Source organism: Streptomyces sp. KL116D, from assembly GCF_030766975.1.
GTDB classification, from domain to species: domain Bacteria; phylum Actinomycetota; class Actinomycetes; order Streptomycetales; family Streptomycetaceae; genus Streptomyces; species Streptomyces longispororuber_A.
This window is the reverse complement of sequence record NZ_JASERH010000152.1, coordinates 1-56,527: the sequence shown is the minus strand read 5'-3', so window position 1 is coordinate 56,527 and position 56,527 is coordinate 1. Positions and strand designations below refer to the sequence as shown.

The window sequence follows — 56,527 nt, the reverse complement described above, 5'->3', positions numbered from 1 at the left end:
TCCGGCTTCCTGGCTGTCCATCCAGGTCAGCCGCGGCAATGGCTTCACGACCATGGCTGCCCCGTTCAAGAGTCCTCACGTCACCGCGATGGCGAAGGACGTGGCCTCCGGGGTACTCCGGGAGAAGCGTAAGCGGCGCCAAGCCAAACTGATGCCGACCGTACTGATCGTTGACCTGAGCGGTGGCGACCTGCCGGATCTACGGTCCTGGCCAGATGCATTCGATAGCCTTTGGGAAACCGACGACCACTTCCTCGCCGTCGGCGGGATGACCATCAGTACGCGCAGCCGGATACCCAAGCTGCGGTTCTCGGTGAACCCCTTTGCGGATCAACCGGCGCTGGACCGGGTCACCGCGGCGGTGTCCAAGTGCGTCATCTTTGCCGATCTGGCCGATCAGTTGAAGGAATAACAACGTCCCACGTACCAAAGGGTGTTACACAAGGCTGCGTTCGCGCAGTGCAGGGCCTTGTGTAACACCCTTTATCAGGAACTCTCGGCCTGGCCAAGCGGCGCACTTTGCGCATCCTCGTAGCCGCGATGTCACTGCACATCGCAGGTGTGAACTGGGCCGCGAAGGAAAGATCGAGGGCACGCGAGGATGGACCGCACGATAGAGCTCCGCTCACGAGAGATCTGCCAGGATGATTTCTGGCAGATCATCGCCGAGATGTCCGTCAAGTATGCCGAGCAGCTCGGTGAGCGCTACGCAGCAAGGCGTACGGAGTCGTTTTCAGCTCGATTTCGCGATGGCGGCGCAGGAATCCACATCGGGTAGACCGTGGTCTTCGTCCGCGGATCGCGTCCGCGGTGCACGTGGATCTCCCGAATCAACTTCCGCAAAATGACACGCTGATCGTCTGGCACCGCTACATCGAAGACCTCCATGGCCGAAGCTACTGCCGTTGGCTCTGGTGCCGGAATGATGGCCGGTTGCTCTGCCAACTTCCGGCGGATTCGCTTCATCTCGTCGTGAAGCGCGCTCGTGCGTGCTTCGTAACTGGCTCGCCGGCGCCGAGCAGCGTCAGCGCTGATCAGTTCGTCCATCACCGCGTCGGTCAACTTGTCCTCCTTGCGGCGCAGATCCGAGATTTCCCGCTCTATGGCATCAAGCCGCGCGGATTCGTCACCCTCACCTGCTTCCGGTGTGGCGGCCCGAGTATGGACCTGCGTGATCCGGGCCGGCAGGCTCCGCGCCCCGTCGACGTCCCGCGCGATCTGCTCCGCCAGGAAGCCCCGTACTGCTGCTTCTGCTGTCTCTAGAGTGACGTACACGCCATTACCCGGGCAGTCCTTGAACTTCATGTGACGCGTGCAGCGAAAGAGCACGTCGCGGGGGTCGGGTTTCCCGTCTTGCCACGGCCTTTGAACGCGCCTGGCGCGCAGCATCGAGTGCATGCCCTCTCCGCAAGCTGCGCACTTGAGGACGCCGGACACGCTGTACTTCGCCCGATGGCTGTGGTTCCTGTCGTCCTTGTCCCGGCCGCTCAGGCGGCGTTCGACGTAGGCATCCCAGACTCGCTCGGCCTCCACCTCATCGTTGAAGACAGCTTCGTGCTTGCCCTTGTAGTAGAGATACGACGTGATGTCCCGATGAGTGCTCTTGCGCTTCTTTTTCGTTGTGCCGTCCTCGCGGACGATCACCGTGTGCAACTCTTCTGGGAGCGTGTACCGGACGAAGCCGAGAGCGAATCCGCTGTCCAGGATGGAGTAGAGGTCACCGGCGTCGATCGGGCGACCCGTCCAGTTCACGAGCCCCTTGGCGCGTAGCCACAGCACCATGCTCCTGACCGAGACGCCGTCCGCGTAGTCCTTGTAGAGCGTGATGTAGATGGACCTGTACGTCGGGTCCAGTTTGAGGATGCCCGCTTTGCACTTGGGGCACTTGTCCATCGGCTTGCCGCGCTCCGGGGACGGGCACGTGTCACAGCGGTAGTAGCCGAACTTGCCGCGGGTGGCGCCGCCGTGGGGGAGACCGTGCTGCTTGCGGCGCTCGATGGTGTCCTTCCACTGGTCGCTCTTCTGGTTGGACTCCAACTCGGCGATGTTGAGCATCTGCGCGATGGCGAAGCGGCCGATGGTCGTCTTGCCGTCGAAGTCCTCCCTCGCGGCGCGCACCTCAATGCCGTAGGCCATGAGGTCGTCGAGGTGTTGGAGGCTTTCTTTGAGGTTGCGACCGAAGCGGGACCAGATCCACAGGATCAGCACGTCGAACTTGCGATCGCGAGCCATCTGCTTGATCTCGTCGATCTTGCGCTCTTCGAACTCTCGACCGGACTCGCCCAGGTCCATGATCGGCTCGATGTCGACATCGATGTCGTTAGCCTCGGCCAGCTTACGGGCATGCGTCACCTGCAGCTCGGGGCTGATCATGTCGGCCCGTGCGACGGACACGCGGACGTAGATGATGCCGCGTCGGCGGCGAGGCGAAGCCGATGTGTCGGCGTCCGGCGCAGGGCGCAGGCGTATGGGGGTGGAGACAGGGGCCATGTGGTGCTCACGCCTTTCAAGTCGGGGTCGTGAACATCCGGTGGCGGACCGGAGGGCACGGGCCCCAGCGGGAGCGGCAGACCCTAGTAGTGAATTCCGGCCGCGACGAACGAGGCGCCGAACATGGCGACCACGTGCTGGGCGCCGAGCCCGATCGTGCGCGGCCAGGACAGCCGCTCGTCGGGACGGACGACGGCACCGGGGGCCGGGGTGCGCCCGTCGCCGTGCAGTTTCCAGCGGACGCCGAGGTCCATGTGCGCACTCTGCTTTCTGTGGTGCCGGTGTGGCTCGAATTGATCGCCTCATGTTAATGCGACGTAAGTGCGAGTTCTTGCCGTGACCGTTGCCTGACGCGGCGGGCGGATCTACGCTCCCTTCCGGTCCATATGGCGAACGCTGTTCACATCCATGACTGAGATGACTGGAGTGTGTGATGCGCGCAAGATCCCGGATGCGCCTCGGTGCGCTGGTCACGGCGGCGGCCGCGCTCGCCGCCGTGCTGCTTCCCACCGCCGGCGCCGCCGCCCGTGAGTCCGCCCCTCGAACCGCCGTCCTCGACGGCAAGCGCCTCCAGCAGACCAGGCTGCGGCTCGCCCACGGCGATCCCGCGCTCCGGGCGGCCGTCCGGGACCTGAGCGCTCGCGCGGACGGCTGGCTCGACCAGGGCCCCTGGACGGTCGTCGACAAGCCGAAGCCCGCGCCGGGCGGCGACGTCCACGACTATCTGAGCCAGGCGCCGTACTGGTGGCCGTCGACCGCCCCCACCGCCGACAACCCGTGGGGCTGCCCGTACGTGCAGAAGGACGGGCAGCGCAATCCGGAGGTCGACACCGGCACCGACCGGCAGGACGTCGAGAAGGTCTTCGACTCCACCTACGACCTGGCCCTGGCCTGGTACTACACGGGCAAGAAGGAGTACGCGGTCAAGGCCGGACAGGTCTTGCGCACCTGGTTCCTCGACGCGGACACGAAGATGAACCCGAACCTGGACCACGCCCAGTTCATCCCGTGCAAGTACGACGGCCGCGCCATCGGCATCATCGACTTCTCCCAGTCGTACACGAGCGTGGTCGACGCCGTCGCACTCCTCGCGGACGGCGCCCCCGGCTGGTCGAGGAGCGACCGCGCGGGCATGGGGGAGTGGAACGAGGACTTCCTCGACTGGCTGGTGAACAGCGACTTCGGCAAGCAGGAGGGCGCCGCCGACAACAACCACGGGACCTTCTACGACATGCAGGTCGCGGCCCTCGCCTACGCGACCGGTGACACCGGCCTCGCGCGCCGCACCGTCCTCGACGCCCGGGCGAAGCGCATCGACTCCCAGATCGCGGCCGACGGCACGCAGCCGCAGGAGCTGGCCCGCACCCGCAGTTGGCACTACTCGACCTTCGACCTCGTCGCCTACACCAGGCTCGCCGCCATCGGCCGCCACGTCGGCGTCGACCTGTGGGCGTACCGGGGGCCCGACGGGCAGAGCCTGTTCAAGGCCGTGGACATCCTGCTGCCCGCGGCGACCGGCGCGGCCGCCTGGCCGTACCCGGAGCTGGAGTTCAAGCGGTTCGCGGCGAGCGACGTCGTGCACGCGGCGGCCGACGCCGGCGACGCGGCGGCCCGGGCCGCCGTCCCGCACCTGGAGACACCGCCCGGCGGCGACCTCTGGGCGCTGCGGCCGGCCGCCGAGCAGCTGGACTCGATCGCCGGATGACGGCTGAGGCCCAGGTCACGCCGGTGGACTGAGCGTTTGCTTAGTTCAAGGTCGTACGATGGGGCTCTCGTACGCACCGCACCAGGAGCCCCATCCGTGACCGCCGAAGCCCTCGCCGTCCCCGCCGTCCGCCACGGCCGTCTCGTCCCCGTCACCGTCCACTTCGACGACCTCGACGCGCTCGGCCTGCTGCACAACGCCCGCTATCCCGTGATGGTCGAGCGCGCCTGGGGCGCGCTGTGGAACGCGCGCGGCCTCGTCTTCGAGGGCGACTGGGAGGCCGCGGGCGACTTCTGCAACGCGGTCAAGGAGTTCACGATCACCTACGACGCCCCGGTCAAGGCGCCCGGCGGCTACGCCGTGGAGCTCTGGCTCGACCGGCTCGGCAGGACCGGTCTGACGTACGGTTTCCGGTTCTGCTCGGCCGACGGCACGGTCACGTACGCGCGCGGGACGCGCGTCCTGGTCCGACTGGACCCGGCGACGCTGCGCCCCGCGCCGTGGAGCGAGGAGTTCAGGGCTTCGGGGCAGGATCTGCTGCGCCCGCAGGGCTGACCTCGGCCGGCTTCGCGCGCGGTCCGTCGCTCGCCCTGAGAACCCCGGCGAACGCCACCAGGCCGCAGGCCAGCACCGTCACCACCCCGAACGACACCATCAGGCTGGTCGCCTCGGCGACCCCGCCGATCAGGCTGGGGGCGATCAGGCCCGAGGTGTACGTGACGGTCGCGACGCCCGCGATGGCCTGACTGGGGTTCGGCCCGCTGTGCCCGGCCGCGGCGAAGCAGAGCGGCACGACGACCGCGATGCCTAGCCCCATCATCGCGAACCCGCCCATCGCCACGGCCGGATGCCCCGCCAGCACGATCAGCAGGCCGCCGGCCGCCGCGAGCGCCCCGCCCGCCCGGACCGTGCGCACCGCGCCGAACCGGTTCACCGTCACGTCGCCGGCCAGCCGGGCCACCGCCATGGTCAGCATGAAGCCGGTGGTGCAGGCCGCGGCGAGACCGGCCGAGGTGTCCAGCTGGTCCCGCAGGTACACCGCAGACCAGTCGAGGCTCGCGCCCTCCGCGAAGACCGCGCAGAACCCGACGGCGCCGATGAGCAGCGCCGCGCGCGGCGGCAGCGCGAACCGCGGCGGCGGCTCCTCGTCCTCCGTCGGCCGCAGGTCGAGCACCCACCGGCAGGCCACGGCACCGAGCACGGTCAGCACGAGGGCGGCCAGGACGTGGTGCACGCGCGCGTCCGAGCCCATGTGCGCGGCGATCGTGCCCGCCGCCGAACCGATCAGCGCTCCCGCGCTCCACATGCCGTGCAGGCTGGACATGATCGACCGGTGGAGCCGCTGCTCGACCTCCACCCCCAGCGCGTTCATGGCCACGTCCGCCATGCCGGACGTGGCGCCGTACGTGAACATCGCCAGGCACAGCGTCCACAGGTTCGGCGCGAGCGCGGGCAGCACCAGCGCCAGCGTCCACAGGGCGAGCAGCCCGCGCAGCGCGGTGCGGCTGCCGTACCGGTGGGTCACCCGTCCGGCCAGCGGCATCGCGACCGCCGCCCCGAACGCGGTGAAGGCGAGCGCGAACCCGAGCTGTCCGGCGCTCACCCCGGTGTGGTCCTGGATCCAGGGCACCCGGGTCGCGAACGATCCCGTCACCGATCCGTGGATGCAGAAGACGGCGGCGACGGCGTACCGCGCCCGCTTCACTTCCTGCGGCACGTGCGTGCCGTCGGTCATTCCGTAAGCCATCCGTCGGGCCCTCCCCAGGCGTCCCCTCAGCGTGCCGCCGTAAACTATCAGGAACCCTGCCTGATAGTTAGTGCGTTTCCGCGTAGGATCCCGCCATGCCCGCATCGCCGAGGACCGCCCGAGCCATCAACGACCGGCTCGCGCTGCGTCTGCTCCAGGAGGAAGGCCCGCTCACCGCGGGCCAGTTGAAGGAGCTCACCGGCCTGTCCCGGCCCACCGTCGCCGACCTCGTCGAGCGCCTCACCGACTCAGGCCTTATCTCGGTGGTCGGGGAGGCGGGCGCCCAGCGGCGCGGACCGAACGCCCGGCTCTACGGGATCGTCGCCGACCGCGCCCACCTCGCCGCGCTCGACGTCCGCACGGAGGGCGTGCGCCTGGTCGTCGCCGATCTGCTCGGCTCGGTCCTCGCCGAGGCGTCCCTGCCGGTCGAGGCCGGCGAGGAGACCGGGGCGGCCGTCGAGCGCGCGGTCGCCCTCGTCGAGCGGACGGCGAAGGAGGCGGGCGCCGAGCGGCTGCACACCGTCGGCGTCGGCGCGCCCGGACTCATCGACCCCGCCACCGGCGCACTGCGGGACTCGTCGGGACTGCCGGAATGGCACCGGCGGCTCGTCGAGGCGCTCCAGGAGCGGCTGCCCGCCCGCGTGCTGGTGGAGAACGAGACGAACCTGGCCGCCCTCGCCGAGCAGCGGGACGGCGTCACGCGCGACCGCGACACGTTCGTCCTGCTCTGGCTCGGCCTCGGGATCGGGGCGGCGGTCGTCCTCGACGGGAAGCTGCGCCGCGGTGCCTCCGGCGGCACCGGCGAGGTGGGCTTCCTGCCGGTGCCGGGGACGACCGGGCTGCCCTCGGCCACCGGCTGCGACGGCGGGTGGCACTCGCTGGCCGGATCCGCCGCCATCCTCGACCTGGCCGCCGGGCACGGGCTCGCGGCGGCCGGGGAGCCGGTGGAGCGGGCCGCGGACGTGGTGCGGGAGGCCGTCGCGGACGGCGCGAGCGGGTTCCTCGACGCGCTGGCCGACCGGGTGGTGCTGGGCGCCGCCGCCGTGGTGGCCGTGCTCGATCCGGGCTGCGTCGTCCTCGCGGGCGAGGTGGGCCGGGCCGGCGGCGCACCGCTCGCCGAGCGCGTCGCGGCCCGGCTCGCGGTGATGTCGCCCCTCGCCACGGAGGTCCGGGCGGGGGAGCTGGGGGGCGGGGCGGTGCTGCGGGGCGCCCTGCTGATGGCGCGGGAGGCCGCGCAGGACGACGTCTTCGCACCGCGCACGCACCCCTCCGGCGCCTGAGGACAGGGGGCGGGGAGGGGTGCCGGGCCGTCCGGGCGTGGTCAGCGCCGGGTCATGAACTCCTCGAACGACCGCTTCCCCACCGCCCGTTCGGGCGTCAGGTGCCCGCCCTCGCGGAACGCCCGGTACGTCTTCCCCGCCAGCGGGACGCTGAGCACCGCCCGCTTCTTGCCCGTCGCCCTGAGATACGTACGGGCCAGTTCCTCGAACGTGCGCACTTCGGGACCGCCCATGTCCGCCACCCGCCCCGCCGGCGGCCGCAGCGCCAGCTCGGCCAGCCGGTCGGCCACTTCGGACACCTCGATCGGCTGGTCGCCGACGCCCGCCGGCAGCAGCATCACCGGCAGCTTGGCGAAGCCTCGCAGAACACCGCGGACCAGGTCGTGGAACTGGGTCGTGCGCAGCACCGTCCAGCCGAGCCCCGACTCCTCGACCAGCCGCTCCACCGCGTGCTTCGTCCGGTAGTAGCCGAACGGCACCCGGTCCACGCCGACGATCGAGATGTAGACGAGGTGCCCCACGCCCGCCCGGCGCGCGGCCGCGATCAGGTTCGCCGCGGCCTTCTCGTCGCCGCCGGTCTGTGTCGACGCGCAGTGCACGATCACGTCCACGTCCGCCACGGCCAGGTCCAGGCCGGGACCGCCCTTGCGCAGGTCTACGGCGTACGGCTGCGCATGCCTGCTCAGCACCCGTACCTCGTGCTCCGTCGCGCGCAGCCGCTCGGTGACGAGCCGGCCGAGCGTGCCGGTTCCGCCGGTCACCAGGATCGTGGTCATTGCCGCATCAGCTCCTTCGGGCAGGGGTGCCCCCTCGTGGAACACCCTCCGACAACTGAGAACCGATGGGCCCGCGGAAATGTGACATCCGGGTGCAGCGCGGTGCGCGCGACCGCCACCACACAACCGCGGTTACGTGTCCTGCGCCGCAGGTCAGCAGGCCCCCTGGTCCTGCCAGACGCCCCAGTCACCGGTCGTCCCCGGCTCCTCGCCCTTCGTCCACCACTTCGCCTTCCAGGAGTGGCCTTCGTGCGCGACGACGGTGCCGCTGCCGTACTCGGCGGTGGCCGTCCACTCCGGGACGGTGCAGGTTCCCCCGCCGGGCGTGGGCGTGGGCGTCGGCGTGCCGGGTCCGGCGCCCGGCTCCACGACGCTCGTGCCGCGCGCCAGGTCACCGGCGAGCGCGTACGTCTTCCCGTCGAAGGTCACCGTCCAGTTGGAGGGCGTCGACACGGGCAGGTAGTACACGAAGTCGAGCGTCACCGAGGCGCCGGGAGCCAGCGTCTGCCAGGCCGGCAGCTTCAGCGAGACGCGGTGGTAGTCGCCCTTCAGGCCGCCCACGTTGCTGCCGCTGTGGTCGCTGCGCACGATCGTCGTGCCGAACCCGGACTGGTCCTTGGCGTTGCCCGGGGCCGACGTGCCGTAGTCGAACCGGAACTCCGTGCCGCCCGGCAGCGTCGCCTTCGTGTTGTTGGTGATCTTCACCTTGGGCGAGATCGGGTAGTTGGAGTCGCCCAGCGGGAACTCGCCGAAGTTCACGTCGACGTCCAGCGCCTCGGCCGGCAGGTCGATCGTCGAACGCTTCGCGCCGTACGGCTTCGCGGACTTGAACGCGTCGTAGAGCGTGGAGGTCAGGGTGTCACCGGGCTCGTACTGCCCCTTGGCGGCGTTCCATCCGTAGTCGCCCGCGAGCTCCCAGATCATCGTGCCGCCGATGCCGCGGTCGGCGACGTAGTCCGCCTTCGCGGCCACCGACTGCTCGTCCTCCGTCGACAGGAAGACCTTCTTCTCGGAGTTCCACAGCCAGGGCGCGACGAGCGTGGAGTCGTAGTTGCGCTGGTAGGTCCCGGTGAGCTTGGTGTCGGCGGGGAAGCCGTACGTGGTCACGTAGTCCCCGACGATCCCCTTCTCCAGGTTCTTCGCGTGCCACATCGGGTTGGAGCCGGCCGGGGCCTCCTTGCCGTTCGTGTCGAGGTCGTGCCAGAGGTTGTCGATGCCGACGGCGCCGTCCCCGCACTTCGTCAGCCCCGCCCCGGCCGGACAGTCCGTGGCCGGCGCCCTGCCCCACAGCCCCGCCGTGCCGCCCTGCACGTTCTTGAACCCCCGGGTGTAGTAGGGGAGTCCGATGTTGATGCGGCCGGCCGGCATCGAGCCGCGGAAGTAGTGGTACGCCCAGTCGGTGTTCAGATAGCCGATCCCGCCGTACTGGGACGTCGAGTACACCCCCGCCGAGGCGAGCTCGGCGTCCTTGCCGTCGTCGAACAGCGAGGCGTTCGGACCGACGTACTCGTTCCAGGCGCCGTGCAGGTCGTACGACATGATGTTGACGTAGTCCAGGTACTTCTGGACCTGGAAGGTCTCCATGCCGCGCAGCAGGTACCCGGACGACGGCGCCGCCACCGACAGCAGGTAGTGCTTGCCGTCGGCCGCGCCCGCCCGGTCCAGCTTTTCGCGCAGCGTCTTCATCAGCGCCGCGTAGCCCTTCACCAGACCGGCGCGGCGGGCGTTGGCGAGGGACTGGTCGAGCGGGTTGCCCGCGTCCTTCATGGTGGTCGGGTACTCGTAGTCGATGTCGACGCCGTTGAAGCCGTACTTCTCGACGAACGCGACCGCCGAGTCGGCGAACGTGTCGATGCCCGCCTGGTTGACGCTGCCGTCGGCGTTCGTCGCCATCGAGTAGAAGCCGCCCGAGTCGACGCGCTTGCCGTCGTCGCCGAAGTAGCCGCCCGTCTCGGCCCAACCGCCCACGGAGATCAGGGTCTTGACGTTCGGATGCTGCTTCTTGAACTTGGTGAGCAGATTGAAGTGACCCTTGTAGGGGAGGTCCGGGTCCATCTCGGCGCCCGCGACGCCCGGCCAGGTCATGCCCGTCGCGGCGTTCTTCGCGGAGTCGGCGCCGACCGAGATCCGGTTGCCCGCATCGACGTGCGCGAAGGCGTAGTTGAGGTGGGTGACCTTGTCCCACGGGATGTCGGACGCGAGGTAGGCGGGCGTCCCGTCCTGCCCGGTGCGCCAGCCCGTGAAGTAGCCGATGACGCGGCGCTGGTGGTCCGCGCCCATCTTCTCGCGGCCGTCCGTGTCGTAGACCGAGCAGTAGGGGACCGAGACGCCGGGCGTCTCGTACAGGCCGTCGGGGCGACAGGACTCCTGGTCCGCGGCCTGCGACGCGGTCGCGGGCAGTGAGGCGAGCAGCAGGCCCGCCACGGCGGCCGCTCCGGCGAGCAGGGCCGGTCTGGGTGGTCTGGGGAACGGCACGGCGGTTCCTCCCGGGGAAGGGATCGGTGGTGCACGGCTGGAGTTGCGAGGGTTGCGAGGAACCTAAGAGGACTAGACCACGCCGTCAATAGGTCTGTACCAATCTCAACGATCGGCGGGGAGGGGTGAGTTGGCGCCGTATTCCCGGCCGCGCCCGAAAACCATCGAAGCGGGCTGTGAGTCAGCCCACAGCATTCGCATGCATGCACATCGATCGGACGTGGCACACTGGCCCTGTACCAGAAGCAGCGCACTCCGGGGTCGGTGAAAGTCCGAACCGGCGGTTACAGTCCGCGACCCGGTCACGTCCAGTGACCGGTTGACCAGGTGAAATTCCTGGACCGACGGTTAAAGTCCGGATGGGAGGCAGTGCGCGGCGGGCGGGCACCCAGTGTGCGCGTCGCCGTCTGTTCCGGGCACCCGACGGGTGTCCCGCTCTCGGCGTCGTCGTTCCCGGTGTCGTCGCCCGTACGTTCTGTCGTCGTCGTACGACAGTGCCCCGGAGTCTGTGCCCGTAGAGGGAGGACCCGGGAAGTGTTCACCGGAATCGTCGAAGAGCTGGGCGAGATCACGGCCGTCGAGAACCTCGGCGACCCGGTTGAGGCGTCCCGCTTCCGCGTCCGCGGCCCCGTCGTCACCGAAGGCGCCAAGCACGGTGACTCCATCGCGGTCAACGGGGTCTGTCTCACCGTCGTGGAGCACGACGGGGACGAGTTCACGGCGGACGTCATGGCCGAGACCCTCAAGCGCTCCAGCCTCGGCGCGCTCACCGCGGGCTCCCGCGTCAACCTCGAACGCCCGATGATCGCCGACGGCCGCTTCGGCGGACACGTCGTGCAGGGCCACGTCGACGGCACCGGCACCATCGTCGGGCGCACCCCCTCCGAGCACTGGGAGATCGTCAAGATCTCGCTCCCCGCCGGGCTGGCCAGGTACGTCGTCGAGAAGGGCTCGATCACGGTCGACGGCGTCAGCCTGACCGTCGTCGACGCCGCCGACGACCACTTCACCATCAGCCTCATCCCCACCACCCTCGCCCTGACCACGCTCGGCCTGAAGCAGGCGGGCGACCCGGTCAACCTCGAGGTCGACGTCATCGCGAAGTACGTCGAGCGCATGCTCGGCGACCGGATCGGCTCCAACGGCGGCTCCGACGACACCAACGGCACTGACGGGGGCACCAAGTGAACTGGCTCAACTCCGAGGCCTTCACGATATTCGGCCAGCACATCCTCTGGTCCGACATGATCGGCAACGTGATCGGCCTGATCGCCCTCGCGCTCGGCTGGCGCCGCTCCATCTGGACCTGGCCCGCCCAGCTGGTCTCCGGCGCGATCCTGCTCACCGCCTTCGCCACCGCCCACCTCTCGGGCAGCGCGGGCAAGCAGCTCGTCGTCATCGTCGTCGCCCTGTTCGGCTGGTGGCAGTGGAACCGCGGCAAGGGCAAGGCGCAGGACGGCTCCATCGCCGTCCGCTTCGCCAGCTGGCGCGAGCGCGGCGTCCTGGTCGGCGCCGCCGCCGTCGGCACGCTCGCCGTGGGCGGCCTGTTCACCGCGTTCCCCGAGCTGTCCTGGGACCCGTGGCCGGACGCGTACATCTTCGTCGGCACGATCGTCGCCATGTACGCACAGGCCCGCGGCATGGTCGAGTTCTGGTTCGCCTGGCTCCTGGTCGACGCCGTCGGCGTCCCGCTGAACTTCGCCAACGGCTTCGCCTTCTCCGGCTTCGTCTACGTCATCTACGGCGCGCTCGTCCTGTGGGGCATGCGCGACTGGTGGCTGCGGTCCCGCGCGGCCGCGGCCCCCGCCCCTGCGCTCGAAGGAGCCCACGCATGAGCACGGCAGCCCACCTGTACGAGGTCACCGACGACACCGACCTCACGCTCGACCCGATCGAGCAGGCCCTCCGCGACATCGCCGCCGGCCGCCCCGTCGTGGTCGTCGACGACGAGGACCGGGAGAACGAGGGCGACCTCGTCGTCGCCGCCGAGATGATCACCCCCGAGATCGTCGCCTTCATGATGAGCGAGTGCCGCGGCCTGATCTGCGCCCCCATGGAGGGCGACGAGCTCGACCGGCTCGACCTCCCGCAGATGGTCGACGACAACACCGAGTCGATGAAGACGGCCTTCACCGTCTCCGTCGACGCCTCCGGCGCCCACGGCGTCACCACCGGCATCTCCGCCGCCGACCGCGCCACGACGCTCCGGCTGCTCGCCTCCGGCGATGCGCAGCCGGGTGACTTCGTCCGGCCCGGCCACATCTTCCCGCTGCGTGCCAGGCCCGGCGGCGTCCTCGTGCGCAACGGCCACACCGAGGCCGCCGTCGACCTCGCCCGGCTCGCGGGCCTGCGCCCGGCCGGCGCCATCGTCGAGATCGCCGGCGAGGACGGCGTCATGCTGCGGCTGCCCGAACTCGTCCCGTTCGCCCGCAAGCACGGCCTGACGATCATCTCCATCGAGGACCTGATCGCCTACCGCCGCTCGTCCGAGCCCACGGTCAAGCGCGAGGCCACCGTCCAGCTCCCCACCGCCTTCGGCGAGTTCACGGCCTACGGCTACCGCTCCACGGTCGACGGCGTCGAGCACGTCGCCCTCGTCCACGGCGAGATCGGCGGCGCCGACGAGGATGAGCCCGTCCTCGCCCGGATCCACTCCGAGTGCCTCACCGGCGACGTCTTCCACTCGCTGCGCTGCGACTGCGGCCCCCAGCTGGAGGAGTCCATGCGCCGCATCGTCGAGGAGGGCCGCGGCGTCGTCGTCTATCTGCGCGGCCACGAGGGCCGCGGCATCGGCCTCCTGTCCAAGCTGCGCGCCTACGAGCTCCAGGAGCAGGGCCGCGACACCCTCGACGCCAACCTGGAACTCGGGCTGCCCGCCGACGCCCGCGACTACGCGGCAGGCGCCCAGATCCTCGCCGACCTCGGCGTGCGCGGCCTGCGCCTGCTGACCAACAACCCCGACAAGGTCGACGCCCTCACCCGGCACGGCCTCAAGGTCACCGCCCGCGAGCCGATGCCGATCACGGCGGGCGAGCACAACCTCCGGTACCTGCGCACCAAGCGGGACCGGATGGGCCACGACCTGCCGTGGCTGGACGCGCCCCGCACGTCGGCCTGCAGCAACCAGTAGCCCAACCAGTAGTCCAACCAGCAGTCCAAGCAGTAGTTCCTGACTCCTGACTCCCTTAATTCATCTACGTACGTACGAGGAGAAGCGCGTGAGCGGCAAGGGTGCACCCGAACTGAGCGTGAAGAACTGCGGCGACCTGCGCGTGGCCGTCATCGCCGCCCAGTGGCACGAGAAGGTCATGGACGGGCTCGTCGACGGAGCGCTGCGCGCCCTGAACGAACTGGGCATCAGCGAGCCCACCGTCCTGCGCGTCCCCGGCAGCTTCGAGCTGCCCGTCGTCGCCAAGGTCCTCGCGGGCCGCGGATACGACGCGATCGTCGCGCTCGGCGTCGTCATCCGCGGCGGCACCCCGCACTTCGAGTACGTGTGCCAGGGCGTCACCAACGGACTGACCCAGGTCTCCGTCGACACCGGCGTCCCGATCGGTTTCGGCGTGCTGACCTGCGACACCGAGGAGCAGGCGCTCGACCGCGCGGGCATCGAGGGCTCGAACGAGGACAAGGGCCACGAAGCGGTCACCGCGGCCGTCGCCACCGCGACCACGCTGCGTACGGTCTCCGAGCCCTGGCGTTAAGGGGGGCGGGAGAGCCGCGTAAAGTAGACGCCACCATGTCCAATAAGACGTTCGAGGAGCTCTTCACCGAGCTCCAGCAGAAGGCCGCCACGGGCGACCCCGCCACTTCCCGCACCGCAGAGCTGGTCGGCAAGGGCGTCCATGCCATCGGCAAGAAGGTCGTCGAGGAGGCCGCCGAAGTCTGGATGGCCGCCGAGTACGAGGGCAAGGAAGCCGCCGCCGAGGAGATCTCGCAGCTCCTCTACCACGTCCAGGTGATGATGGTCGCCCGCGGCATCTCCCTCGACGACGTGTACGCGCACCTCTGAGCCGTACGCCGCACCTGTCAGCCAGCCCGACCCACCCGTCACGCAAAGGAATCCGACCTCATGCTGCGCATCGCCGTCCCCAACAAGGGTTCACTGTCCGGACCTGCGTCGGCGATGCTCCATGAGGCCGGATACCGGCAGCGCAAGGAGTCCAAGGAACTCGTCACGGTCGACCCCGGCAACGAGGTCGAGTTCTTCTACCTGCGCCCCAAGGACATCGCGATCTACGTGTCCTCCGGCAAGCTCGACATCGGCATCACCGGACAGGACCTGCTGATCGACTCCGGCGCGAACGCCGAGACGATCCTGCCGCTCGGCTTCGCCCGCTCCACCTTCCGCTTCGCGTCCCGCCCCGGCGCGGTCAAGGACCTCGCCGACCTCGCGGGCCGCACCATCGCCACCTCCTACGAGGGCATCGTCGGCAAGTACCTCGCCGAGCGCGGCGTGGACGCGTCCGTGGTCCACCTCGACGGCGCCGTCGAGACCGCCATCGAGCTCGGCGTCGCCGACGCGATCGCCGACGTCGTCGAGACCGGCACCTCGCTGCGCAACGCGGGCCTCGAAGTCTTCGGCGACCCGATCATGCGGTCCGAGGCGTGCGTGATCCGCCGCAAGGGCGCGGACCTCGACGAGACCGTCGAGCCCAAGGTGCAGCAGTTCCTGCGCCGCCTGCAGGGCGTCCTCGTCGCCCGGACGTACGTGATGATGGACTACGACTGCCGCGCCGAGCACCTGGAGAAGGCGGTCGCCCTCACCCCCGGCCTGGAGTCCCCCACGGTCTCCCCGCTGCACAACGAGGGCTGGGTCGCCGTCCGCGCGATGGTCCCCGCCAAGGACGCGCAGCGCATCATGGACGACCTGTACGCCCTCGGCGCGCGGGCCATCCTCACCACGGCCATCCACGCCTGCCGCCTCTGAGGACGCTCCGCATGTCTGACGTACCCGACCTTCCCGTCACGTTCCGGCCCGGGCGCACCCGCGTCATCCTGCACGCGCTCGGTGCCGCCTGCTTCGTGACGATCACCGTCATCGCGCTCATCCTCAACGGCATGAGCCCCGGGGAGCGCATCTCCTTCGTCTTCACCGCGGCCCTCTTCTGGGGCGTGCTCGGACTGCTGGCCCGCCCCAAGGTCGTCGCCGACGACCAGGGCGTCACCGTCGTCAACGTCGCGCGCAGCCGCCGGCTGTCCTGGGCGGAGATCGTCCAGGTCAACCTGCGGCCCGGCGACCCGTGGGTGTTCCTCAACCTCACCGACGGCACCAGCCTGGCCGCGATGGGCATCCAGCCCGGCATCGCCAAGCACTCCGCCATCCGCGACGCGAAGGCCCTCCGGGCCCTGACCGAGGCCGCCCACACGGGACTTCGGGGCTGACCCGTTCAGGGCTGACTGAGGGGGGCGACCCCCGGGCCCCAGCCGGTCGGCCGGTTGTGGGGGGCGTTTGAAGTTCGGGGCTCACTCAGAGGCCCACGCCCTGACGCTCTCGCCCATGTCTTGATTAATCTGGTGGTGGGGCGTGCGCCGAGAGCCGCCCCGCCCCTGAAGCGCCCCGACGGGCGTGACGCGCCCGGATGGGCGAGTCGGGGCTCCTGCTAACCGAGGAGTGACTCCCTCCAGCGATGGACGGATCGTCCGGTAGTACCTGCGCCGCCCCCTCCCGACATAGCGCGACCCGCTCGCGTACGTCCGTGGAGGCGGCGGCATGACCATCCCGTTGCTGCTCCTTGCGGCCGCTTTCCTCCTGATCCTCGCCAACGGCTTCTTCGTCGCGGCCGAGTTCGGCCTCGTCACCGTCGAGCGCCCCGACGCCGAGCAGGCCGCGGCCGCCGGCGACAAACGCGCCCGAACCGTCGTCAACTCCCTGCGGGAGCTGTCCTTCCAGCTCTCCGGGACCCAGCTCGGCATCACCATCACCTCCCTCGTCGTCGGCATGCTCGCCGAACCGGCCCTCGCCCAGCTGCTGCGCGGCCCGTTCACCGCCGTCGGCATCCCCGGCGGAGCCGTCGGCGGCGTGTCGGTCGTCGTCGGGATGCTGCTCGCCTCCGCCGTGCAGATGGTGATCGGCGAGCTCGTCCCGAAGAACTGGGCGGTGTCCAAGCCGCTCCAGGTGGCCCGTTTCGTGGCCGGCCCGCAGTCCGTCTTCGCCCGGCTCTTCCGCCCGGTCATCGCACTGCTCAACGCGGTCGCGAACCGGCTCGTGCGGATGCTCGGCGTCGAACCCGCCGACGAACTGGCCTCCGCCCGCACCCCGGGCGAACTGGTCTCCCTGGCCAGGCACTCCGCCCAGGCGGGCGCCCTGGAACAGGACACGGCCGACCTCTTCGTGCGTACCCTCTCCCTCGCGGAGCTGACCGCACAGCACGTCATGACGCCCCGCGTGAAGGTCAGCGCGCTCCAGGCGTCCGCGACCGCCGAGGACGTCGTCAACCTGACCCGCGCCACCGGCCTGTCCCGCTTCCCGGTCTACCGGGAGCGGATCGACGAAGTCATCGGCATGGTCCACCTCAAGGACGCCCTCGCGATGCCCGCGCACGAGCGGCTGCGCACCCCGGTGAGCCGGATCGCGCAGCCCCCGCTCCTGGTGCCCGAGACGCTCCCCGTCCAGCCGCTGCTGGCCAGGCTGCGCAGCGAGCAGCCCATCGCCGTCGTCGTCGACGAGTACGGCGGCACGGCCGGGGTCGTCACCCTGGAGGACATCGTCGAGGAACTCGTCGGCGAGGTCCGCGACGAGCACGACGGCCTCGACCTGCCCGAACTCGCCGTGGCCCCGCCCGAGGACGGCCGCCCCGCCTGGGACGCCGACGGCAGCTGCCGCGTCGACATCCTGCGCCGGATAGGACTCGACGTGCCCGAGGGCCCGTACGAGACCGTGGCCGGCCTCGTCGCCGATCTCCTCGGCCGCATCCCCGCCCCCGGCGACCGCGCGGAACTGCCCGGCTGGCGCCTCGCGGTCCGTCAGGTCGACCACTACCGGGCCGAGCGGGTCCGCATCGTACGCACGGCACAGACCCCGCAGGCCGCGGTCCTGGAGGCGGCCCGATGAGCGCACTGCAACTCCTCTTCGCCGCACTCCTCGTGCTCGCGAACGGATTCTTCGTCGGCGCGGAGTTCGCCCTGGTCTCGGTGCGCCGCAGCCAGATCGAGCCCCTCGACAACAAGCGGGCCCGACAGGTCCTGTACGGACTCGAGCACCTGCCCCAGATGATGGCGGCGGCCCAGTTCGGCATCACCGTCTGCTCGCTGACCCTCGGCGCGGTCGCCGAGCCGACGGTCGCCCACCTCCTCGAACCGGTCTTCGAGGCCGCCCACGTCCCGCACGGCATGATCCACCCGCTCGGGTACGTGATCGCGCTCGCGGCCGTGGTCTTCCTGCACCTCGTCATCGGCGAGATGGTCCCGAAGAACCTCGCCATGGCGGCGCCGGAGAAGACCGCGCTGTGGTTCAGCCCCGGCCTCGTCGCCTTCGCCCGGCTCTGCAAGCCGGTCACGGCCGCCCTCGGCGCCTGTGCCCGGCTGATCCTGAAGCTCTTCCGGGTGGACCCCAAGGACGAGGTGGAGGCGGCGTTCACGAGCGAGCAGCTCAACCGGCTCGTGGAGGACTCCGGGCAGGCGGGCCTGCTCGGCCCCGAGGAGCAGGAACGCCTGGAGGACGCGCTGGAGCTGGGCTCCCGCCCGGTGACGGACGTCCTGCTGACCCGCGCCTCGCTGGTGACGGTCGGCCCCTCGGTCACTCCGGCCGAGGTCATCGGCCTCACCGCCCGCACCGGCTACTCCCGCTTCCCGATCTGCGCGGAGACCGGCGACTTCATGGGCTATCTGCACGTCAAGGACGTCCTGGACCTGATCGACGGACCGGACATCGACCGCGCCGTGCCGCAGCACGTGTGGCGCCCCATGACGGTGCTGCGCGCCGAACTCCCCCTGGACGACGCCCTCACGGTGATGCGCCGTGCGGCCACGCACCTGGCCCAGGTCTCCGACGCCACGGGCCGCGTCCTCGGCCTGGTCGCCCTGGAGGACGTCCTGGAACTCCTGGTGGGCGAGGTCCGCGACCCGGCCCACCGCGAGGACCCGGCGCAGGTGCCGGTGGCGCGCAGCAGGGAGGGCGCCCTGACGTAGCCATGAGGGGAGCCGGGAACCGGGTGACCTCAGGGGCGCGGGGAACCGCGCGAGCGACCACGACGGGACGCGCACCCGCCCAGCACCGGTAACCCCCGACGGCGCACAGGCGAAAGGGCCCGCCCCCAGGGCGGGCCCCACGTCACCCGGTCACGGCCCGGAGGGCCCCCGCCCCGACAGGACCTCCCCGTACGCCTGCATGAGATCGGGCAGCCGCAACGTCGCCAGGTCGTCCCGGGACGGCTCCGCCAGATACCCGGTGAGCCTCAGGTCCCGGTAGGCGCACGACTTCTCGTACAGCGTCCGCAGGAACCGGCCGTTGCCGAGCTCGTCGATCCAGCCCTGGTCCACGACGTGCCCGGCGATCGAGCGCAGTTCCTCCAGCGCCTCCTCGTCCCACACGTCCCCGTTCTCCCCGGCCAGCACCTCGCCGATCGACGTGAGTTCGAGCGGCCGGTACGAGGGGAAGTCCACCCGCGTCGTGAACCGGGAGGACAGCCCCGGGTTGGCCGCGAGCAGCCGGTCCATGCCCTCGGGATACCCGGCGAGGATCACGACCAGGTGGTCCCGGTTGTCCTCGGCCCGCTTCAGCAGCACCTGGAGCGCCTCGTCGCCGTACGCGTCGCCCTTCCCGTAACCGGAGTTGGACAGGGCGTACGCCTCGTCCACGAAGAGCACGCCGCCGAGCGCCGAGTCGATCAGCTCGTTCGCCTTCACGGCGGTCTGGCCCAGGTACTCGCCGACCAGGTCGGCCCGCTGCGCCTCCACCAGGTGGTCGCCGCCGAGCAGCCCGAGCGCGTAGAAGACCCGCCCCAGGATCCGGGCGACGGTGGTCTTGCCCGTACCGGACGGGCCGGAGAAGACGAAGTGCCGTTTCGGCGGCTGCACCGGAAGGCCCTGGCTCGCCCGCAGACGCGCCATGTTGAGCTGTGCGGAGAGCGCCTTGACCTGGCGCTTCACGGGTTCGAGGCCCACCATCCGCTCCAGCTCGGTGAGCGCCTCCTCCAGGAGCGCGGGGTCGGCGGGGCCCGGCGGCAGCGGCGGCGGGACCGGCACCACGGCCTTCTCGCGGACCATGTCGGCGTCGTCGGGGCCGGCGCCGGAGCCGGGCGGCGGCAGATCCGGGTCGGAGACCTTCAGGCCGCGCCCGTCGGTCTCGTAGAGCGGGTCGACGGACTCGCCGCCGTCCAGGCCGTCCTGATAGCCCGTCAGCGACATGGGCGCCAGGTCGGTGCCGTCGCCGAAGTCCCCGTACCCGTCGCCCTCGGCGATGGCCGCGAGCCGCGCGGAGGTGTCCATGAACGCCGGGTCGACCCGGTGCACGGCCCGGTACAGGGGGAGCGCGGCGGCCGAGCGGCCGGTGCCCTCGTGCGCCCTCGCCAGCCAGTACCTGAGCTCCTTGCGCTGCGGCTGCTCGCTGCGGCAGCGCATCAGCGCCGCGGACAGCAGCGGCTCCGCCTGCCCGTACATCTCCAGGCGCACCCGCGCCATGCCGCCGAAGAGCCCGGCCTCGATGCCCAGCATCGGGTCGTCGATCAGCGGGTCCGTGTGGCGGACCAACTGCTCCCAGTCCTTGACCAGATACGCCCGGCACGCGTGCAGGAACCGCACCTGCGGATCCGCGTCCACCGGCGGCAGCGTCGCCAACGCCCGGTCCAGATCGGGGACATGGCGGCCGTCCAGCCAGTGCGAGGCGTGCGCGAGTAACAGGTCGCGCGGGTGCTCAAGGACCGGCTGCACCCACCAGCCAAGCCAGTACCAGGAGTTGAGCGTGCGGCGGTGCCGCGTGCGCTGCTCGCCGAACCGGTCGCGGTGCCGGAACATGCGCAGCAGCGCCGTCGTCGTGTCGATCCGCAGCGCGTGCAGCCCGAGCCAGCCGTCGGCCATGCCGGGGTCCATCCGCACGGCGGCCCGGAACTCCTCCTCCGCCTGCGGATACGCGCCCATGGTGTAGGCGTCGACGCCTCGCAGCCAGGCGAGGTCGGCCGGGCCTGTCGGCGCACCAGTGCCGAAGTCCATCACGTCCCCCACAAACCGTGCCCCCGATGAACCGCTCTGTCATGGACGGGAGTTGCCACGATGCGGACAGCGAGCCGTCCGTAGGCCGCACCGAGAGGCATCGTACCTGCGGGGGCAGCGTCGGCCGTAGGGCGCAACCGGGTCGGATCGTGGCATCGGGCGGGGATTCGGCGCAGGTGAGCGCGGTGCCGGATGGTGACCCTGGGTGAACGAAGAGCGCCTCGGAACGCCGGGGAAAGGGCATTGCGGGCAGAACGAAGCCCCCGATCACGGGGGAACAACCGGGGGCTTCGCGACTGCGGGCGGCCCCGAAAGGCCGCACATTCAGAACGTAAGTCCTGTACGGCCCCCCGGTCAAGCCGAGTTGGGGCACTCAAGGAAACTGGCGGAAGGCCGTTTCCGAAGGTTCACCGGACCGCTGGCGGTTCCTCACGGTGAGTGACGTCGGGGCGGTGCGGCGGGGTCACGGAAGGGCCCTCACGCACCTCATAACCCTCCGGGCACTCGCGTACCAATTGCTGCGAGAAGGGCCGAGAAGGGTCCCTTGCGAAGTGCTCGCGCTCCGCTGGGATCCAGCCGTCCCAGAACTCCCGCTGTACCGCCCCGTCCCGGGCCCGCCCCCGCTCCCACGACGCCTCGGCCGATCTGTCCAGCCACACCAGCTCCGCCAGGAACGGGCGCACCTCCCGGCGCCCCGCCCCCACGCCCTCGACCAGGACGACGTCCGCGGGCGGCAGCGCACGGACCCCGTCGAAGCGGCGCTCGTGCCAGTCGTACGTCTCGTAGTGCGCGGTCCTGCCGAGCGCGAGCGGATCGAGGACCTGGGCGCGCAGCCGGTCCGTCCAGCCGAAGAGGGCGTCGTGACTGGCGATGTCGTCGAGCCGCAGAACCGGTGCGCCGCCGAGCGCCTCCGCCAGCCGGGTGGCGAAGGTCGACTTCCCGGACCCCGCGTGCCCGTCGATGCCGACGAGACGCACGGGGCCGCACGAGGGCGGCAGCCGCCGCAGCCGGGCGGCGTACCGGTCGAGGATCAGGCGGTGGTAGCTCACGTCCGCCAGGGTACGGGTCGGCGCGGATCCGTTTGGAGCGCGCCGCCGCAGGTCATGCCAGTGGTGAAGACCAATATTGGTAGGGCGGGACGGCCTCGAAACGCTGGTGGAAATCCCGCTCCGGCGGCCATAGTTGGCGCACTGTTCCGGCAGGAGCAGGCGCTGCACCCGGCCCGTCAGACCCGTCAGGCCCGTCCACCCGATCCGTCGACTGGGGGATCCACCCGATGACCCGAACCGACCCGGACTCCCGTCCGTCCCGCAGAACCGTCCTCGTCGCGGCCGCAGGCGTCGCGCTCGTCACGACGGCCGCCTCGGGAACCGCACACGCCGCACCCGCTCAGGAACAGGCCCCCGCACGCCTCGTGGACAACCGCACCTGGACGACGTACACCGACTGGCGCTCCGGCACCGGCCGCGGCACCCGCCCCGTCGCGGGCTCCCGCCCCGGTCTGACGTTCGCGGCGCCGGCCGGCACGACGACGTACACCGACCCGCACCTCAACAGGACCGGTGAGTGGGAGTACGCGCAGTGGACCTCCCCGGTCCACCGGCTCGCCGTCCCCGCCACGGAGGTCATCGCCTCCTGGAACGCGCACACCCCGGCCGGCACCTGGATCCAGATCGAGCTCCAGGGCACGTACACCGACGGCACGCAGACGCCCTGGTACGTGATGGGCCGCTGGACGGCCGGCGACGACGCGGACGTGGACATCCGCCGCACCTCCGTGGACGACCAGAGCGACGGGAAGTCGAGCATCTGGACCGACACGTTCTCCATCGACGACGCCGCGTCCGGTCTGCGCCTCGTCTCGTACGCGCTGCGCCTCACGCTGCTGCGCGCGCCCGGCTCGAAGGCCGCCCCGACCGTCTGGCGGCTGGGCGCCATGGGCTCGGACGTCCCGGACCGCTTCACGGTGCCGGCCTCCACGCCCGGCCTCGCCAAGGAGCTGACGGTCCCGCGCTACTCGCAGAACATCCACGCCGGCCAGTACCCCGAGTACGACAACGGCGGTGAGGCGTGGTGCAGCCCCACGTCCTCGCAGATGATCATCGAGTACTGGGGCCGCAAGCCGTCCGCGGCCGATCTCGCCTGGGTCGACCCGGGCTACGCGGACCCGCAGGTCTGCCACGCGGCCCGCTCCACGTACGACTACCAGTACGAGGGCTGCGGCAACTGGCCGTTCAACGCGGCGTACGCGGCGACGTACAAGGACCTCCAGGGCGTGGTCACCCGGCTCTCCTCGCTCACCGACCTGGAGAAGCTGATCGCGGCGGGCATCCCGGCCATAACGTCCCAGTCGTTCCTCAAGGAGGAGCTGACGGGGGCGGGCTACGGGACCTCGGGCCACCTGATGACGGTCATCGGCTTCACCGCCGACGGCGACGTCGTCGCGAACGACCCGGCCTCGCCGAACGACCCGGCGGTCCGCCGCGTCTACAAGCGCCGCGAGTGGGAGAACATCTGGCTCCGCACCAAGCGCTACAACGCCACCGGCAAGGTCGTCTCCGGCACCGGCGGCGTCTGCTACCTGTACTTCCCGGCCCACCCGACCCCGAAGCAGCGCAAGGCGCTGGCGGCCGTGGGCGTGCGCTGACCCCCGCGTGACCCCACCGCCCGGCGGGGCGGTGGGGTCACGACCGTCATCCGGTGACGACCGGATTCACCACCCAGTCGGGGTGGCCCGGCATCGGCGGGGTCGTGGCGCCGTAGAGCCACGGGCGGAGGAATCCGGACAGGTCCTGGCCCGCGACCTTCGAGGCCAGCGCGATGTAGTCGGCCGTCGATGCGGTCCCGCCCCGGTACCGGCTGAACCAGGCCCGCTCGATCCGCTGGAACGTGTCCGCGCCGACCTGCGCGCGCAGCGCGTACAGGACGAGCGCCGAGCCGTCGTAGCGCATCCGCTTGAAGAGGTTCGGCTCGGTCGGTTCGGCGGGCGCGCCGTAGTCGTGGCGCCACTGGTCGTGGTTCTCGTACGCCGTCCTCATCGCGGCCTCGAAGCTGTCGCCGCCGTGCTCCTCGGAGTACCAGCGCTCGTAGAAGCGGGCGTGGCCCTCGCTGAGCCAGAGGTCCGACCAGGTTGCGATGCCCACGCTGTCGCCGAGCCACTGGTGGGTGAGCTCGTGCACCAGATTGCGCTCCGCGTCGACCTTGGTGCCGAGGAGGTCCGCCTTCGGGACCAGGGACAGGGTCTGCGTCTCCAGTGCCACCCCGAGGTCGGTGTCGCCGACCAGCACGCCGTACCGGTTGAACGGGTACGGTCCCAGCTTCTCCCGCAGCCACCGCAGGTGGTCGGGTGTCAGATCGCGGTACTGCTTGGTCGGGGCGACCAGCGCCGTCGGGACGACGTCGCGCACGGCGATCCCGTCGGGCCCCTTGCTGTCGATCAACTGGAAGTCCCCGATGGCCAGTTGGACCAGCTGGGTGGCGACCGGCTGCTCGGACTCGTACGTCCAGCGGACCCGGCCGCCGGGGCGCTCGGCCCTGTCGGTCAGCCTGCCGTTGGCCACGGCCGTCCGGTCGGCGGGGGTCGTGACGCGGAAGGTGAACGGGGCGCGCTGACTGGGATGGTCGTTCGACGGGAAGATCATCTTGGCGCCGTTGGGCTGCGGGTACAGGACCGTGCCGTCGGGCGTCGGTATCCAGCCGTAGTCCTCGATCGCGTCGTCGCGGTGCCGCAGCTGCGTCGGGTCGGCGGTGTAGTCGACCTTGACGGTGAACGAACTGCCCTTGTTGATCGGGGACTTGGGCGTGACGACGAGTTCGTCGCCGTCGCGCCGGGTCTGGGCCGGGCGGCCGTTCACGGTGACGCGGCCCAGCTCGTTGCCCGCGAAGTCCAGGTCGAAGCGGGACAGCGCCTGCGTCGCCGTGGCCCGGATCGTGGTCGAGGCCGCGAACGGCGTCCTCGGTGCCTGCCAGTCGAAGTCGAGCGTGTAGTGGCGGACGGTGTAGCCGCCGTTCCCGTCGAGCGGGAACATCGGGTCGCCCAGGCCCGGCGCGCCGGGCGCGGGCGCGTCCTCCGCGGCGGCCTGCGAGACGGCTGCCGGGCCGGTCAGCGCGGCGGTGACGGTGATCGCCGCGGCGAGCGCGAGACGTGCTCTGCGGTGGGACGGCCGGTACGTGCTCATCGGGAACCTTCCGGTCGGACGGATCGCGTCGCAGTGTGGGACGCCTGGCGCGGCGGCCCGGTTGTACGTGACCAAGGTCTCGGCCGCGCGGCGGCGATCCGATGGCAAGGTGGAGGGGGCGCCGGAGGGGACCAGGGCGCCGCCGGGGGGAGAGCCAGGACCAGCACCGCGACCCGAGCGAGACAGCCATGACCGCAAGCTCCGCCACCGCCTCCACCACCGCTGCCGCCGCACGGACCCGTACCGGCGGCCCCGAGGAGGACGGGCCCAAGATCCTCGAGCACGTCATGGGCTGGACCTTCGTCGTGGTCCTCGCGATGCTCGTCACGCAGCTCGGCTGGATGTGACCGGGGCGTCGCCCGGCGCGACGTGACGCGCACCACTGCCGGCCCCGGGCGCCCGGGCGAGAAGTGCCCCGGAAAGTGCCATACTGCGGCATCCGCAAGGAGCCGGAGACCGGGACCGCCATTGAACATCAGTCATCAGCGGACGCGCGGCACCGCCCGCTCGGCCGCACGCCGCGCCGAACTCATCTCCATCGGACGGAAGTTGTTCGCCGACACGTCCTACGACGCGCTGTCGATGGACGACATCGCCCGGCACGCGGGCGTCGCCAAGGGCCTGATCTACTACTACTTCACGTCCAAGCGCGGCTACTACCTCGCGATCATCGAGGACTCCGTCGGTGACCTCGTCGACCGCGCGCACAGCACCGGAGGACTGGCCCCGGTCGACCGCGTGCACCGCACCGTCGACGGCTATCTGCGCTACGCCGAGCACCACCAGGCGGCCTACCGCGCGATCGTCACCGGCGGCGTCGGCTTCGACACCGAGGTGCAGGCCATCCGGGACGGAGTGCGCGCGGAGATGATCGCCACGATCGCCCAAGGGGCCTACGGCAGAACGGAGTTGCCCGAGCTGGCCAGGACCGCCCTGCTCGGCTGGCTGTGCAGCGTCGAGGGCGTCACGCTCGACTGGATCGGCCGGCACGGGCTCGAACGGGACACCGTGCGCGCCCTGTTGGTCCGCACGCTCGTCGAGACCCTCCGGGTGATCGAGGAGTTCGAGCCGGCCTGCCCGGCGCCCGCCCACCCCTGAGCGCATAGGAAGGGCGGGGCCCGGCGCGCCGGAACCCCGCCCGATCTCCCTGCCGCGACGACGCGAGTGTGACGACAGGCCCTAGTCGATGGCCTTGATCAGCTCACCGTTCGTCGTGTCGCCGGACAGCTCCCAGAAGAAGGTGCCGCCCAGGCCCTGCTGGTTCTTGTAGTCCATCTTCCCCGCGATCGTCGCCGGGGTGTCGTAGCTCCACCAGTTGTTCCCGCAGTACGCGTACGCGGTGCCGCCGACCGTGCCCGTGGCGGGGCACTTGGTCTTGAGTTCCTTGTAGTCGTCGATGCCCTGCTCGTACTTGCCGGCCGCGGGCCCGGTCGCGGTGCCGCCGGGCGCCGCCTGCGTGACACCGGTCCAGCCGCGCCCGTAGAAGCCGATCCCGAGCAGCAGCTTCGAGGCGGGCACGCCCATCGCCTTGAGCTTGGTGACGGTGGCGTCGCTGTTGTACCCCGCCTTCGGTATCCCCTCGTACGAGGTCAGCGGCGAGTGCGGGGCGGTGGGGCCCTGCGCGTCCCAGGCGCCGAAGAAGTCGTACGTCATCGGGTTGTACCAGTCGACGTACTGGGCGGCGCCCGCGTAGTCGGCGGCGTCCAGCTTGCCGCCGTCGGAGGCGTCGGCCGGGATCGCGGACGTGACGAGCGCGCTCGACCCGAACTTCGAACGCAGCGCCCCCATCAGGTTCTTGTAGGCGTCGCGCCCGCTGGTGTCGCAGCTGAGGCCGCAGGCGTTCGGGTACTCCCAGTCGATGTCGATGCCGTCGAAGACGTCGGCCCACTTGGAGTTCTCGACCAGGTCGTAGCAGGACTGGGCGAACCCGGCCGGGTCCTTGGCGGCGTCCGAGAAGCCGCCCGACCAGGTCCAGCCGCCGAAGGACCAGAGGACCTTGAGGTCGGGGTGGAGCTTCTTCAGCTTGCGCAGCTGGTTGAAGTTGCCGCGCAGTTCCTGGTCCCAGGTGTCGGCGACACCGTCCACCGACTGGTCGGCGGTGTACGCCTTGTCGGTCGCGGCGTAGGAGTCGCCCATCGTGCACTTGCCGCCCTGGACGTTGCCGAAGGCGTAGTTGATGTGGGTGAGCTTGTCGGCCGAACCGGACGTCTCGATGTTCTTGACGTGGTAGTTCCGGTCGTAGACACCCCACTCGGTGAAGTATCCGACGACCTTCGAACCGGCCGCCGCTTCCTGGGAGTTGAGGTCGGTCTGGGCCGCCGCCGTGCCCGCGGAGGCGAGCAGTCCCGCGCCGAGGACGGCGCAACAGGCAGCGGAGACGAGCGCCTTGAAGCGCGCGCGGGGGAGGTGCGGTCTGAGCATCGTGTCTCCTCGTGGGGGGAGGGGAGCGTGGGGGAAGTGGTGCTGTGGACCTGCCGCCGCACCTTAGGAGGACTAGACCAGTGGGGTCAATGGTCCGAACCAATTTCCCCGGTTCCTTCACGGGTGACGACCGCCTCACGAAAAACTTGGAGTAAGCGGTCGTTAACTAGTGACGAGAGGCCCCGGATCGGGAATACTCAACACGCCGCAGCCGCTGGTCAGCCCCATCCGAGACCCGGAGAGGCAGCATCGGCTCGGTAGTGACCACCCGGCGGCGCAGCCCCACCCCGGCGCGCCGCCGCAGCGCCCCCAGGGAGGAGAGCGTCGCCATGCCGGAGCCAGGAGTCGAGCGTCAGCTGCCGACGGACGAAGCTCAGGACCTGATTCAGTTGGTCCGTGACATCGCGCAGCGGGAGATCGCCCCGCACGCGGCCGAGGAGGAGGACGCGGGCCGGTTCCCGCGCGAGACCTTCACCCTGCTCTCCTCGTCAGGACTGCTCGGACTTCCGTACGACGGCGAGTTCGGCGGCGACCAGCCGTACGAGGTCTACCTCCAGGTCCTGGAGGAGCTGGCGGCCGCCCGCCTCACCGTGGGCCTCGGCGTCAGCGTGCACTCGCTGTCCTGCCACGCGCTCGCCAACTTCGGCACGAAGGAGCAGCGCTCCGAGCACCTGCCCGACATGCTCGGCGGTGGACTGCTCGGCGCGTACTGCCTCTCCGAGCCCTCGTCGGGATCGGACGCCGCGTCGCTGCGCACGAAGGCGGTGCGCGACGGGGGCGACTGGGTGCTCACCGGGACCAAGGCCTGGATCACGCACGGCGGCGTCGCCGACTTCTACACGGTCCTGGCGCGCAGCGGCGGCGAGGGCGCGAAGGGCATCACGGCGTTCCTGGTGCCGGGTGACGCCGAGGGGCTGAGTGCGGCGGTGCCGGAGAAGAAGATGGGCATGAAGGGCTCGCCCACCGCCCAGGTCCACTTCGACGGGGTGCGGATCAGCGACGCGCGGCGCATCGGGGACGAGGGGCAGGGCTTCCAGATCGCCCTGTCCGCGCTCGACTCGGGCCGGCTCGGCATCGCGGCCTGCGCGATCGGCGTGGCGCAGGCGGCGCTCGACGCGGCGGTGGCGTACGCGAAGGACCGGTCCCAGTTCGGCCGCCCCATCGCCGACTTCCAGGGCCTTCGCTTCATGCTCGCGGACATGGCGACGCAGATCGAGGCGGGGCGCGCCCTGTACCTGTCGGCGGCCCGGCTGCGGGACGCGGGCCGGCCGTTCTCCAAGCAGGCGGCCATGGCGAAGCTGCTGTGCACCGATGCCGCGATGAAGGTCACCACGGACGCGGTGCAGGTCCTCGGCGGGTACGGCTACACCGCGGACTTCCCGGTCGAGCGGTTCATGCGTGAGGCCAAGGTGCTGCAGATCGTCGAGGGCACCAATCAGATCCAGCGGATGGTCATCGCCCGTCACCTCGCGGGTCCGGAGACGCGCTGAACTGACCGGTGCGCACGGTGGGCGCCACGAGCCGCGCCCACTCCGGGTCGTGCCGGCCCGGCAGGGTCTTGCCGCGGTCGGCCCAGCTCGTGACCATGGCCCGGTAGATCGGCGGGTCGTGCGGCTGGAGCAGGGGCTGCTGCGACTGGTGCGGCTGCGGATGGGCCTGGTGCTGGGAGTGCGCGGGGTGCTGTGCGTGCTGCGGGGGCTGCGGGTGCGCCTGATGTTGCTGGTGTTGCGGATGCTGCTGGTGCTGCTGATGAACCGATTCTGCGGCCACAGGTACGAGGATGCGCCTGCGCCGTCCGGTGGGCGCAGGGGCGGGTGTCTGCGTCGGGGTCATGCCAGGTCAACGGGCAGGCGACGAGGCAGGTCACCGGTCGACGGATTCGAGCGTCAGTTCACGACATAACCGTGCGTAGGGTCCGACCCGTCGAACATCTGGCCAGTGCGGACGGGCTGACGTACCGTCAACTCCGCCGCCGGGCAGGCCGCACCCCTCCGGGCGACGTCAACTGCCGTGCGCGCAGGGAGGATTGCTGTGGCCGACGACGACCGTCCCGTGGCGTTCGACGAGTATCCCGTGCACCAGGTGCCGCTGTCGATGAAGCACGTCGCGACGAGCGACCGCAACGCTTACGACCGCTGCATCTTCCACCTCTTCGACCCCGCCGGAGAGTTCCTCCTCATCCTCGGCCTGGGCGTCTACCCGAACCTCGGCGTGATCGACGCCTACGCCACCCTGCGCGTCGGCGACACCCTGCACGCCGCCCGCGCCTCGGACGCCCTGAGCGACGACAGCCGTACGCGGATGGAGGTCGGCCCGCTCCGCATCCTCGTCGAGCGCCCGCTGAAGGACTTCGTCCTGACCTGCGCCGCCGACCCGGACGACCCCGACGGGCTCGCCTACGAGATCAACTGGAGCGCCGACTTCCCCGCCCTGTGGGAACCGCACCACACCCAGCGCAGGGGCGGGCGCCTCACCTTGGAGGGCAAGCGTTTCGTGCAGGCGGGGCGGTGCGACGGATGGCTGCGGATCGGCGGCCGGGAGATCGCGCTGAGCGGCTGGACCGGGACCCGGGACCGGAGCTGGGGGGTGCGGCCGGTGCCCGGCGAGGAGGGTGGCCGCCTCGCCCAGGAACACCCGACCGAGGGCTTCCACTGGGTCTGGGCGCCGGTCCGCTTCGACGACCGCTTCCTGATGGTCGTCACCCAGGAGGACGCCGACGGCTACCGCACCCTCAACGACGCCACGCTCGTGCGCGAGGGCCACCGCGACCGCCAACTCGGCTGGCCCCGGGCCGACATCAGCTACCGCCCCGGCACCCGCCACCCCGAGAGCGCGGTCATCCACCTGACCGACCCGGCCGACGGCAAACCGCTCGAACTCGGCGTGGAGATCCTCGCCTCCTCGCCCCTCGCGGTCGGTGCCGGCTATCCGCCGGCCGACGACTGGCAGCACGGCACCTGGCAGGGCCACGGCTGGACCGACCGCCGCAGCTACGACCTCTCCGACCCCTCGGCGCATCCCCTGGCCGCCTACGGGGTCATCGACCACGCGGCCCGCTTCACCCTCGACGGGCAGGTCGGGCACGGCATCTTCGAGCACGGCAGCTTCGGCCGCCACGACCCGAGCGGCTTCACCGGCTTCGGCTCCGTGGCGCCCTGACCGCCATCACCGCCGTCTTCGCCACTCTCGCCGCCCTCGCCGCCCTCGCCCAAGGAAGGGGAGCCCCCGATGGCGACAGCACCACGCCCCCGCACCAGCACCCGCGAGCCCGAGGAGATCGCCCAGCGGCTCACCGCCTGGCTGGGACGCACGCTGCCCGGCGCGAAAGCGGTGAACGTCACCGTGCCCGAGTCCAACGGCATGTCGAGCGAGACCCTCCTCTTCGACATCGAGCACCTGCAACCACCCGTGCGCGCCTGCGCGTTGAGGCTCGCGGCCGACCCGTCCGCGTACACGGTCTTCCCCGTCTACGACATGCCGCGGCAGTACCGCACGATGCGCCTGGCCGCCGAGCGCACGGGCATCCCGGTGCCGCGCGTGCTGTGGCTGGAGGAGGATCACGGGCCGCTCGGCGCGCCCTTCTTCGTCATGGAGCGGGTGGCCGGCCGGGTGCCGCCCGACGTCATGCCGTACACGTACGAGGGCAACTGGCTGCACGCCGCCACCGACGCCGAGCGGGAGCGCCTGGAGGGCGCGAGCATCGACGTCCTCGCCCGGCTGCACGACGGCGTGCCGGCGGCCGAGGCGGACTTCCTCGCGCTGCCGGGCGACGGCAGCCCGCTGCGCCGCCACGTCGAGGCCCAACGCGCCTACTACGCCTGGGTCGTCGACGGCCGCCCCCGCTCACCGCTCATCGAGAGTGCCTTCGACCGGCTGGAGGAACTCTGGCCGCGCGACGAGGGCGACGCCGTCCTCAACTGGGGCGACGCCCGGATCGGCAACATCATCTACGACGGCTTCGCCCCGGCAGCCGTCCTCGACTGGGAGATGGCGGCGCTCGCCCCGCGCGAGGTCGACCTCGGCTGGACCGTCTATCTGCACCGCTTCTTCCAGGACTTGACCGAGAGCTTCGGCCAGAGCGGCCTGCCGGACTTCCTGCGCCGCGACCGCGTCGAGGCCCGCTACGCCGAACTCACCGGCCACACCCCGCGCGACATGGACTTCCACACGCTCTACGCGGCTCTGCGGCACGCCGTCGTCATGCTCCGGGTGGCCTACCGCCAGGCGCACTTCGGCGAGGTCGTCGTGCCGGCCGATCCGGACACACTGATCCTGCACCACGGCAGCCTGCGGGCCATGGTGCAGGGCAGCTACTGGGACGACCTGGCCTGAGCGGCCGGGTCAGGCGGCGCGGCGGGCGGGCTGCTCCGGCACCCGGAAGGGGCGCGAGGCGGGGCCGCCGACGTGCGAGAAGGGCTGGGTGCGCCAGTCGAGTCCCTGAGGGAGCGTCAACAGCAGCGAGGCGTCCTGCTCCTGAGCACCCGTCACCTCGTCGGCGGGCCGGGCGTCATCGGCCGAGCGGCCGGTGCCCGCGCACACGGTCAGCCCGAACGGGTTCCAGGGCGTGGCGCACAGCGCGTGCTCGGGCAGCACGTCCTCGTCCGCCAGGAGCGCGATCGGCTGGGCGCAGTCCGGGCAGATGACCCGGTACATCTCGAAGGTGTCGTACGCGTCGGTGTCGTCCCCGTCGAAGGCGTCGGGTTCGACGCCCTCCGGCTGGGGCTCGACGACCGTCTGCTTGCGGGTACGCGCGGCAGGGCGTCCGGGACGCTTCACACTCTGCATGGGATTCTCCCCCTCGGGTGGGCCGGCCGCGGATGTCCATGGGGTGCGGCCTCGACCACAGCAAGCACTTCCCGCCCCGTCCTCGGGGTAATCGCCGCATGCCGGTGGACACGGCCCGAAGGGTGTGGCGTTCGTCACATGCCGATTGCAGGTGCCGGGGACGCGGTAGGCGTAACGCCCGCATCCCGCCTTCTCCTGCGTCGCTCAGGTATCCGGGGGGATCAAGGGACCGGTAGGTTCGACGCCATGGAGGAGCTCGACCGACAGATTGTGCAGCTGCTCGTCAAGGACGGGCGGATGAGCTACACCGACCTGGGCAAGGCCACGGGCCTGTCCACGTCGGCCGTGCACCAGCGGGTGCGCCGCCTCGAGCAGCGCGGCGTGATCCGTGGCTACGCCGCGGTCGTCGACCCCGAGGCGGTCGGCCTGCCGCTCACGGCGTTCATCTCGGTGAAGCCGTTCGACCCGAGCGCCCCCGACGACATCGCGGAACGCCTGGCGGGCGTCCCCGAGATCGAGGCGTGCCACAGCGTGGCCGGCGACGAGAACTACATCCTGAAGGTGCGGGTCGAGACCCCGCACGAACTGGAGAACCTCCTGGCCCGGGTCCGCTCCCTGGCCGGCGTCTCGACCCGCACGACGGTGGTCCTCTCCACCCCGTACGAGTCCCGCCCGCCGCGCATCTGACCACCGGGCGGCCGCCCGCGGCCCGGGCGTCCTGATTCCGGCGTCCGGCGACAAAAGGGACCCCGGCCACGGGGCGGCGGCCGGGGCACGCGAAACTGGTCAGCATGAGCACGCCCCCCAGCACCCGTACCGTCCTCCTGCGACGCGGCGAGGTCCACAGCCCCGCCGACCCCTTCGCCACCGCCATGGTCGTGGAGGCGGGACATGTCGCCTGGGTCGGCTCGGAAGGCGCGGCGGACGCGTTCGCGGACGGCGTGGACGAAGTCGTCGACCTCGACGGGGCCCTGGTCACCCCGGCGTTCACCGACGCCCACGTGCACACCACGTCGACCGGCCTGGCCCTCACCGGACTCGACCTCACGACCGCGCGCACCCGGACCGAAGCCCTCACCCTCGTACGGAACCACGCCGCGTCCCGCCCCACCGACGGAGTCCTCCTCGGGCACGGCTGGGACGCCGCCCGCTGGCCCGACCACCAGCCCCTCACCCGCAGGGAACTCGACGAGGCCACCGGCGGCCGCCCGGTCTACCTCTCCCGGATCGACGTGCACTCCGCCGCCGTGAGCACCGCCCTCCTCGACCTCGTCCCCGGCGTCACCGCCCGCCCCGGGTACGACCCCGAGGGCCCCCTCACCCGCGACGCCCACCACGTCGTCCGCGCGGCGGCCCTCGCCGCGGTCGGCCCGCAGCAGCGCGTCGAGGCCCAGCGCGCGGCCCTCCGGCACGCCGCCTCCCTCGGCATCGGCTCCGTCCACGAGTGCGGCGGCCCCGACATCTCCTCCGAGGACGACTTCACCGGCCTCCTCGACCTCGCCCGCTCCGAACCCGGCCCCCGCGTCATCGGCTACTGGGCCGACCGCGACATCGAGCGCGCCCGCGCCCTCGGTGCGCTCGGCGCCGCGGGCGACCTGTTCGTGGACGGCTCCCTCGGCTCCCACACGGCCTGCCTGCACGCGCCGTACGCCGACGCCCCGCACACCGGCACCGGCTACCTGACCGCGGACGAGGTCGCCGCCCACGTCGCCGCGTGCACGGAGGCGGGCCTGCAGGCCGGGTTCCACGCGATCGGGGACGCCGCCGTGACCGCGGTGGTCGACGGGATGCGCGCCGCCGCCGAGAAGGTCGGCCTCGCCCGCGTCCGCGCCGCCCGGCACCGCGTCGAGCACGCCGAGATGCTCACCCCCGAAACCGTCGCCGCCTTCGCCGAGTTCGGCCTCACGGCCTCCGTGCAGCCCGCGTTCGACGCGCTCTGGGGCGGCGAGGACGGCATGTACGCCGACCGGCTCGGCGCCGACCGGGCGCGCACCCTCAACCCGTACGCCGCCCTCCTGAAGGCCGGCGTGCCGCTCGCCTTCGGCTCCGACAGCCCCGTCACCCCGCTCGACCCCTGGGGCACCGTCCGCGCCGCCGCCTTCCACCGGACCCCCGAACACCGGGTCTCCGTACGCGCCGCGTTCACCGCCCACACCCGCGGCGGCTGGCGCGCCGTCGGCCGCGACGACGCCGGCATCCTCGTCCCCGGCGCCCCCGCCGACTACGCCGTGTGGCGCACGGACGAGCTGATCGTGCAGGCGCCGGACGACCGCGTGGCCCGCTGGTCGACCGACCCGCGCTCCGGGACCCCGGGTCTGCCGGACCTCACGCCGGGCGCCCAACTCCCCGTCTGCCTACGGACGGTGGTCTTCGGACAGACGGTCTTCGTACGGCCGGACGAGTGATGTACCGGGGCGGCGCGCACCGGATCCCGGCCCCGCACCGTCCCGTACGACCTGCGAATCCTCCGCTCTGACCAGGCCAGTTCATGAAGAGCCCCAGGTCAAACGACTGTTGACAGAACGCGGCGGTCGACGGGTAGGTTCGGCCGGGTCCACCACCTCCAGGCATGACCGGGGAAGTCCACGCAGTCGTCGAACGCGGCTGGGTCAGGGGGTGGTGCGCCGCACCGGCGCACCACCACTGGGAGCCAGGCCCAGCGCCCGCGCCACGGGGCGCTGGAACGTTCCGGCCGGCCGTGCCAGGTGCGACCCGGGTGGGGCCCGGGCGTTCAGTAGACAACGGCTTTCGGTCGACCCGCAGCCAGCGGGCCCCAGGTCGGCCCGAAGGACGCCCGGCCCCGATCCGCAGTACCCCGTGCCCCCTCACCCGCCTACAGCAGGGCGCCTTATCGGCGTGAACTGCCGTGCTCGCTATGGTGGTCCCCTTGTGCACGGAAGTTATAAGGGGAAGCTGTGAGCGACGGCGGTGGGCGGAAGTTCGGCCCTCTGGGTACGGCCTTGGTGATCATTCCGACCTATGACGAGGCGGAGAACATCACGTCCATCGTGGGCCGCGTCCGGGCGGCCGTGCCCGAGGCGCACGTGCTGGTCGCCGACGACAACAGCCCCGACGGCACGGGCAAGCTCGCCGACGAGCTGGCCGCGGCCGACGAGCAGGTGCACGTCCTGCACCGCACCGGCAAGGAAGGGCTCGGCGCCGCCTATCTCGCGGGCTTCGCCTGGGGCATGGAGCACGACTACGGCGTGCTGATCGAGATGGATGCCGACGGCTCCCACCAGCCGGAGGAGCTGCCCCGGCTGCTCACCGCGCTCAAGGGCGCCGACCTGGTGCTCGGCTCGCGCTGGGTGCCGGGCGGCCGGGTCGTGAACTGGCCCAAGTCCCGCGAGTTCCTCTCCCGCGGCGGCTCCACGTACTCCCGCCTCCTCCTGGACGTCCCGATCCGCGACGTCACGGGCGGCTTCCGCGCCTTCCGCCGCGAGACCCTGGAAGGACTGGGGCTCGGCGAGGTCGCCTCCCAGGGCTACTGCTTCCAGGTCGACCTCGCCCGCCGCGCCGTCAAGGCCGGCTATCACGTGGTGGAGGTCCCCATCACCTTCGTCGAGCGCGAGCTGGGCGACTCCAAGATGAGCAAGGACATCGTCGTGGAGGCCTTGTGGCGGGTCACCACGTGGGGCGTGGGGGAGCGGGTCGGCAAGGTCCTCGGCAGACGCCCCGACGACCGCCGTGAGCGAACCTGATCCCCCGCTTACGCCACGTGGACGCGCCCCCAGGCACACTGGAGGCATGACCACAGGCACTCCGCCCCGCAAGCCTTCCGGCACCCGGCGATCCCGGGTCCGCACGTTCCTCCCGCTCGGCGTCGCCGCCTGGGTGGTCCTGGAGATCTGGCTGCTCACCATGGTGGCGGGAGCGGTCGGCGGGTTCACGCTCTTCCTGATCCTGCTGGCCGGCATCGTGCTCGGCGCCGTGGTGATCAAGGCGGCGGGCCGCCGGGCCTTCCAGAACCTCAGCGAGACGCTGCAGCGGCAGCAGACGGGCTCCCTGACGCCCGGTGAGCCGGGCCGGCAGGGCAATGGCCTGCTAATGCTCGCGGGGCTGCTCCTGATGATCCCCGGGCTGATCTCGGACGCCCTGGGCCTGCTCCTGCTCGTCCCGCCGCTGCGCACGGCCCTGAGCCGGTACACGGAGCGGGCCATCGAGCGGAAGATGAGCACGCCGTCCCGGGGCACGTTCGCCGACGCGTTCCAGCAGGCCCGGATGCACCGCCCCGACGGCACGGTGATCCAGGGCGAGGTGATCCGCGAGGACGAGCGCCCGGGCGGCCACGGGGACGATTCGGATCCGCGCCCGCCGATCATGCCGTGACGATCATGCAGTGACGGTTCAGCACAAACGGCTGGGGGCCGGACACACGGTGTGTGTCCGGCCCCCAGCCGTTTCGCTCACTGCTCTAGCCCCGCAGGGGTCATGCAGACTTGCGGCTGTCCCTCGGGTGGACCGCGATGTTCATCGCGCCCGAGCGCAGCACCGCCAGGCGCTCCTCGAGGACCTCTTCGAGCTCCTCGCGGGTGCGCCGCTCCATCAGCATGTCCCAATGCGTACGGGCGGGCTTGGCCTTCTTCTCCTCAGGGCCGTCGCCGTCCACGAGAAGTGCCTGGGCCCCGCAGACCTTGCACTCCCACTCCGGCGGAATTTCGGCCTCCACCGAGAAGGGCATCTCAAAGCGGTGCCCCTTCTCGCATGCGTACTCCACGGCCTGGCGCGGGGCCAGGTCGATGCCGCGGTCCGTCTCGTAGCTGGTCACTACGAGGCGCGTACCGCGAAGAGCTCGCTCACTCATGAATCGTGCCTCCCGGGCTTGTCGCCCACAGGACAGGTGTCGCTGTCGTCGTCATCCGGTCAACGTCCGGTCGGCGGTAAAGATTCCCGTTCCGGGTCATGCGTCGCCGTCGTAGCCGCCCCTTGTTGTACCCACCAGCGCCCGGTTTGTCACATCTGACACTAGATGTCACCTAGCGTTTCGCACCCTTGACGTGCAGTAACGGTACGCCTGGCAGGCCAACCGCGTACACTACCGGCCTTTGCCTTCAGGTGCTAAATCCGGGTGGGTACGGGATTCCCCGCGTCGCGGACCGCCTGCTGCACAGGTACCCGCGCGAGCAGGACGAAACCGATCACGAAGAAGGCCACCAGGGACACGATCGCGTCCCGGTAGCTCCCGGTCAGCTGGTACGCGAGCCCGAACACCAGGGGCCCCACCCAGCTCATGCCGCGGTCGCTCGTCTCGTACGCGGAGAAGTACTCGGCCTCCTTGCCGGACGGCACGAGATGCGAGAAGAGCGAGCGGGACAGCGCCTGCGTGCCGCCCAGGACGAGTCCGATCCCGGCCGCCAGGAGGAAGAACCACACCGGAGCGCCCGCCGGGAGGAAATAGCCGGCGCCGATCGTCACCGTCCACGCGACGAGCGAGCCCAGGATCGTGCGCTTGGCGCCGTACGCGCGCGCCAGCCGCCCCATCGCCAGGGCGCCCGCCACCGCCAGGACCTGGACGAGCAGCACCGCGACGATGAGCGTCGACTGGCCGAGGCCCAGCTCCTCCGAGCCGTACACGGACGCCTGCGAGATCACCGTCTGCACGCCGTCGTTGTAGACGAGGTAGGCCAGGAGGAAGGAGAGCGTGAGCGGATGTCTGCGCATGTCCTTCACGGTGGCCACCAACTGGCGCAGCCCCGGCGCCGTACCGCTCGGCGCGGACGACGAGCGCCGGTCGCGCAGGCGGCGTAGCGGCACCAGGGTGAACGCACCCCACCACACGCCCGCCGACGCCAGACAGATGCGCACGGCCGTCGACTCCGAGACACCGAAGGTGTCGTGGGACGAGTACAGCACCAGGTTCGCCACGAGGACGAGGGCGCCCGCCGCGTAGCCGAAGGCCCAGCCGCGCGAGGACACCGCGTCCCGCTCCTCCGGCGGCGCGATCTGCGGCAGGTACGAGTTGTAGAGCACCATCGAGACGGCGAGCGAGGCGTTCGCGATCACCAGGAGCGCTCCGCCGAGCAGATACCGCTCGCCGTCCAGGAAGAACATGCCCGCCGTGGCGCCCGCGCCTATGTAGGCGGAGAGCGCGAGGAGCGGCTTCTTGCGGCCCGTACGGTCGGCGGCCGCGCCCGCGATCGGCATCACGAAGACCGACAGCAGCACCGACAGTGAGACGGTGTACGCGAAGAAGGAACCCGCGCGGATTGGGATGCCCAACGGGTGCACGAAGCCGTCCGGGTCCGCCGCGGCCTTGGCGACCGAGGTCAGGTACGGGCCGAGGAACACCGTCAGGACGCTCGTCGAATAGACCGAGCACGCCCAGTCGTAGAAGTACCAGCCGCGCTGTTCGCGCCTGCGCTCGGCCAGGGCGGTCGCGCCCGTCGGCGTCTCCCGCGCGGTGTCGGTGCCCACCCGTGTCCCCTTGAAGTCCCCGTGGTCCGGCGCCGCGACGGCGTCAGACCCAGGTTCCCCGGTCCTTGAGGACGTCGCGCAGCGTCTCGATGTGATCGGAAACTATGCCATCGACGCCCAGGTCGAGAAGACGTCTCATCTCGACCTCGTCGTTCACCGTCCACACGTGGACCTGCAGCCCGCGCGCGTGGGCGGCCCGCACGAAGCGGTGGTCGACCACCGGGACACCGGACTGCGCCACCGGTACCTGGGCGCAGACCGCGGAGCGGCGCAGCGCCGCGGGCAGCCCCCACGACCGCAGCCGCAGGCCGAGCACGCCCTTGGTGCCGTACGACGTGGCGAGGCGCGGCCCGCCGAGTGCCTGGGCCCGGGCGACCCGCGCCTCCGAGAACGAGCCGACACAGACCCGGTCCCACGCGCGCGTGCGGCGGATCAGGTCGAGGAGGGGGAGCAGCGCGGGCTCCGCCTTGACGTCCACGTTCCACCGCACGTCGGGGAAGGTCTCCAGCAGCTCTTCCAGGAGCGGGACGGGTTCGCTGCCCGCCACGCGCGCGTGGCGCACGTCCTGCCACGGGAGGTCGGCGATCAGGCCGTGCCCGTCCGTGACCCGGTCGAGCGTCGCGTCGTGGAAGGCGACGAGCTGTCCGTCGCTCGTCGCGTGCACGTCCGTCTCGATGTAGCGGTAGCCGAGGTCCACGGCGCGGCGGAACGCGGCGACGGTGTTCTCCAGGCCGTCCGCCGCCCCGCCGCGATGGGCGAGGGCGAGCGGCCCGGGATGGTCGAGGTAGGGGTGGCGTACGCGATCGGTCACGGTCGAAGTATGGCTCCGCCCGATGACGAGCCGGCGACCACGGTGGAGCCGGCGGGCGGCGCCGGGAGGGCGAAGACGCGCAGGAAGAACTGGGCCAGCGGGCCGATCGCCAGCGCGTACAGGACCGTGCCCACGCCGATCGTGCCGCCGAGGACGAAGCCGGTCGCCACCACGGCGATCTCGATGACCGTGCGCATCAGGCGGATCGAGCGGCCGGTGCGCTGGTGCAGGCCGGTCATGAGGCCGTCGCGCGGGCCCGGCCCGAACTTCGCCGCGATGTACAGGCCGGTCGCCACGCCGTTGAGGACGATCGCGACCGCCATCAGCGGGATGCGCACCCCGTAGGCGTGCACGTCGGGCACCACGGCGAGCGCGCCGTCCATCGCCAGGCCGACCACGAAGACGTTCGAGACCGTGCCGAGGCCGGGGCGCTGGCGCAGCGGGATCCACAGCAGCAGCACGATCGCGCCGACGATGATCGAGACGACGCCGATGGAGATCCCGGTCAGCTCGGCGAGCCCTTGGTGCAGCACGCCCCACGGTTCCAGGCCGAGTCCCGCCTCCACGAGCAGCGCCGAACTGACGCCGTACAGCGCAAGGCCCGCGTAGAGCTGGACGAGCCGGCGGACGAGTGAGCCGCCGGGAGAACCGGATGCCCCGGACGGCGCGGGCGACCCGGACGGCACGGACGACGACGCGGACAAGAGATGCCCCCCTGTGGTGGTAGTGGCCTGACGCATGACACTCTGTGGCTTGTCACAAGGCGCCAACCATGGCCAATTCCGGGAAGGTGGACTGGACTGCATGGCCCAGTGGACTTCGGCGATCGGCTCGGCGCAGCTCGCCCGCCTGCTCACCTCGCAGCAGCCGCGCCCCGCGGGTCCCGGCACCCGCCGCCCGCCCGCGTACCGCGCGCTCGCCGACGGCATCCGGCTGCTCGTCCTGGAGGGCCGCGTCCCGGTGGCCACCCGGCTGCCCGCCGAGCGGGAACTCGCCCAGGCCCTCTCGGTGAGCCGCACCACCGTCGCCGCCGCCTACGAGGCGCTGCGCGGCGAGGGATTCCTGGAGTCCCGCAGGGGCGCGGGCAGTTGGACCGCCGTGCCGGCCGGGAACCCGCTGCCGGCCCGCGGCCTCGAACCGCTGCCGCCCGAGGCCCTCGGCTCGATGATCGACCTGGGCACCGCGGCCCTGCCCGCCCCCGAACCCTGGCTGACCCGTGCCGTGCAGGGCGCCCTGGAGGAACTGCCGCCGTACGCGCACACGCACGGCGACTACCCGGCGGGCCTGCCCGCGCTGCGCACGATGATCGCCGAGCGCTACACCGCCCACGGCATCCCCACCATGCCCGAGCAGATCATGGTCACCACGGGCGCGATGGGCGCCATCGACGCGATCTGTCACCTCTTCGCGGGCCGCGGCGAGCGCGTCGCCGTCGAATCGCCCAGCTACGCCAACATCCTCCAGCTGATGCGCGAGGCCGGTCTGCGGCTCGTCCCGGTCGCGATGGCCGACGGCCTGGGCGCCTGGGACCTCGACCGCTGGCGGCAGGTCCTGCGGGACGCCGCGCCCCGGCTCGCGTACGTCGTCGCCGACTTCCACAATCCGACCGGGGCGCTCGCCGACGAGGAGCAGCGCCGCTCGCTGGTGGACGCGGCGCGCTCGGCCGGCACCGTGCTCGTCGTCGACGAGACCATGACCGAGCTGCACTTCGACCGGGACCTCGCGATGCCGCGCCGTGTCTGCGCCTTCGACCCGGCGGGCTCCACGGTCATCACCGTGGGCTCGGCCAGCAAGGCGTTCTGGGCGGGGATGCGGATCGGCTGGGTGCGGGCCGCGCCCGACGTGATCCGCAGCCTCGTCGCCGCGCGCGCCTACGCGGACCTCGGCACCCCGGTCCTCGAGCAGCTCGCCGTCAACTGGCTCCTCAACTCCGGGGGTTGGGAGCAGGCCGTGGAGCTGCGCCGCGGGCAGGCGCGGGAGAACCGGGACGCCCTGGTGACGGCGGTGCGCCGGGAGCTTCCCGAGTGGGAGTTCGACGTACCCGAAGGTGGACTCACCCTGTGGGTCAAGGCCGGCGGGCTGTCCGGCTCACGGCTCGCCGAAGTGGGCGAGCGGGTCGGGGTGCGCGTCCCGTCCGGGCCCCGGTTCGGCGTCGACGGTGCCTTCGAGGGGTACGTGCGGCTGCCGTTCACGGTGGGCGGCGCCGTCGCCGACGAAGCGGCGGCCCGGCTCGCGGCGGCGGCCCGGCTGGTGCGCGACGGCCAGGGTGCGGGCGGGGACGTGCCACGCACCCTGATCGCCTGACGGTTCAGGGCCTGTCGGCACACTCCCGTCCGCCCGCGGTGTCTGGCGGGCACGCTCGGGGTGTGCCGAAAGGTCCTAGGGCCTGTCGTCAAACTCCCGTCTGCCCCGCGGCGTCTGGCACGCACGCTCGCCGCGTTGCCGAAAGGCCCGGGCAGCTCCGCTACCAGGACCTTCCGGCGCCTTGCGATCGCACGCACCAGACGCCGCGGGGCCGCCCTTCGGGCGACGACGGGAGTTTGACGACAGGCCCTAGCGCTCCGCCAGCGCCTCGGCCTCGTCGGGGACCGACTCGACGGCCGTGTCTCCGTCCGCGCCCTCGGTCCTGTCCTTGCTCTCCGTGCTGTCGGCGGGCGCCACGCGCTGCGGCAGCAGTGCGGTGACCGCCTGGCGGTGCACCTCGCTCGTCGCCTCGTCGTACGGGTCCGGGGTGGCCGGCACCTGGAGCCGGTGGACGGGGCCCGAGCCGAGCCGGGCGTAGCCGCGGCCCGGCGGGACGTCGGCGGCCGGGGTCGTCTGCGGCTGGGTGCCGAGGACGTCCATGAGCTCGTCGGGCGTCGCCGGACCGAGCACCACGCGCGCGCGGGTGTGCTGGCGCACCGGCTCGATCAGGGCGTCGAGGCTGTCGAACTGCTCCGCCACGACGACGGTCACGCCCGCCGCCCTGCCGTGCCGCAGCGGAACCTGGAGCAGCGTCTGCGGGTCCTGGCGGCCGTCCGCCGCCGCGAGGTGCCCCAGGGCGCTCGGGCGGTCCAGCAGGATCCACAGCGGGCGCTTGATGTCGTCCGGGGTCGGATGCCCGGCCTGACGTGCCCGGTTCGCCGCGATGAGGCGCCGCTCCGTCTCGTGCGCGGCCCATTCGAGACTGGCGAGCGCGCCCGCGAGGCCGCACTCCACGGCGAGGACGCCGTCGCGCCCGACCAGGCACGCGTAGTCGCCCGTGCCGCTGCCCTCGATGACCAGCACGTCGCCGTGCTGCAGCGCCTGGAGGGCGATGGAGCGCATGAGGGACGTCGTGCCGCTGCCGGGCTGGCCGACCGCGAGGAGGTGGGGCTCCGTGGAGCGGACGCCGGTGCGCCAGACGACCGGCGGCACGTCGCGCTGCTCGTCGCCGTCCATGACGGGCAGCGTGCGCTGGACGCCGGTGCCGTCGGTGAAGCCGAGCACGGTCTCACCGGGGGCGGTGACGAAGCGCTGGGCGGCGACGTCGGTGGGGAGCGGGTCGAGGACGTTCACCGTGAGGTGGTTGGCCTCCTCGTCCCACACGAACTGGTACTCGCGTCCGCGGCCGAGCTTGGCGTGCAGCAGCTGCTCGATCCGGGCGCGGGACCCGGCCTCGCCGTCGGTGAAGTAGGCGGGGTAGCGGATCGCGAGCCGGTCGAAGCGGCCGTCGCCGTCGAAGTCGTAGGTCTCGAACGCCTTCTCCCACTCGCCGCCGTGGGCATACAGGGGACTGGGGTCCTCGGCGACGGAGAAGTAGGGCACGAGCGCTTCGTAGAGCGACGACAGCCGCTGGACCTGCGACTCGTCGGGGCCGGTCTGCACCGGCTGCTTGGGGTCGCGTCCCTTCCACGCGGCCGCTGCCATCAGGGAGATGAGCGCCAGCAGCGGCCCGTACGGGATGAACACCACGACCAGGACCACGGCGGCCACCAGGAACAGCAGCGGTCCGCGCCGGTCCTTGGGGGTGTCCGCCCACTTGCGCCGCCCGGCGGATGCCAGCCGGCGCAGTCCACGAGTGATCGTGATGAGGGGATGGAGGACGTCGGTGGCGCCGTCGGCTGCCGTCCGTGCCATTTCCCGGCTCCGGGCGATCGAGGCGCTGCCGTTGCTCAGAATGCGGGGGAGAGGGCGCCTGGCCACGTCGGTCTCCTGAAGGTGTGTGCGGGTGGGTGGGCCGTCAGAACTTGATCCCGCCGAGCAGGCTGGCGAGGCTCGCGCCGCCTGCCTTGATGCTCGGGGCGATGGCCGTGCCCGCCAGGTAGAAGCCGAAGAGGGCGCAGACCAGTGCGTGCGAAGCCTTCAGGCCGTCCTTGCGGAAGAACAGGAAGACGATGATGCCGAGCAGCACGACGCCCGAGATGGACAGGATCATGAGGGTTCTCCTGGTTGATGGGGACAGTCACCATGAGTTCTTCCAGGCTCACAGCATGTATCTATACGACAAAAGGTGCAAATGGGTGGATTTTTGAGTAATTCACCCGATCGGCAGGTAGCTGGTGAGCCACCCGAGCGTGCTGCCGGACGGTCGTCCGCACTGTTGGTGATCTTTGCCTCGTCGGGGGCGCGTCATGTGCTCGGGCGGGCAGTACTCTGTCGATTCACTCGTACGGCTGCACCGCCGTACCAGCACGGATGTGAAAGGCGGTTCGGCCGATGAGCGAAGCCCCCGACCCGGAGGTCGTGGAGCTGGCCACGAAGATCTTCGATCTGGCCCGGCGCGGCGAGACGGAGGCGCTCGCGGGCTACGTGGACGCGGGCGTTCCGGCCGACCTCACGAACGACCGGGGCGACACGCTCGTCATGCTCGCCGCCTATCACGGGCACGCGGAGACCGTGGGCGCCCTGCTGGCCCGTGGCGCCGACGTGAACCGTGCCAACGACCGGGGCCAGACCCCGCTCGCCGGGGCCGTCTTCAAGGGCGAGGACACGGTGATCCGGACCTTGCTGGACGGCGGTGCCGATCCGGCCGGGGGGACGCCTTCCGCGGTCGACACGGCCCGGATGTTCGGCAAGGCAGAGCTGCTGGAGCTCTTCGGCGCCTCCTGAGGCACCGGGTCTGACCAGGCAAAACGGGGGTGCAGGAAATGTGGTCGCGGCGGGCAGAACCGCTGGGTCATGATGACGGCGTGATTTACGGACGCGATGGCGGGGCAGGTGGTGCCCACGTGCCGCGCGGGCCGTGAACGGCCCGGATTCGGGCCTTGGACGAGAGGCAGAGAGATGGTCTACAGCAAGCAAGAGACGGCGGGCGCTCCGACGTGTTGTCGCGTGGCCAGGTAGTTGCAGGTTCCCGGTTGCGTCGACGCTTGATGTGAGGCTGTTTCCCATGTTCGAACCGGTCATAGCGCCCAGCGGTACGCTGCTCGGCCTGCTGCAGAGGGGCCGCGGCGACGGCACGCTGCACGCGCTGACGGCACCGCGGGACGAGGCGCTCGCGGCTCTCAATCACTGTGTGCTGAGCGACCCCCGCCACGACTGGCAGGTGGAGAACCGCTCCCTTTACTACGCCCGCCTCTACCTCGACCTCCACGGAGAGCTCGAGGAGATCGAGCGGCACCTCTTCGATCCCGACGACCTCGTCGACACCGACGAGTGCCGGACGGGTCTCGCGCTCTCGGTGCTCGGCCACCTCGCCTCGTACGGCAGGCGGGACGCCCTGGAGCTGCTGCGCAGGTACGCGGCCTTCGGCGGGTCCTGGGCCTGGGCCCTGGACGAGCTGGCGCTGCGCGACGACGACGCCGGCCTGCGCGCCCTCGCCGAGCCGATCCTCGCCAGATTCCCGGCGGACGCCGAGGGCACCGCCGAGCTCGCCGCCGTCGTGCGCGACGCCTTCGAGCCACGGCCCTGGCGGCTGTGGGCCGAGGATCCGCGCCCCCATGTCGGCGCACGCGTGCGTGCCGCCCGGGAGACCGGCTCGTTCGACCGCTGGCAGCGGCAGATGCGACCGTCGGGCCCGCGGCCCGAATGGAGCGTCCAGGCGGTCTTCGACTGGGCACAGGAGGGCTTCGACCGCGGAGCCGTCCTGTATGTGCCGGCCGCCCGCTGTCTGACCGCCGTTGCCGGTCCCGAGGACCGCGCCGAGATCGTCCGGGCCGCCCGCGAGGGCACGGACGGCGCGCGCTGCACCGCGCTGCGCTATCTCGCCGACGCCCACGACCCCGACGTACTGGATCTCATCGAGGCCGCCGTGGAGGCCCCGTCCCGCACCGTCGCGGACGCCGCCGTCGACTGCTTCGAGCGGATGCGCAGCGTCGCCACCGTGACCCGCGCCCGCCGTTGGGCGCACCGGCCCGACGCGCTCGGCGCCGCGGCAGGACGCATGCTCGCCTGCCGGGGCGGCGCCCAGGACGGCGAACTCGTGCTCTGGGCCCTCAGGGAAGCCGTCCGCGGCGACGGCCCCGACGCCGCCACCCTCTGGCCCCTCGTCGACGGGGCGGGACGGCTCGGCATCGCCTCAGCCGCCCCCGTGCTGCGGCACGTCTACCGCGAGACCGCGTCGTCGCACCTGCGCGGGCACGCCGCCCGCGCCCTCGCCGCCACGGACCCCTCCTTCGCCGCCGGATTCGCCGTCGAGTGCCTGTGGGACTGCGAGGAGTCCACCCGCGAGATCGCCGCCCGGCACGCCGAGACCGGCGACGCGCGCGTCGTGGACCAGCTGCGGCGGCTCGCCGCCGACCCGGCCGAGGAGGCCGAGGTGCAGACCGCCGTACGCAGCCGGATCGGTCCTGACGCCCCCGCCTTGTGACCGGCTGATGTACGGGAGGCGGCCCCTACACGGAGGGGCCGCCTCCCGCCGTTTCCCGCAGTTCTCCGGGCTTTTGCGGGGTGGCTGAAACTCACGGGACGTTCCTCGACAGGAAAGATCGACGTTGACGTGGGCACGTCCGGCGCGGCGAGAACACCCCTATGCGAGTCGTCATCGTGACCGAGTCCTTCCCGCCCGACATCAACGGTGTGGCGCACTGCGCCCTGCAGACCGCACGGCACCTCGCCGCCCGCGGTCACGACCCCCTCGTCGTCGCCCCGGCCACCGCCGCCGGGCCCGAGGCGGACGCCGGAGCCCCGTGCCCGGTGGTCCGCGTCCCGTCCCTGCCGCTGCCCGGCTACCCGCAGGTGCGGGTGGCGCTGCCCAGCCGCCGCGTCGCCCAGGCCGTGGCCGCGCACCGCGCCGAACTCGTCCACCTGGCCAGCCCGTTCGTGCTCGGTGTGCGCGGGATGGCCGCCGCGGCCCGGCACCAGGTCCCCGCCGTGGCCGTCTACCAGACCGACCTCGCCGGATACGCCCGCACGTACGTGGGCGCGGGCGAGGCGGCGGCCTGGCGGCGGATCCGGAGCGTGCACACCGCCGCCGACCGGACCCTCGCGCCGTCCACCGTGGCCCAGCGGGACCTGGAGGCGCACGGGGTGCCCCGGGTCCGGCTGTGGCCGCGCGGTGTGGACGCCGTCCGGTTCCGGCCGGAGCGGCGGGACGGCCTGCTCCGGACCGAGCTCGCGCCCGGCGGGGAACTGCTCGTCGGATACGTGGGGCGGCTCGCGCCCGAGAAGCAGGTCGAACTGCTGGCCAGGGCCGGCGGCCTCCAGGGCGTGCGGCTCGTCGTCGTCGGCGACGGCCCGAGCGAGACGTCCCTGCGGGGCGCGCTGCCCGGCGCCCGCTTCCTCGGCCGGCGCACCGGCGACGAACTGGCCCGGATCTTCGCCTCGTTGGACGTGTTCGTGCACACCGGGCCCTTCGAGACCTTCTGCCAGACCGTGCAGGAGGCCATGGCCAGCGGGGTGCCGGTGATCGCCCCGGCGGCCGGCGGGCCGCTCGACCTCGTCGACCACGGCAGGACCGGGCTGCTCGTGCCGCCCGGCGACGCGGACGCGGTGCGGGACGCCGTGTGGGCGCTGGCCGCCGATCCCGGGCTGCGGGCCGCCTACGGTGCCGCGGGGCGTGCCGCCGTGGCGGGACGCACCTGGGAGGCCGTGGGGGACCAGCTCGTCGAGCACTACGCCGAGGTGCTGTACGCGCGGACGGCGGTGGCGGCATGAGCGGGGCGCTGCGGATCGTACGGCTCGCCAACTTCGTCGCGCCGGCCTCCGGCGGGCTGCGCACCGCGCTGCGGGAGCTGGGGGCGGGCTACCGGGCGGCCGGGCACGAGCCCGTGCTGATCGTGCCGGGGGAGCGCTTCTCCGACGAGTGGCGGGCGCAGGGGCGGGTCATCACCCTGCCGGGCGCGCCGCTGCCCGCGACCGGCGGCTACCGGGTGCTGACCGAACGGCGGCGCGTGGCCCGCTTGTTGGAGGAGCTGAGGCCCGACCGGCTCGAGGTGTCCGACCGCACGACCCTGCGCTGGACCGGCGAGTGGGCGCGGCGCGCGCGGGTGCCCGCCGTGATGGTGTCGCACGAGACGGCGCACGGCGTGCTGCGCACCTGGGGCATGCCCGAGCGGGCCGCGCGCCGGGCCGCCGACGTGCTCAACGCCCGCACCGCGCACGCCTACGCGCGCGTGGTGTGCACCACCGAGTGGGCGGAGCGGGAGTTCGTGCGGATCGGCGCCCGCAACGTGGTGCGCGCTCCGCTCGGCGTCGACCTGGAGCGCTGCCGTCCCGAGCTCGCCGACGAGCGGGTCCGCGCACGGCACGCGCGCGTGGACGAGGTCCTGCTGGCCATGTGCACCCGGCTCTCCGTGGAGAAGCGGCCGGGCACGGGCCTCGACGCGGTGGCGGAGCTGCGCCGGCAGGGCGTGCCGGCCCGGCTCGTCGTGGCGGGGGACGGACCCCTGCGGGCGCGGCTCGAACAGCGGGCGCGGGCCCGGCGGCTGCCGGTCACCTTCCTCGGGCACGTCGCCGACCGGGACGCCCTCGCCGCGCTGCAGGCCACGGCCGACGTGTGTCTGGCGCCCGGACCCGCCGAGACGTTCGGACTCGCCGCGCTGGAGGCCCTCGCCTGCGGGACGCCGGCCGTCGTCAGCGCGTCGTCGGCGCTGCCGGAGGTGGTCGGTGCGGCCGGGGCCGTGGCCGGGGACAACGGCGCGGCGTTCGCTGCCGCCGTGCGCGAGGTGCTCGCGCGGCCCGTGCGACAACGGCGGGAAGCGGCACGCGCGCGTGCCGAGTGCTTCGGATGGGACGCCGCGGTGCGCGCGTTCCTGGCGGCGCACGACGCTCCGGTGCGCGTGCACGAGAGGGACGCGACATGAAGGCGCTCAGGTTCGCCGCGCTCGGGGACTCGCTCACCGAAGGGATCGGCGATCCGGTGGACGGGGGTGCGTGGCGCGGCTGGGCGGCGCTCCTCGCCACCGGGCTCGCGCCCGCCGACGCGCCCGTGGAGTTCCGGAACTTCGCCGCCAGCGGGGCCCAGACCGCCGACGTCCTCGGACGCCAGCTGCCCGCCGCGCTGGCCTTCGCGCCCGACGTCGCGTCCGTCGTCGTCGGCGTGAACGACACCCTGCGCTGCACCTTCGACATCCAGGCCGTGGCCGCCCGACTCGACCGGGTCTACGGGGCGTTCGGCGAGCGGGGCACCCTGCTGCTCACCGCGTGCCTGCCCGACCCCGGCGTCCTGCTCGGGCTGCCCGGCGCCCTGGCCCGCCCGCTCGCGCGCCGCCAGCACGCGGTCAACTCCGTGGTCCACGCCCTGTCCGAGCGCCACGGAGCCGTCCATCTGCACGCCGCGGAGGGCGACTGGGTGGCCGACCGGTCCCTGTGGAGCGCCGATCGCCTCCACCCGGGCGAGCGGGGCCACCGGCTCCTCGCCGCCCGGTTCCACGCCGTGCTGGCCGCGACCGGCACGGCCCGGGGCGCGGCGCCCGGCACCGCGGCGGAGCGGCCCGCGCCGACCAGATCGGCCGGCTTCTGGTGGCTCGCCACGGCGGGCACCGGCTGGGTCGCCCGGCGCTGCACCGACCTGCTGCCGCAACTGCTCGCGCTGGCCGCGGACGAGGTGCGGCACGGGCTGCGCGGCACCAGCGCACGGCTCGACCTGCGGGCCTCGACCGGGGTCGCCGCCGCACTGTCGGCGCTGTCGGCCCCCGGGGTGCCGATGCCGATGCCGATGCCGGTGGCGCCGGAGCGGGCCGCGGCCTCCTAGGCCGGCGCAGGCAGGGCGCGGCCGGACGGACGGGCAGGCACAGGCAGGCACAGGCAGGCGCAGACTGGCCCGGCCTAGGTCACCCGGTGCTGGGCGTCGCGGGTGTCCGTGATGAACATGTGGCCCGGCGCGTGGGTGATCGCGAACGGCGGCCGGGACGCCATCACGGCCGCCTGGGGCGTCACCCCGCAGGCCCAGAAGACCGGGATGTCGTCCGGCGCGCGGTCCACCCGGTCCCCGAAGTCGGGGGAGTCCAGGTCCGCGATGCCGAGCGCCCCCGGGTCGCCCAGGTACACCGGGCTGCCGTGGACCGCGGGCATCAGGGCGCTCTCCCGGATCGCGGCTCCCACGGCGTCCGGCGGCACCGGGCGCATGGACACCACCAGGGGGCCGTGCAGCCGGCCCGCGGGGCGGCACGCGCGCGTGGTGACGTACATCGGCACGTTCTTGTTCTGGTCGATGTGCCGCAGCGGGACCCCGGCCCCGGCCAGCGCCCACTCGAAGGTGAAGCTGCAGCCGATCAGGAAGGAGACCAGGTCGCCGCGCCAGTGGCCGAGCACGTCGGTCGGCTCGTCGGTCAACTCGCCGTGCTCCCACACCCGGTAGCGCGGCAGGTCCGTGCGCAGATCGGCGCCGGGCGCGAGGACCGTGGTCCAGGAACCGGCGTCCGTGACGTCCAGGACGGGGCACGGTTTCGGGTTGCGCTGGCAGAACAGCAGCGTCTCGTAGGCCCAGTCGGCCGGTACCGCGATCAGGTTGGCCTGGGTGTGGCCGCGCGACCAGCCGGCCGTGGGCGCGCTCGCGCCCGCCCGGAAGTGGGCGCGGGCCCGGCGCGGGGACCAGGTGGCGGTGCGTTCTTGCGTACGGGTCACAGGAGTTCCTTCCCGCGGGTCTCCGGCAGTCCGACGAGGGCCACGACGGCCAGGCCGTAACCGATGGCCCCGAAGACCAGGGCGCCGCCCACGCCCCAGCTGTCCGCGAGGAATCCGACGAGCGTGGGGAAGACGGCGCCGATCGCCCGTCCCGTGTTGTACGTAAAACCCTGCCCCGTGCCGCGTACCGCGGTCGGGTAGAGCTCGCTCAGGAAGGAGCCGAAGCCGCTGAAGATGGCCGACATGCAGAAGCCGAGCGGGAAACCGAGCACCAGGAGGAGGCCGTTGGCGCCGTCCGGGATGTTCGTGTACGCCAGGATGCTCGCCGCGGAGAGGATCGCGAACAGCACGATGTTGCGCTTCCGGCCGAGCCGGTCGGTGAGGTAGCCGCCGGTCAGGTAGCCGAGGAACGCACCGGAGATGAGGAACGTCAGATAGCCGCCGGTGCCGACCACGGTGAGGCCCCGCTCGGACTTCAGGTAGGTGGGCACCCACGTGGCCAGCGTGTAGTAGCCGCCCTGCACGCCGGTCGACAGGAGGACCGCGAAGAGCGTCGTGCGCAGCAGGCCGGGCCGGAAGATCTCCGTGAAGGAGCCGGTGCGGGGGCTCGCGCCGAGCTGCTCGGACGCCTTGGGCGCGTCCTGCACGCGGCGGCGCAGCCACACGACCAGAAGGGCGGGCAGGGCGCCCGTCCAGAACATGACCCGCCAGGCCAGGTCCTCGTCGACGAACTGGAACACCAGCGTGTAGACGATCGCGGCCAGCCCCCAGCCCACCGCCCACGAGCTCTGGACGGCGCCGAGGGTGCGGCCCCGGTGCTTGGCGGAGGCGTACTCGGCGACGAGGATCGCGCCGACCGCCCACTCGCCGCCGAAGCCGAGCCCCTGGAGGGCGCGGAAGACGAGGAGCGTCTCGTAGGTGGGGGCGAAGCCGCAGGCGACGGTGAAGACGGCGTACGTGATCACCGTGATCATCAGGGCCTTGACCCGGCCGATCCGGTCGGCGACCACGCCCGCGACGGCGCCGCCGATCGCCGAGACGACCAGGGTGACCGTGGTGAACAGACCGGTCTGGCCGCTGTCCAGGCCGAAGTAGGCGGCCAGCGCCACCATGCTCAGCGGCAGTGTGAAGTAGTCGTAGGAGTCGAGGGCGTAGCCGCCGAAGGCGCCCGCGAAGGCGCGGCGGCCGCGCGGGCCGAGATCCCGCAGCCAGCCGAGCGCGCCCTCGGCGGAGGGCTGCGGACCGGGCGCGTCGACCGGGTCGGAGAGGGCTGTGCCGGGCGTCGGTGGAGTCGTGCTCATGGGGCACCTCGCAGTCGGATGAGTGTGCGTGGTGGTGCGTTCTGCCGAGCCGTGAGCGGACGGGAACGGGGAGCGTCCGATCGCCAAGGTAGAGGATCGTTGAACGATCCCTCAATACCCACGTTGTTTCGTTCTTGTATCTGCGCTTGAATTCGGCCGTGGCCACGGAAGAACTGAACGCACTCGCGGACGACCGCGCGCTGTTGGGACGCACCAGCACCGCGGAACGCGTCTCGGACATCCTCAGGAGCCGGATCGCGGAGGGCTTCTTCCCGCCCGGCACACGCCTGTCGGAGGACAGCATCGGCGGCGCGCTCGGCGTCTCGCGCAACACCCTGCGCGAGGCGTTCCGGCTGCTCACGCACGAGCGGCTGCTGGAGCACCGGCTCAACCGCGGCGTCTTCGTCCGCGTTTTGAGCGTCGACGACGTCGAGGACATCTACCGGACCCGGCGCATGGTCGAGTGCGCCGTCGTGCGCTCCCTCGGTGAACCGCCCTACGCGCTGGACCGGGTCGCCGCGGCCGTCGCCGACGGGCGCCGCGCGGCCAAGGCCCGCGAGTGGAAGGGCGTCTCCACCGCCAACATCCACTTCCACCGCGAACTCGTCGCCCTCGCGGGCAGCGAGCGCACCGACGAACTGATGCGCAGTGTCCTGGCCGAACTCCGCCTCGCCTTCCACGTGGTGGACGACCCCCGCCGGCTCCACGAGCCCTACCTCGCCCGCAACCAGAAGATCGTCGAGACGCTCGCGGACGGACGCCGCGACGAGGCCGAGGCGCTGCTCGCCGCCTACCTCGACGACTCCCGCGACGGACTCGTCGAGGTGTACGGGCAGCGGGTGGCGGCCGAGGCGTGACGGCCCGCGCGGGCGGCGGCATCTGCGTCGTTTCGACCGTTGTCAGACCCAGCGCCTAGTCTGTGCTCCGTGACTTCGCCTGCCACCACGGACTCCGCTCCGCCCCAGCTCAGCGCGGGGCCGCGCCCCGCACCGGGCCCGGCCGCCGACGAGGGGCTCGCGCGGCGGCTCCGCGCGCTCGCCTGCACCGCGCCGCTGCACGACCTGGACGTGCGCAAGGCCAACCTCGCGGGCGAGTACTCGACGTACGGCATGGCGGAGGTGGCGCTGTCGGCGATCGACCTCGTCACCCTGAACATGGACTTCGACACGGGCGCCGACCACGAGCAGATAGTGGCTCGCCTGCTGCCCCGCATCGCCGCCCAGGCCCCGCAGCGGCCCGCCGCCGAGCACGAGCGCGTCGCCCGCTGGGTCCTGGAGAACCTGATCAACGTGGGCAGTGTCGACCGCGGATTCCGCGCCGTGTACGGCACGTTCGCGACGGACGGCTCGTACGTACGCCGTGACTACGACTTCAAGCTGATCGAGGAGGTCCCCGGCTACGGCGGCAGCGTCTACCTCCGCACGACCGACGAGGCCGTCAACGTGCTCGTCGGCGCCCTGGACACCGACGTCACCAGCGCACAGATCGCCGCCGAGGTGAAGCTCGAGGTGCTGATCAGCCGCGGCCGCCTCGCGGACGCCCAGCTCGCCGCCGAGCAGGCCAGGTACCGGACGGTGCAGTACTCGGAGACGCTGCGCAAGGCCCTCGACGCGACGCGGCGCAATGTGCGCGCCGTCGACTGGCTGGAGGCCGTCCCCGACATGATCGCGGAGGCCCTCGACCACGTCGCCGACCGCTACCGCCACGAGAACGCGATCCTGACGAACATCCGCAAGGCACGCGACGAGTCCGAGGACCCCGAGCAGAAGCGGCGCGCCGCCGAGCTGGTCGACATCGTGAAGGACTGCATCCGGCGCCACACCCAGCTCCAGTCGCGCCTGCTGGAAGCGGGCCCGCTGTTCCGCGCCGAGCAGGACCGGCAGGCCTTCGCCACGCCCTCCGCGCGCACGGGCCTCGACCTGTACGGACAGCTGGTGGCGCCGCTCCTGCCGCTGCCGGTGGAGAGCGCGATCAAGGTGACGGACGCGTTCTTCGCGCGCGGCACGGGACTGCGGACACCGGTCTCCGTCCGCGTCGGCGACCTCGTCGACATACTGCTGACGCCGCCCCAGGAGCGGGAGCACCTCGGCATCGAGATGCCCGAGCCCGACCTGATCGCCACGCCGGACGACAGCCGTTTCAGCGAGGAGCAGCTCGCCGGCGCCAAGGAACTGCTCGACCTGCCGCCCGACGCGCCGCGCCGGCTCTCCGGACTGCTCGCGGAGGCCCGCGGCCGCGACGCCGAACTGCCGTACCTGGTCGCCCTGCTGGCGGTCCACGCGGCGAGCCCGGCGGTCGGCACGGCGTACCGGCAGGGCGAGGAGAAGCTGCTGTTCGCCGTCGACGACGGCACCGAGCTCGACGACCCGGAGTTCGGCGGCGCCGACCTCATCGTGGGCACTGCACTGCTCGACGCGGCCGGGATGGCCGCCGACCGGACGGAGGCGGCCTGATGCCCGCCCGCCACCGGATGTACGTAGGAACGACCAAGGAGCACCGCCCGTGACCGAGCACCCCGAAGAGCACGCCGAGTGGGGCGAGCCCGAGGCGTCGGGCCAGGCCAGGGTCGCTGCCCCCGTCACCCCGGCCGACGCCGCCGACGCCGCGCGGCTCGTCGCCTTCGGTCTGCAGCCCAAGCTCCAGCCCTCCCGCGACCAGGAGTACGCCGAGCTGCTGCGCCGCTACCGCGAGGACCCGCCCTTCGCCCGCCTCGCCGACGCCGTCGCCACCGGACTCGGCCTCGTCGTCCTGGAGGTGTCCCCGCGCGCGGGGATGGCCGTGACCGCCGCCGAGGACTCCGTGTTCGCGGTCCGCATGGGCGACTACGCGCGCCGGACGGCCGCCGACTCCACCGACCGCTTCCTGCACGGCCTCGCGCACCTGTCCGTCGCCGCGCTCGCCTTCCCCCGCCCCGAGGACCTCGCCGACGACGGCTACATCGGCCGCGTCAGTGTGAACGGGGTGGACGCGTTCGTCCGCCAGGCCTGCCGGAAGCTGGAGGAGCAGGCCGAGGTGCACGGCGAGAACACCGACCCGGCGACAGACGCACCGGGCCTGGAGGCGGCCTGGCGCATCTGGGCGCGCCGCAGCTCCACGGGAGCCACCAAGGACACCCGCAGGCTGGCCAGTTCGACGACCGGCATCGTCGGCAAGGCCGTCGCGTTCCTCACCGACTCCGGCTTCCTGCAGAGAACCGGCGACGACGGCGGCGGCACGTACCGCACCACCGCCCGCTACCAGTTGCAGGTGCGCGACATGGCCGGCACCGCGGCCATGGCCGAGCTGCTCGACCTGGGCGTCGTGCCCGTCACCGACGGCACCGCGACCCTGGCACCGCCGATGGACGAGGACGCGGGCGAGCTCGTCGCCGACGCGGGCCTGCCGTTCCACTCGTAGCGCCCGCCGCCCGCAGAAGCCTCATCTTCCGTACCTACCACGAGAGTCCGCCATGTACGAGCTGTCCCGGGTTCGCCTCTTCTCGATCGGTCCCGCCGGTGCGCGCTACGCCGACACCGTGCTCGACCTGCGGGGCGTCGGCGCGCCCGTGCCCGACCCCGCGCCGACCCAGGCGGAGTTCTTCGAGGACGAGCCGGTCGGCCCGCCGCGCCGCCCGGCACCGGCCGGCGTGCTCTTCCTGGAGAACGGCGGCGGCAAGTCGGTCCTGCTCAAGCTGATCTTCTCGGTGATGCTGCCCGGCCACCGGAACACGCTGGGCGGAGCCAGCTCCGGCGTGCTGCGCAAGTTCCTGCTCGCCGACGACTGCGGACACGTCGCCCTGGAGTGGCAGCACACCCTCACCGGCGAGTGCGTCGTCGTCGGCAAGGTCAGCGAGTGGCGGGGACGGCAGGTCTCGAACGACCCGAAGAAGTTCGCGGAGGCCTGGTACTCCTTCCGGCCGGGCCCCGGCATGAGCCTCGACTCGCTGCCGGTCGCCGAGTCGACGGCCGTGCGGGCCGCCGTCGAGGGCGCCTCCGGTGCGCAGGGGCGGCGGCGCACCATGAAGGGCTTCCGCGACGCGCTGACCGAGGCGGGCAAGGCGTACCCGCACCTGGAGGTGAACTGGGAGGAGATCCACGACCGGTGGAACGAGCACCTCGGTGACCTGGGCCTCGACCCCGAACTCTTCCGCTACCAGCGGGAGATGAACGCGGACGAGGGCGAGGCCGCCGGCCTCTTCGCCGTGAAGAAGGACTCCGACTTCACCGACCTGCTGCTGCGGGCCGTCACCGACACCCGGGACACGGACGGCCTCGCCGACCTGGTCAGCGGGTTCGGGAACAAGCTGGGACGGCGCGCCGAGCTGATCGCCGAGCGCGACTTCACCGCCGGCTCCGTCGATCTGCTCACCCGCATCGTCGAGGCCGCCGACACCCGCTCCCGCGCGCGCGACATCCACACCGCCGCCGAGCGCCGCACCCGCACCCTGGCCCGGCGCCTGTCCGCGCGGGCCGGCGTCGAGCGCGGCCGCGCCGGGGACCTCGCCCAGCAGGTCACCGCCGCCGCCCACACCGTCACCGAGGCCGAGTCCGCGCGCGAGCGCAGCTCCCTCATCGCCGCCGAACTCGCCTACCGGCACGCCTCGTTGGCGCTCGCCGGAGCCGAGAAGGCCGCCGCCGCGCAGAAGCGCGAGCTGGCCGACGCCCGCACCCTGCACTCCGCCTGGCAGGCCGCCGAGGCCGTGCTGCGCCACCGTGCCGCCGCCGACCGCTCCGCGCGCGTGGCCGTCGCCATCCGCGAGGCCGAGCGCGACGCCGCCCCCGCCCTCGCCGCCCGCGCCAAGGCCGCCTCCGACCTCGTCCGCGCCCTGCACAGCGCCGCCGAGAAGGCCGAGGCCCACGCGAACGAGGAGGAGGAGCGCTCCGCCGTCCTCCAGGAAGCCGGCGAGACCGCCCACCGCGACGCGACGGCCGCCGCCACCGAGACGCAGCGCGCCCGCAGCGAGCTCGGCCACCTGCGCCAGCGCCTCACCGAGGTCGAGCAGGAGACCGCCGAGGCCGTCCGCGCGGGCTGGCTCGACGACAGTGCGCCCG

At 72.0% G+C, this 56,527-nt stretch carries 50 protein-coding genes, 2 pseudogenes and 1 riboswitch (1 of these 53 cut by a window edge); of the genes and pseudogenes, 33 read left to right on the top strand and 19 right to left on the bottom strand.

Features of this window, described 5'->3' with window-relative positions; translation table 11 throughout:
- A protein-coding gene (locus RBJ77_RS60475) for a hypothetical protein (protein WP_372352717.1) crosses the window boundary here: on the top strand, positions 1 to 412 show its 3' portion. It extends 470 nt beyond the left edge of the window; 412 of the gene's 882 nt are visible here — the last part of the coding sequence; its start codon lies beyond the left edge, outside the window; the stop codon is at positions 410 to 412.
- Positions 413 to 705: 293 nt separating this feature from the next.
- On the opposite strand, the gene RBJ77_RS60470 is transcribed toward RBJ77_RS60475, so the two are convergent.
- Both RBJ77_RS60470 and RBJ77_RS60465 read right to left on the bottom strand, forming a co-directional pair.
- Positions 706 to 2,490 carry a recombinase family protein gene (locus tag RBJ77_RS60470; RefSeq protein WP_372352716.1) on the bottom strand — a complete coding sequence of 595 codons (1,785 nt, stop codon included), beginning with the start codon at positions 2,488 to 2,490 and terminating at the stop codon, positions 706 to 708.
- Between the two features lie 101 nt (positions 2,491 to 2,591).
- Positions 2,592 to 2,744 (bottom strand): annotated as a pseudogene (locus tag RBJ77_RS60465) (nitrate reductase); the annotation flags it as partial.
- A 179-nt stretch (positions 2,745 to 2,923) separates the two neighbouring features.
- On the opposite strand from RBJ77_RS60465, the gene RBJ77_RS60460 reads away from it, so the two are divergent.
- Complete coding sequence (locus tag RBJ77_RS60460) at positions 2,924 to 4,195, top strand: alginate lyase family protein (RefSeq protein WP_372352715.1); 1,272 nt, start codon at positions 2,924 to 2,926, stop codon at positions 4,193 to 4,195.
- Between the two features lie 96 nt (positions 4,196 to 4,291).
- A complete protein-coding gene (locus RBJ77_RS60455; RefSeq protein WP_372352714.1) occupies positions 4,292 to 4,750 on the top strand; it encodes an acyl-CoA thioesterase in 459 nt (152 codons plus the stop codon).
- Here RBJ77_RS60455 and RBJ77_RS60450 read toward each other — a convergent pair.
- Positions 4,710 to 5,942: an MFS transporter gene (locus RBJ77_RS60450; RefSeq protein WP_372352713.1), complete on the bottom strand. Its 1,233-nt coding sequence runs from the start codon at positions 5,940 to 5,942 to the stop codon at positions 4,710 to 4,712. The genes RBJ77_RS60455 and RBJ77_RS60450 overlap by 41 nt on opposite strands.
- A gap of 95 nt (positions 5,943 to 6,037) precedes the next feature.
- On the opposite strand from RBJ77_RS60450, the gene RBJ77_RS60445 reads away from it, so the two are divergent.
- Positions 6,038 to 7,222: an ROK family transcriptional regulator gene (locus RBJ77_RS60445; RefSeq protein WP_372352712.1), complete on the top strand. Its 1,185-nt coding sequence runs from the start codon at positions 6,038 to 6,040 to the stop codon at positions 7,220 to 7,222.
- 41 nt (positions 7,223 to 7,263) lie between these two features.
- Here RBJ77_RS60445 and RBJ77_RS60440 read toward each other — a convergent pair whose 3' ends face one another.
- Both RBJ77_RS60440 and RBJ77_RS60435 read right to left on the bottom strand, forming a co-directional pair.
- Positions 7,264 to 7,998 carry an SDR family oxidoreductase gene (locus RBJ77_RS60440; RefSeq protein ID WP_372352711.1) on the bottom strand — a complete coding sequence of 245 codons (735 nt, stop codon included), beginning with the start codon at positions 7,996 to 7,998 and terminating at the stop codon, positions 7,264 to 7,266.
- Between the two features lie 153 nt (positions 7,999 to 8,151).
- Positions 8,152 to 10,473, bottom strand: a complete 2,322-nt coding sequence (locus tag RBJ77_RS60435; protein WP_372352710.1) for a chitinase C-terminal domain-containing protein — start codon at positions 10,471 to 10,473, stop codon at positions 8,152 to 8,154.
- A 246-nt stretch (positions 10,474 to 10,719) separates the two neighbouring features.
- Positions 10,720 to 10,850: riboswitch (FMN riboswitch) on the top strand.
- 157 nt (positions 10,851 to 11,007) lie between these two features.
- Here RBJ77_RS60435 and RBJ77_RS60430 point away from each other — a divergent pair.
- From RBJ77_RS60430 to RBJ77_RS60390, 9 genes are all read left to right on the top strand, one after another.
- Positions 11,008 to 11,661, top strand: a complete 654-nt coding sequence (locus tag RBJ77_RS60430; protein WP_372352709.1) for a riboflavin synthase — start codon at positions 11,008 to 11,010, stop codon at positions 11,659 to 11,661.
- On the top strand, positions 11,658 to 12,308 hold the full coding sequence (locus RBJ77_RS60425; RefSeq protein ID WP_255967626.1) for a nicotinamide mononucleotide transporter family protein: 651 nt from the start codon (positions 11,658 to 11,660) through the stop codon (positions 12,306 to 12,308). The genes RBJ77_RS60430 and RBJ77_RS60425 overlap by 4 nt, the downstream gene beginning before the upstream one ends.
- Positions 12,305 to 13,603, top strand: coding sequence for a bifunctional 3,4-dihydroxy-2-butanone-4-phosphate synthase/GTP cyclohydrolase II (locus RBJ77_RS60420; protein WP_372352708.1), 1,299 nt, complete (start codon positions 12,305 to 12,307; stop codon positions 13,601 to 13,603). Before RBJ77_RS60425 ends, RBJ77_RS60420 begins: the two co-directional genes overlap by 4 nt.
- 88 nt (positions 13,604 to 13,691) lie before the next feature.
- Positions 13,692 to 14,177 carry a 6,7-dimethyl-8-ribityllumazine synthase gene (gene ribH, locus RBJ77_RS60415; RefSeq protein WP_255967630.1) on the top strand — a complete coding sequence of 162 codons (486 nt, stop codon included), beginning with the start codon at positions 13,692 to 13,694 and terminating at the stop codon, positions 14,175 to 14,177.
- Between the two features lie 35 nt (positions 14,178 to 14,212).
- A complete protein-coding gene (locus tag RBJ77_RS60410; RefSeq protein ID WP_018534786.1) occupies positions 14,213 to 14,485 on the top strand; it encodes a phosphoribosyl-ATP diphosphatase in 273 nt (90 codons plus the stop codon).
- 60 nt (positions 14,486 to 14,545) lie between these two features.
- A complete protein-coding gene (hisG, locus tag RBJ77_RS60405; protein ID WP_255967636.1) occupies positions 14,546 to 15,403 on the top strand; it encodes an ATP phosphoribosyltransferase in 858 nt (285 codons plus the stop codon).
- Positions 15,404 to 15,414: 11 nt separating this feature from the next.
- Positions 15,415 to 15,858, top strand: coding sequence for a PH domain-containing protein (locus RBJ77_RS60400; protein ID WP_372352707.1), 444 nt, complete (start codon positions 15,415 to 15,417; stop codon positions 15,856 to 15,858).
- Positions 15,859 to 16,186: 328 nt separating this feature from the next.
- On the top strand, positions 16,187 to 17,527 hold the full coding sequence (locus tag RBJ77_RS60395) for a hemolysin family protein (protein ID WP_255967640.1): 1,341 nt from the start codon (positions 16,187 to 16,189) through the stop codon (positions 17,525 to 17,527).
- A complete protein-coding gene (locus RBJ77_RS60390) occupies positions 17,524 to 18,603 on the top strand; it encodes a hemolysin family protein (RefSeq protein WP_372352706.1) in 1,080 nt (359 codons plus the stop codon). Before RBJ77_RS60395 ends, RBJ77_RS60390 begins: the two co-directional genes overlap by 4 nt.
- A 150-nt stretch (positions 18,604 to 18,753) precedes the next feature.
- Here RBJ77_RS60390 and RBJ77_RS60385 read toward each other — a convergent pair whose 3' ends face one another.
- Both RBJ77_RS60385 and RBJ77_RS60380 read right to left on the bottom strand, forming a co-directional pair.
- Positions 18,754 to 20,622, bottom strand: a complete 1,869-nt coding sequence (locus tag RBJ77_RS60385; RefSeq protein ID WP_372352705.1) for an AAA family ATPase — start codon at positions 20,620 to 20,622, stop codon at positions 18,754 to 18,756.
- 407 nt (positions 20,623 to 21,029) lie between these two features.
- Complete coding sequence (locus RBJ77_RS60380; protein ID WP_372352704.1) at positions 21,030 to 21,671, bottom strand: uridine kinase; 642 nt, start codon at positions 21,669 to 21,671, stop codon at positions 21,030 to 21,032.
- Positions 21,672 to 21,898: 227 nt separating this feature from the next.
- On the opposite strand from RBJ77_RS60380, the gene RBJ77_RS60375 reads away from it, so the two are divergent.
- Positions 21,899 to 23,269: a peptidase C39 family protein gene (locus RBJ77_RS60375; protein WP_372352703.1), complete on the top strand. Its 1,371-nt coding sequence runs from the start codon at positions 21,899 to 21,901 to the stop codon at positions 23,267 to 23,269.
- 46 nt (positions 23,270 to 23,315) lie between these two features.
- Here the strand turns inward: RBJ77_RS60375 and RBJ77_RS60370 are convergent, their stop codons facing one another.
- Positions 23,316 to 24,800: a M1 family metallopeptidase gene (locus tag RBJ77_RS60370; protein ID WP_372352702.1), complete on the bottom strand. Its 1,485-nt coding sequence runs from the start codon at positions 24,798 to 24,800 to the stop codon at positions 23,316 to 23,318.
- Positions 24,801 to 24,988: 188 nt separating this feature from the next.
- On the opposite strand from RBJ77_RS60370, the gene RBJ77_RS60365 reads away from it, so the two are divergent.
- Both RBJ77_RS60365 and RBJ77_RS60360 read left to right on the top strand, forming a co-directional pair.
- Positions 24,989 to 25,147 carry an SCO1431 family membrane protein gene (locus tag RBJ77_RS60365; protein WP_255967647.1) on the top strand — a complete coding sequence of 53 codons (159 nt, stop codon included), beginning with the start codon at positions 24,989 to 24,991 and terminating at the stop codon, positions 25,145 to 25,147.
- A 121-nt stretch (positions 25,148 to 25,268) separates the two neighbouring features.
- The gene (locus RBJ77_RS60360) at positions 25,269 to 25,898 is read left to right on the top strand and encodes a TetR/AcrR family transcriptional regulator (protein WP_372352701.1); all 630 of its coding nucleotides are present in this window, start codon (positions 25,269 to 25,271) and stop codon (positions 25,896 to 25,898) included.
- Positions 25,899 to 25,979: 81 nt separating this feature from the next.
- On the opposite strand, the gene RBJ77_RS60355 is transcribed toward RBJ77_RS60360, so the two are convergent.
- The gene (locus tag RBJ77_RS60355; protein WP_372352700.1) at positions 25,980 to 27,221 is read right to left on the bottom strand and encodes a glycoside hydrolase family 18 protein; all 1,242 of its coding nucleotides are present in this window, start codon (positions 27,219 to 27,221) and stop codon (positions 25,980 to 25,982) included.
- 329 nt (positions 27,222 to 27,550) lie between these two features.
- On the opposite strand from RBJ77_RS60355, the gene RBJ77_RS60350 reads away from it, so the two are divergent.
- A complete protein-coding gene (locus tag RBJ77_RS60350) occupies positions 27,551 to 28,711 on the top strand; it encodes an acyl-CoA dehydrogenase family protein (protein WP_372352699.1) in 1,161 nt (386 codons plus the stop codon).
- On the opposite strand, the gene RBJ77_RS60345 is transcribed toward RBJ77_RS60350, so the two are convergent.
- Positions 28,674 to 28,991, bottom strand: a complete 318-nt coding sequence (locus RBJ77_RS60345; RefSeq protein WP_372352698.1) for a hypothetical protein — start codon at positions 28,989 to 28,991, stop codon at positions 28,674 to 28,676. The two genes, RBJ77_RS60350 and RBJ77_RS60345, sit on opposite strands and share 38 nt — an antisense overlap.
- A 324-nt stretch (positions 28,992 to 29,315) precedes the next feature.
- Between RBJ77_RS60345 and RBJ77_RS60340 the strand changes: the two genes are divergently transcribed.
- Both RBJ77_RS60340 and RBJ77_RS60335 read left to right on the top strand, forming a co-directional pair.
- Positions 29,316 to 30,380 carry a hypothetical protein gene (locus RBJ77_RS60340; RefSeq protein ID WP_372352718.1) on the top strand — a complete coding sequence of 355 codons (1,065 nt, stop codon included), beginning with the start codon at positions 29,316 to 29,318 and terminating at the stop codon, positions 30,378 to 30,380.
- A 69-nt stretch (positions 30,381 to 30,449) separates the two neighbouring features.
- A complete protein-coding gene (locus RBJ77_RS60335) occupies positions 30,450 to 31,553 on the top strand; it encodes a phosphotransferase family protein (protein WP_372352697.1) in 1,104 nt (367 codons plus the stop codon).
- A 9-nt stretch (positions 31,554 to 31,562) separates the two neighbouring features.
- Here the strand turns inward: RBJ77_RS60335 and RBJ77_RS60330 are convergent, their stop codons facing one another.
- A complete protein-coding gene (locus RBJ77_RS60330; protein ID WP_372352696.1) occupies positions 31,563 to 32,006 on the bottom strand; it encodes a hypothetical protein in 444 nt (147 codons plus the stop codon).
- 246 nt (positions 32,007 to 32,252) lie between these two features.
- On the opposite strand from RBJ77_RS60330, the gene RBJ77_RS60325 reads away from it, so the two are divergent.
- The 4 genes from RBJ77_RS60325 (at position 32,253) to fxsA (ending at position 36,335) form a co-directional block, all read left to right on the top strand.
- Positions 32,253 to 32,693, top strand: coding sequence for an Lrp/AsnC family transcriptional regulator (locus tag RBJ77_RS60325; protein WP_372352695.1), 441 nt, complete (start codon positions 32,253 to 32,255; stop codon positions 32,691 to 32,693).
- Between the two features lie 104 nt (positions 32,694 to 32,797).
- Positions 32,798 to 34,411 (top strand): amidohydrolase, encoded by a 1,614-nt coding sequence (locus RBJ77_RS60320; protein ID WP_372352694.1) that lies wholly within the window; start codon positions 32,798 to 32,800, stop codon positions 34,409 to 34,411.
- A gap of 510 nt (positions 34,412 to 34,921) precedes the next feature.
- Positions 34,922 to 35,707, top strand: a complete 786-nt coding sequence (locus RBJ77_RS60315) for a polyprenol monophosphomannose synthase (RefSeq protein WP_255967667.1) — start codon at positions 34,922 to 34,924, stop codon at positions 35,705 to 35,707.
- A 46-nt stretch (positions 35,708 to 35,753) separates the two neighbouring features.
- The gene (fxsA, locus tag RBJ77_RS60310; protein WP_372352693.1) at positions 35,754 to 36,335 is read left to right on the top strand and encodes an FxsA family membrane protein; all 582 of its coding nucleotides are present in this window, start codon (positions 35,754 to 35,756) and stop codon (positions 36,333 to 36,335) included.
- Between the two features lie 100 nt (positions 36,336 to 36,435).
- On the opposite strand, the gene RBJ77_RS60305 is transcribed toward fxsA, so the two are convergent.
- From RBJ77_RS60305 to RBJ77_RS60290, 4 genes are all read right to left on the bottom strand, one after another.
- Positions 36,436 to 36,810 (bottom strand): RNA polymerase-binding protein RbpA, encoded by a 375-nt coding sequence (locus tag RBJ77_RS60305; RefSeq protein ID WP_003977404.1) that lies wholly within the window; start codon positions 36,808 to 36,810, stop codon positions 36,436 to 36,438.
- Positions 36,811 to 37,064: 254 nt separating this feature from the next.
- Positions 37,065 to 38,420, bottom strand: a complete 1,356-nt coding sequence (locus RBJ77_RS60300; protein ID WP_372352692.1) for an MFS transporter — start codon at positions 38,418 to 38,420, stop codon at positions 37,065 to 37,067.
- A 43-nt stretch (positions 38,421 to 38,463) separates the two neighbouring features.
- Positions 38,464 to 39,231, bottom strand: a complete 768-nt coding sequence (locus RBJ77_RS60295) for a glycerophosphodiester phosphodiesterase (RefSeq protein WP_372352691.1) — start codon at positions 39,229 to 39,231, stop codon at positions 38,464 to 38,466.
- Entirely contained in the window at positions 39,228 to 39,971 is a 744-nt protein-coding gene (locus RBJ77_RS60290) for a YitT family protein (protein WP_372352690.1), read from the bottom strand. The genes RBJ77_RS60295 and RBJ77_RS60290 overlap by 4 nt, the downstream gene beginning before the upstream one ends.
- 64 nt (positions 39,972 to 40,035) lie before the next feature.
- Between RBJ77_RS60290 and RBJ77_RS60285 the strand changes: the two genes are divergently transcribed.
- On the top strand, positions 40,036 to 41,535 hold the full coding sequence (locus RBJ77_RS60285; protein WP_255967677.1) for a PLP-dependent aminotransferase family protein: 1,500 nt from the start codon (positions 40,036 to 40,038) through the stop codon (positions 41,533 to 41,535).
- 249 nt (positions 41,536 to 41,784) lie between these two features.
- On the opposite strand, the gene RBJ77_RS60280 is transcribed toward RBJ77_RS60285, so the two are convergent.
- A complete protein-coding gene (locus tag RBJ77_RS60280; RefSeq protein ID WP_372352689.1) occupies positions 41,785 to 43,395 on the bottom strand; it encodes a hypothetical protein in 1,611 nt (536 codons plus the stop codon).
- A 37-nt stretch (positions 43,396 to 43,432) separates the two neighbouring features.
- On the bottom strand, positions 43,433 to 43,627 hold the full coding sequence (locus RBJ77_RS60275) for a hypothetical protein (protein WP_018534760.1): 195 nt from the start codon (positions 43,625 to 43,627) through the stop codon (positions 43,433 to 43,435).
- 281 nt (positions 43,628 to 43,908) lie between these two features.
- On the opposite strand from RBJ77_RS60275, the gene RBJ77_RS60270 reads away from it, so the two are divergent.
- From RBJ77_RS60270 to RBJ77_RS60250, 5 genes are all read left to right on the top strand, one after another.
- Positions 43,909 to 44,301, top strand: coding sequence for an ankyrin repeat domain-containing protein (locus RBJ77_RS60270; RefSeq protein ID WP_255967684.1), 393 nt, complete (start codon positions 43,909 to 43,911; stop codon positions 44,299 to 44,301).
- 280 nt (positions 44,302 to 44,581) lie between these two features.
- A complete protein-coding gene (locus RBJ77_RS60265) occupies positions 44,582 to 46,000 on the top strand; it encodes a HEAT repeat domain-containing protein (RefSeq protein WP_372352688.1) in 1,419 nt (472 codons plus the stop codon).
- 161 nt (positions 46,001 to 46,161) lie between these two features.
- On the top strand, positions 46,162 to 47,286 hold the full coding sequence (locus RBJ77_RS60260; protein WP_372352687.1) for a glycosyltransferase family 4 protein: 1,125 nt from the start codon (positions 46,162 to 46,164) through the stop codon (positions 47,284 to 47,286).
- Positions 47,283 to 48,434 (top strand): glycosyltransferase, encoded by a 1,152-nt coding sequence (locus RBJ77_RS60255; protein WP_372352686.1) that lies wholly within the window; start codon positions 47,283 to 47,285, stop codon positions 48,432 to 48,434. The genes RBJ77_RS60260 and RBJ77_RS60255 overlap by 4 nt, the downstream gene beginning before the upstream one ends.
- Complete coding sequence (locus RBJ77_RS60250; RefSeq protein ID WP_372352685.1) at positions 48,431 to 49,324, top strand: SGNH/GDSL hydrolase family protein; 894 nt, start codon at positions 48,431 to 48,433, stop codon at positions 49,322 to 49,324. Before RBJ77_RS60255 ends, RBJ77_RS60250 begins: the two co-directional genes overlap by 4 nt.
- A gap of 74 nt (positions 49,325 to 49,398) precedes the next feature.
- On the opposite strand, the gene RBJ77_RS60245 is transcribed toward RBJ77_RS60250, so the two are convergent.
- A complete protein-coding gene (locus RBJ77_RS60245) occupies positions 49,399 to 50,196 on the bottom strand; it encodes a putative hydro-lyase (protein ID WP_372352684.1) in 798 nt (265 codons plus the stop codon).
- On the bottom strand, positions 50,193 to 51,497 hold the full coding sequence (locus RBJ77_RS60240; RefSeq protein WP_372352683.1) for an MFS transporter: 1,305 nt from the start codon (positions 51,495 to 51,497) through the stop codon (positions 50,193 to 50,195). The genes RBJ77_RS60245 and RBJ77_RS60240 overlap by 4 nt, the downstream gene beginning before the upstream one ends.
- Positions 51,498 to 51,655: 158 nt before the next feature.
- On the opposite strand from RBJ77_RS60240, the gene RBJ77_RS60235 reads away from it, so the two are divergent.
- The 4 genes and pseudogenes from RBJ77_RS60235 to RBJ77_RS60220 all read left to right on the top strand — a co-directional run.
- Entirely contained in the window at positions 51,656 to 52,354 is a 699-nt protein-coding gene (locus tag RBJ77_RS60235) for a GntR family transcriptional regulator (protein ID WP_372352682.1), read from the top strand.
- Between the two features lie 69 nt (positions 52,355 to 52,423).
- Positions 52,424 to 53,950 carry a hypothetical protein gene (locus RBJ77_RS60230; protein WP_372352681.1) on the top strand — a complete coding sequence of 509 codons (1,527 nt, stop codon included), beginning with the start codon at positions 52,424 to 52,426 and terminating at the stop codon, positions 53,948 to 53,950.
- 49 nt (positions 53,951 to 53,999) lie between these two features.
- Positions 54,000 to 54,893, top strand: a complete 894-nt coding sequence (locus tag RBJ77_RS60225) for a hypothetical protein (protein WP_372352680.1) — start codon at positions 54,000 to 54,002, stop codon at positions 54,891 to 54,893.
- A gap of 52 nt (positions 54,894 to 54,945) precedes the next feature.
- Positions 54,946 to 56,527: pseudogene (locus RBJ77_RS60220) on the top strand (hypothetical protein); the annotation flags it as partial.

Coding starts and splice junctions, on each gene's coding strand:
- RBJ77_RS60470 (WP_372352716.1), bottom strand. CDS start 2,490: ATGGCCCCTGTCTCCACCCCCATACGCCTGCGCCCTGCGCCGGACGCC.
- RBJ77_RS60460 (WP_372352715.1), top strand. CDS start 2,924: ATGCGCGCAAGATCCCGGATGCGCCTCGGTGCGCTGGTCACGGCGGCG.
- RBJ77_RS60450 (WP_372352713.1), bottom strand. CDS start 5,942: ATGGCTTACGGAATGACCGACGGCACGCACGTGCCGCAGGAAGTGAAG.
- RBJ77_RS60445 (WP_372352712.1), top strand. CDS start 6,038: ATGCCCGCATCGCCGAGGACCGCCCGAGCCATCAACGACCGGCTCGCG.
- RBJ77_RS60440 (WP_372352711.1), bottom strand. CDS start 7,998: ATGACCACGATCCTGGTGACCGGCGGAACCGGCACGCTCGGCCGGCTC.
- RBJ77_RS60420 (WP_372352708.1), top strand. CDS start 12,305: ATGAGCACGGCAGCCCACCTGTACGAGGTCACCGACGACACCGACCTC.
- RBJ77_RS60410 (WP_018534786.1), top strand. CDS start 14,213: ATGTCCAATAAGACGTTCGAGGAGCTCTTCACCGAGCTCCAGCAGAAG.
- hisG (WP_255967636.1), top strand. CDS start 14,546: ATGCTGCGCATCGCCGTCCCCAACAAGGGTTCACTGTCCGGACCTGCG.
- RBJ77_RS60400 (WP_372352707.1), top strand. CDS start 15,415: ATGTCTGACGTACCCGACCTTCCCGTCACGTTCCGGCCCGGGCGCACC.
- RBJ77_RS60395 (WP_255967640.1), top strand. CDS start 16,187: ATGACCATCCCGTTGCTGCTCCTTGCGGCCGCTTTCCTCCTGATCCTC.
- RBJ77_RS60390 (WP_372352706.1), top strand. CDS start 17,524: ATGAGCGCACTGCAACTCCTCTTCGCCGCACTCCTCGTGCTCGCGAAC.
- RBJ77_RS60385 (WP_372352705.1), bottom strand. CDS start 20,622: ATGGACTTCGGCACTGGTGCGCCGACAGGCCCGGCCGACCTCGCCTGG.
- RBJ77_RS60375 (WP_372352703.1), top strand. CDS start 21,899: ATGACCCGAACCGACCCGGACTCCCGTCCGTCCCGCAGAACCGTCCTC.
- RBJ77_RS60370 (WP_372352702.1), bottom strand. CDS start 24,800: ATGAGCACGTACCGGCCGTCCCACCGCAGAGCACGTCTCGCGCTCGCC.
- RBJ77_RS60365 (WP_255967647.1), top strand. CDS start 24,989: ATGACCGCAAGCTCCGCCACCGCCTCCACCACCGCTGCCGCCGCACGG.
- RBJ77_RS60355 (WP_372352700.1), bottom strand. CDS start 27,221: ATGCTCAGACCGCACCTCCCCCGCGCGCGCTTCAAGGCGCTCGTCTCC.
- RBJ77_RS60350 (WP_372352699.1), top strand. CDS start 27,551: ATGCCGGAGCCAGGAGTCGAGCGTCAGCTGCCGACGGACGAAGCTCAG.
- RBJ77_RS60340 (WP_372352718.1), top strand. CDS start 29,316: ATGAAGCACGTCGCGACGAGCGACCGCAACGCTTACGACCGCTGCATC.
- RBJ77_RS60335 (WP_372352697.1), top strand. CDS start 30,450: ATGGCGACAGCACCACGCCCCCGCACCAGCACCCGCGAGCCCGAGGAG.
- RBJ77_RS60330 (WP_372352696.1), bottom strand. CDS start 32,006: ATGCAGAGTGTGAAGCGTCCCGGACGCCCTGCCGCGCGTACCCGCAAG.
- RBJ77_RS60325 (WP_372352695.1), top strand. CDS start 32,253: ATGGAGGAGCTCGACCGACAGATTGTGCAGCTGCTCGTCAAGGACGGG.
- RBJ77_RS60320 (WP_372352694.1), top strand. CDS start 32,798: ATGAGCACGCCCCCCAGCACCCGTACCGTCCTCCTGCGACGCGGCGAG.
- fxsA (WP_372352693.1), top strand. CDS start 35,754: ATGACCACAGGCACTCCGCCCCGCAAGCCTTCCGGCACCCGGCGATCC.
- RBJ77_RS60305 (WP_003977404.1), bottom strand. CDS start 36,810: ATGAGTGAGCGAGCTCTTCGCGGTACGCGCCTCGTAGTGACCAGCTAC.
- RBJ77_RS60290 (WP_372352690.1), bottom strand. CDS start 39,971: ATGCGTCAGGCCACTACCACCACAGGGGGGCATCTCTTGTCCGCGTCG.
- RBJ77_RS60285 (WP_255967677.1), top strand. CDS start 40,036: ATGGCCCAGTGGACTTCGGCGATCGGCTCGGCGCAGCTCGCCCGCCTG.
- RBJ77_RS60275 (WP_018534760.1), bottom strand. CDS start 43,627: ATGATCCTGTCCATCTCGGGCGTCGTGCTGCTCGGCATCATCGTCTTC.
- RBJ77_RS60270 (WP_255967684.1), top strand. CDS start 43,909: ATGAGCGAAGCCCCCGACCCGGAGGTCGTGGAGCTGGCCACGAAGATC.
- RBJ77_RS60265 (WP_372352688.1), top strand. CDS start 44,582: ATGTTCGAACCGGTCATAGCGCCCAGCGGTACGCTGCTCGGCCTGCTG.
- RBJ77_RS60260 (WP_372352687.1), top strand. CDS start 46,162: ATGCGAGTCGTCATCGTGACCGAGTCCTTCCCGCCCGACATCAACGGT.
- RBJ77_RS60255 (WP_372352686.1), top strand. CDS start 47,283: ATGAGCGGGGCGCTGCGGATCGTACGGCTCGCCAACTTCGTCGCGCCG.
- RBJ77_RS60250 (WP_372352685.1), top strand. CDS start 48,431: ATGAAGGCGCTCAGGTTCGCCGCGCTCGGGGACTCGCTCACCGAAGGG.
- RBJ77_RS60240 (WP_372352683.1), bottom strand. CDS start 51,497: ATGAGCACGACTCCACCGACGCCCGGCACAGCCCTCTCCGACCCGGTC.